Below are 57,164 nucleotides of genomic sequence, written 5' to 3'. Positions count from 1 at the left end.
GGCTTACCCGGGGTAACCCGTTTCCTCCTGAACGTGACTACCTCCCGGACCCCTGTCGCGTGAGGATGTCTCACGTGCGACCTGAATCCGGCCTACCCGTCCAGCGGAATTTGTAGCCTCGCCGGGCCTACTTCCTGGGCCTGGCTACTTCTTGTTGGAAATCACGTTCGGGTTGGCCGCGACGAACTCTGCGAGCCGGTCCTCCTTGACCGCCTTGAACATCTCCAGGCTGATCGGCTTGAGCTGCTCCCGCTCCTCTTCACCCTGGGTCGTCGAGTTGAAGGAGCCGTCGTTCGTCCGGAGCATGACCATGTCGTTGGCGGCGACGCCGCGCAACGTGAAAACGAAGTCCGGGACGCTCGCCGAACCGGTGTCCAGCACGAACGCCTTGCCGGCGGCCTTCATCAGAGCGTTGAGCTTGAGGGGGTTGGTCGCAGCCCCGTCCTCCATCGCCTTCTTCGCCATGGCCTTGATGAGCTGCTGCTGGTGCTGCTGCCGGTCGTAGTCGCCGTTCTTCAGGCCGTAGCGCTGGCGGGAGTAGTCCAGGGCCTCCCAGCCCTCCATGTCCCGGCAGCCCTTCTTGTGCACCACCGGCTTCATCGGCTTGCCGGTCTTCTTGGCGTCCGCGTTCCACATGGGCTTACCGTCGACCAGCTTCATGTGGTACGACTCGACCTCCTGGTCGACGCAGAGGTGCACCGAACCGAGTGCGTCGATGACGCTGCGGAAACCGCCGAAGTCGATGATCGCCGCGCCGTCGAAGCCGATCCCGGTCAGGCTCTTGATGGTGGCGGCCATCTGTTGTGCGCCGCCGGCCCAGCCGCCGCCGTTGCGGGCACCGATCTCGAACGCGCTGTTGATCTTTGCCGCGCCGCCGTTCCAGTTCGCCCTCTTGTTGGCGGGCACCTGTACCTCGGTGTCCCGGGGAATCGAGACCAGGTATGCCTGGTCGTGACTGGCCGGGATGTGCAGCACGATGATGGTGTCCGCGCGGACGTCCTCTGGATCCCACGACCCGCGGACGTCAACGCCGAGCAGGAGCATGTCGATCGGACCCTTGAGGTCCTTGCCGCCCTCGGCCTCCGACTTGCCGGCTCCGCCGAGCAGGTTGTCCTGCTCGATGCTGCTGGTGACCTGGTTGAGCGCGGCCTTGCTGCCGGCGATCGCGACACCGCTGGTCACCATCAGTACGGCCCCCACGATCAGGGTGAGCCGGGCCCAGAGCGGGTCCTTTCGGCGGGGGGCACGCCTGCCGGTCTTGATGGTCCTACCGCTGCCGCCGTTGGGACCGAGGATGCTCTCGACGCGGATCGGCTTCTCGGTCGGGTCCGACGACGTCGGACGTCGGCGGGTCTGAGCCGGCATGCTCGCTCCAGGGCGCGGATCGAAGGGGGCCAGCCCACTGTACGGAAACAAATGCGATCTGGCGAGTTTCCTTACGTTTCAGCCACGTGTCGTGTCTCCGTCGATCACCCACACTGGACGATCGACGGAGAGGATGAAGCCATGGACGGTAACCGATTCAGTTACCGTCCGGATTGGTCAAATCACTCTCGGATCAGCGGTTCGCGTAGCTCGAAATACGGGTGCCGTCCGCGTACCTCGGTGGTTCGTCATTCTCGAACGAGCGACTGGAGATGTTCCCTCCGTGCCGTACGCTCCGTCGAGCCACTGCCAACCGCTGGTGACGGACGAGAGGCGCCCGATGATCGGGTTGTTCGACGCGTTCGGTTCGGCCCGTTGGTAGAAGCACGCGTACGGGTATGGGCAATTCCTGGGGGCCGATGCCGGCTGAGCCACGGCGAGGGATCCGGCGATTCCGAAAAGAGTCGCCCCGAATGCGTGTGATCCACAAAGCATTGAGATAAATAGATATGGATTTGTGCTGTCAAAATCGACGAGCTCTGCTTCGCGGGCGTCGGCCGCAGGTTAGTTGGCTGGTGGGCTGGCCGGCTTACCGGAGGTCGAAGTCGCCCACTCGGCCATCTTGTCGGCCGCCATCGCCTGATACATCGCCAACGCCTTCTCCCGGTCGGAGACCACGACCGACTCTCCGTCGATCATGTCGCTACCCACGTTCGGGCTGGTGAAGAAGTGCAGGTTCTCGCCACGCAGTTTGCGGAACTCCACCGCCATGTCCACGATGGAAAAACCCTGGTCGACGGTGACGGCGGCGGTGACCGACTTCAGGAACGAGTTCAGTTTCGCCGGGTTGCTCAAGGTGTCGGAGCTCGCCGCCTTGTCCAACAATGCCCGCAGGAATTCCTGTTGGTGACGCATCCGCGCGAAGTCCCCGTCAGGGAACTGCTTGCGCTGGCGGATCCAGTCGAGCGCCTCCGTGCCGTTCATGTGGTTGACGCCCTTGTCGAACTTGCGGAAGGGCTTGTGGATGGAGGTGATGCTGCGTTCGACGTTCAGATCCACACCCCCCAACGCGTCGGTGACCTCTTTGAAGCCACCGAAGTCGATTGCCATCACGTGGTTGATGCGCACGTCGGTGATGCACTCGACGGTCCGTACGGCCAGCGGCAGGCCACCGAACGCGAAGGCTCCGTTGATCTTCCCGCGTCCACCGCTCCCGCACTCCGCCCCGGCCCCGTCCGGAATCGGTACGTAGAGGTCACGCGGAATCGAGACCAGGTACGCCTCCTGGTGATTCGCCGGAATGTGCATCACGATGATCGTGTCGGCGCGCCACTGGCTCGACTGGTCCACGGGTGCGTCCGGATCGCGCGAGTCGCTTCCCACCAGCAGGATGTTGAGCGCTCCGTTGAGTGACTTCGGTCGGTCGCCGGCCAACTCCGAGAACGGGTCGGTCCGGGCCAGGTCGTTGTCCAGTCCGCGTGCGTACAGCCAGGTCCCGCCTGCGGCGAGCAGTGCGAGGACGAGCAGTCCGACACAGGCCACCAGCGCGATTCGTCCCCACCGGGGTTGCGGTCCCCTGCGGAGCGGGCCTCCCGGACCCACCGGTCCACCCGGGCCTCCCGGCCCACCCGGGCCCCTGCCGTAGGTGCGAGCCGACGGACCGCCACTGCGCGGGCGGGGACGCGCCGCGCCGCGCACCGGTCGGGAGTCGTCGGAGCCGGAGACGGCGGCACGTCCGGAGGCGCCGCCGGACGACCTGGGGTGGATGTTGGCGGACGAGGGACCGGTCGACGCGCTGGCTGACATGTGCATCAGGGTACGGAGCGATGCCAAGGGACGCCCGGTAGCAACGGCCGAAACGGTGTGTTTCGCCCCGAATGGGGCGGTCAGCCCAGGCGCTGGCTGAAGTGCGCGATCGTCCGGCGGAGCCCTTCCTCGGGTCCCACGCTCGGGGTGTATCCCAGGCGCTCGCGGGCCAGGGTGAGGTCCGGCCGGCGCATCTCCGGGTCGTCGGCGGTCCGGTCGACGTAGGTGACCGACGAGCCGCTGCCGGTCAGTGTCACGATCAACTCGGCCAGTTCGCGCATGGAGACCTCGTGCTCCGTGCCGCAGTTGATCGGCCCGGTCTCGGTCGAGTCCAGCAGCAGCAGGATGCCCCGCACCAGGTCGTCGACGTAGCAGATCGAGCGGGTCTGCGACCCGGTGCCGTGCACGGTGATCGGTTCTCCGCGCAGCGCCTGCGTGATGAAGGTGGGGATGGCCCGACCGTCGTCCGGCCGCATCCGTGGCCCGTACGTGTTGAAGATCCGGACAATGGCCGTGTCGAGCCCGTGGAACCGGTGGTACGCCATGGTCGCCGCCTCGGCGAAGCGCTTGGCCTCGTCGTAGACGCTGCGGATGCCGACCGGGTTCACGTTGCCCCAGTAGGTCTCCGTCTGCGGGTGTTCCTTCGGGTCGCCGTACGCCTCCGAGGTGGAGGCCATGAGGAACCGGGCCCCGTCCGCCACCGCCCGGTCGAGCAGGTGCAGGGTCGCGATGGAACCGACCCGGAGGATCTCGATCGGCAACGTGGCGAAGTCGGTGGGGCTCGCCGGAGAGGCGAGATGCATGATCGCGTCGAACCGGGCGGCGATCGCCGGCTGGTGCTCGGGCAGCCCCTCGGAGACGTCCGCCTCGACGAGGGTGAAGCGCGGGTGGTCGATCAGATGGGCGACGTTCTCCTTCGACCCGGTGACGAAGTTGTCCACCACGACCACCGTGCAGCCGCGCGCGATGAGGGCGTCGACCAGGTGGGACGGAACGAAGCCGGCGCCTCCGGTGACGAGGATGCGGTGACCTGATCCGAATCGCTGGGCTACCACCATGTCGTCAGCCTACCCAGAACGCGTATGCCCTAAGGGGGATGGGTAGGCGAGGGTGCTCGTACCGGGGCGGTGACGGCGCGTGGTTGCCGAATGATCGCGTACGGTCACCGCTCGACGGCGTCGACAGCGATCGGGGCCGGGCGACCAGTGCGGTCGCCCGGCCCCGACAGGTGGGTTCCGTGCCCGTGTGCGCCGAACTCAGGTCAGTGGGCGCCGTGTCCGGTCAGCGCACGTACCTCAAGCTCCGCGTACTTCTCCTCGTCGGTCTCCTTGGAGACGATCGTGCCGATCCAGCCGGCGAGGAAGCCGAGCGGGATCGAGATGATGCCCGGGTTGGAGAGCGGGAACCAGTGCCAGTCCTGGTCCGGGAACATCGAGGTCGGCGCTCCCGACACCACCGGCGAGAAGAACACCAGCAGTACGGCGCTGAGCAGGCCGCCGTAGATCGCCCAGACCGCGCCCGAGGTGTTGAACCTCTTCCAGAACAGGCTGTAGAGGATCGCCGGGAGGTTGCCGGACGCGGCGACCGCGAACGCCAACGCCACCAGGAAGGCGACATTGAGGTTCTGCGCGAAGATCGACAGGGCGATGGAGATCGCGCCGATCACGAAGGCCGAGATCCGGGCGACCCGCACCTCCTGCCGCTCCGACGCCTCGCCACGCTTGATCACGTTCGCGTAGAAGTCGTGCGCCAGGCTCGACGACGACGCCAGGGTCAGGCCGGCGACCACCGCGAGGATGGTGGCGAAGGCGACCGCGGCGATGATCGCGAGCAGGGTGGCCCCGCCGAGGTCACCGCCGAAGAAGTCGGCGCCGAGCGCCTGGGCCAGTTGCGGCGCGGCGGTGTTGCCGGCCTTGTCCTGCGCGGTGATCGCCGCCCCGCCCACCAGTGCCGCCGCGCCGAAGCCGAGGGCGAGGGTGAACAGGTAGAACGTGCCGATGATGCCGATCGCCCAGAGCACGCTCTTGCGGGCTGCCTTGGCTGTCGGCACGGTGTAGAACCGGATCAGGATGTGCGGCAGACCGGCGGTGCCGAGCACCAGGGCGATGCCGAGCGAGAGCAGGTCCACCTTGTTGTAGAAGGTCTGGGTGGCGTTGCCGGCGACCTCGACGCCGTACCGCAGTCCGGGTTCGAGGAACGCGTCGCCCTTGCCGGAGGTTGCCGCCGCGTCACCGAGCAGCGCGGAGAGGTTGAACTTGTAGTGCGCCAGCACCAGCAGGGTCATCACCAGCGCGCCGGTCATCAGGAGGAACGCCTTGACGATCTGCACGTAGGTGGTGCCCTTCATGCCACCTACCGTCACGTAGATGATCATGAGGGCGCCGACCAGGATGATGGTCGCGATCTTGGCGGCGTCGGCGTCCATGCCCAGGAAGGTCGTACCCGGGCGGATTCCGAGCAGGAGCGCCACCAGCGCACCCGCGCCGACCATCTGGGCCAGCAGATAGAAGATCGACACGGTGATGGTGGAGACCGCCGCGGCGGTACGGACCGGCCGCTGCCGCATCCGGAACGCCAGCACGTCCGCCATCGTGTACCGGCCGGAGTTCCGCAGCAGCTCCGCCACCAGCAGCAACGCGACGAGCCACGCCACCAGGAAGCCGATGGAGTAGAGGAAGCCGTCGTAACCGTAGAGCGCGATGATGCCGGCGATGCCGAGGAACGAGGCGGCCGACATGTAGTCACCGCCGATCGCCATGCCGTTCTGGAAACCGGAGAACGAGCGGCCACCGGCGTAGAAGTCGGTCGCGGTCTTGGTCTGCCGGCTGGCCCAGATGGTGATTCCCAGGGTGGCCGCGACAAAGACGAGGAAGAGCGTGATGGTCAGCGTACGGGCGGTGTCGTCCCCGGCCGCTGCGGCGAACACGGTCGGCATCAGGACTCATCTCCCTTGTCGGTCCCGTTGTCCAACTCCGCCCGGATGCGGTCGGCGACCGGGTCCAGCTTGCGGTCGGCGTACCGGGAGTAGAGCCAGGCGATCACGAACGTGGAGACGAACTGGAGCAGCCCGAAGACGAGGGCCACGTTGATGTTGCTGCCGAAGAGCTTGGTGCTCATGAAGCCGCGCGCGTACGCGGAGAGGATCACGTAGAGGGCGTACCAGAGGAAGAACGCCACCGTCATCGGGAAGACGAAGCTGCGGAGCGCCTTGCGGAGCCCGTTGAACTCGTCCGACTGTTGTACTGCGACGTACCGATCCGGCGCGCTCGCCGGTGCGGGAGCATCCGTGGACATGGGAGTCACCACCTTCGCAGGTGTGGGGGATTTCGCGCACCGTATGGACCCCGATGACCTGCCGGGAAGCGACCGCCGAGGCGGCGGCGGCCGGCTGCGCCGAACGGGCTACTGGCTGCGCCCAGTGACCCCCGTCACGCCGCTCAACGGCGGTCGACCCGAGCGGGTCGGCGTGGCCCGGTCGAGGGCGACGAGTCAGCCGGCCAGGCCCCGGTAGCGACCCCGGTGGTACACCATCGGCACGCTCTCGCCCACCAGCTCGACCAGCTCGACCGTCGCCTCCACCAGGAGCGACCACCCGTACTCCCGGGACGCGTCGAGCCGGCAGCCCATCCAGGCCCCCGCATCCGCGGGAACCGGACCGTACCCGGTGCTGGTCCACTCCCCGGTCGCGAAGAGACCACCGGGGGCCGGGAACAGGCCGGCGAACTGGTCGGCGAGCTGTCGGTGTGTCGGGCTGAGGGTGGCGACGGCGAAGCGGCCGGTCACCGACGCGGCCTCCCAGAAGTCCGACTCCTCGTCCACCAGGCCGAGCACCCGGCCTGGTTCCCCGTCGGCGACCAGCATCGACGAGACGGTCAGCCCGGCCGGGGCGACCCGGACGCCCGCGTTCCCACTGCTCATGCCCGTGCTGCCGTCGCTCATGGCCGTGCTGCCGTCGCCGCCGGCGGTCCAGAGCGTCACCGCGTTCGCCAGGCGTCCCCGCATCCGTCGGATCGGGGAGCGGTCGGAGTCCGGGGTGGCGAACGGGTCCGTGTCGTGGATCCGGGCGCCCGGTTCTGGATTCACGTGAAACATCCCGTCCGTAGGGGGCCGATTCCGCTCACGGGGTCATTCTGGCCGGTCACCGGCGCGGTGTGATCGCGACCAGTAGTTCGGGCATCCGTCGGTCGAGTTCGTCGCCGGCGAGACGGATGCCGACCGCCAGTGCGCCGAGACCGTACGCCAGCCCGACCGGGAGCGCCAACCAGAGCCAGACGTCGCCGAAGAGCGCCGTGGCGACCACCATCGGCAGGGCGAGCACCGAGCCGATCACCATCGCCAGCAGCACCTGGGCGCTCTTCGCCACCCCGGCGCCGCTGTTCATCGCGAACGGGTTGGTGCTCTCGGGCAGGGCGTACGGGCTGAGGATGGAGACGTACAGGGTGACCGCGAGGCCGCTGCCGTACGCGGCGAAGAGCGATCCGGCGAGCACGCCGATCCAGCCGGGTTCACGGCGGAAGAACGCCAGGATCACCGCGATCACCACCAGCAGCGGAGCCACGTAGAGCGAGAACGCGACCACCCGCGCCCGCAGCTCCAGTCTCCCGGGCACACCGGCGATCACGTTCGCCGCGTACGCGCTGCCGTCCCAGCCGAACTGGTTCGCCGGGGTGACCGCCGCGACCACCCCGACGAAGACCATCGACAGGCTCACCAGCACCGGGGACGCGCCCAAGCCGACCGAGCCGCTGGTCAGGCCCTCGCTGCCCAGGTTCACCGTGACCGGGACGAAGATGCCGACCACCGCGAAGGTGATCAGATTGGCCCGGCGCCGGGTGTCCCGCCACCAGTACCGGGCTTCGCGGGCGACCAGCGCGCCATACCTGTCGCGGGGCAACCAGCCGAGCACCCGGGGAAAGAGCTGGGCGCTGGCCGACCCGCCGGTGACCGGCTGGGCCTGTGCCGCGGCGTCGACGTTGACCGTGCCGAGCATCGCCGACTCCAGCGAGGCCGACCACCAGCGCAGCAGCGCGCCGATGGCCACGGCGGTGATCAGCAGTTTGAGAGGCACGGCCCAGGCCCGACCGTCCGCGACGTCCAGGCCGATCGTGTACGGCGCCGCGACCGGGGTCCAGCTCAGCACCCGTGCGATCACGGCGAGCTGGTCCCAGTCCGCCCGCTCGGCCGCGCTCAGCACCGCCACCTGGAGCGGGCCGAGCAGGGCGGCGCAGACCGCGAGCAGGATCGCGGCCAGGTCGCGCACCTTCCGGGACCGGAGCATGTTGGCGAAAGCACTGGTCACCGCGCGGCTGGCGGTGACGCAGAGCAGGAGGCCGGCGACGATGCCCAGCGCGGCGAACAGGCCCGCCACCCAACCGCCCAGCGCCCAACTGCTCAACACCAGGCCGGCGGTGGCGAGCAGGGTGGCAGCCGCGGGCACCCCGATCAGCGCCGCGGCGAGCAACCCGGTGAGCAGGGTGCGTCGGGAGAGCGGGAGCAGGGCGAAGCGCGCCGGGTCGAGCGTCTCGTCCACGCCGAAGAAGATCAGCGGAAGCAGCAGCCAGCCGATCACCAGCAGCGCGCCACCGAGGCCGCCGGCGATGCCAGCCATCTGCGGGCTGTCCAGCAGCCCCGGTAGGGCCAGCAGGATGAAGCCGGACGCGGCGAACCATCCGCCGATCACGATGCCGCTGAGGAAGATCGCGATCCGCCAGCCCTGGCCACGGAAGCTGTTGGCCATCATCCGCAGCTTGAGCCGGACGAAGTGCCGGGCCGAGACGGGGTGTACGCCGGTCACCGCACCCTGAGGGCTCAGAGCCACGCGAGTTCCTCCCCGGTGGCCGTACGACCGCCGACCACCTCGACGAAGACCTCCTCCAGTGAGCGGTCACCGCGTACCTGGTCGAGGGTGCCGACCCGTTTGAGCGTGCCTTCGGCCAGGATCGCGACGTGGCTACAGAGCCGCTCCACCACCTCCATCACGTGACTGGAGAAGACGACCGTGCCGCCACCGGCGACGTACCGCTGGAGGATGTCCCGGATCAGGGCGGCCGAGACCGGGTCGACCGCCTCGAACGGCTCGTCGAGCACGAGCAGGCGTGGCCCGTGCAGCAACGCGCAGGCCAGCCCGATCTTCTTCTTCATGCCGGCCGAGTAGTCCACCACCAGGGTCCGGCCCGCATCCGCCAACGCGAGTACGTCCAACAGCTCCCCGGCCCGCTGGTCGACCACGGTCTGTTCCATCCCCCGCAGCAGACCGTGGTACGCCAGCAACTCGGCCCCGCTGAGCCGGTCGAAGAGGCGTACCCCGTCGGGCAGCACGCCGAGCAGTTGCTTGGCCCGTACCGGATCGGCCCAGACGTCGTGACCGAGCACCCAGGCCGCCCCCGCGTCGGGCCGGAGCAGCCCCACCGCCATGGAGAGAGTGGTGGTCTTGCCGGCGCCATTCGGGCCGAGTAGCCCGTAGAACGAGCCGGCCGGCACCTCAAGGTCGACCCTGGCCACGGCGACTTTGGCATCGAACCGCTTGCCCAGCCCGCGCAGCGCGAGAGCGGCGTGCTCAGCCCCGATCATTCCTTGACGGTAGTCGCTCTGAGCGCCGAATCGTGTCCGTGCCGTGCCGATGCGTCACACGTACCCCTCGCCCGGTCCAGACCACGACGTCCGGTTCGTCGATCTACGGCTCGCGGTGGGGATTCCTACAGGTTGATGCCGGCTCGCTCGGCCAACTCGACCGCGTCCGCGCGAATCGAAGCCGGTGCCTCGGTAGCCAGCCGGGTCAACATGTCCCGGGCAGGCGGGGAGTACCGCACCGTTTCCGGTGAAGTCGAGTCGGCCTTCGTCAGCAGATGCAGGGTCGCCTCCCGGGCGCCTTCGAGGTCGGCGCTGCGGGCCAACTCGACGTAGTGCCGGCCCCGGCGCTCCGTTGACGGGATGGTGGCCGGGTCGAGCGCATGCGCCCGGCGCTGCGCTTCGTCGGGGTCGCCGAGATCGACGGCGCACATCACCGCGTACACCTCGACCAGCGGTCGGGACACCCGGGTCCGTAGACCAACGTAGTCCGCCGGTAGCGCCCGGTGGACGACGCCTCGTGCGGACTCCCAGTCGGTCCACGCGCCCTGGTCGCCGGTCCGCGCGCGGGTCAGCGCCGAGCACAGGTACAGGTCGGCCAACATCTCGGCGTATTCGGCCGGTCCGTCCGCCACCTGCGGCTCGATCAGGCCGCGCGCTTCGAGTAGACGCTCAATCGCCTCATCGCCCCGGCCGATGGATCGGAGCAGGTGCGCCGCGTACCAGATGGCCTGTGCCAGGGCGAGCGGGTCGTCCGCCTCGATGGCGGCGGCCATGCCCCGGTCGACGGTCAGCCAGCACAGTTCCCGATCGCCGTGCCACGCCAGGTACGCCTGGGCGAGATGGTATGACTGCGCGAGCAAAGCCAGGGAGGCCCGCCGGTCTGGCCCCTCGTGTAGTCGAGCCGCCCGCTGACTGGCGTCGAGGAGGTCGGGCAGCAGCATCCCGACCTCGGTGCGCTGCTGCCGCGAGGTGTGCCAGGTCTGCCAGGCAAAGTCGGTCGCCCCACGCAGGTAGTCGGTGCTGGTGGGCTCGCCGATCATGGTGACGTGCCACGCGGTCAAAGCGCGGCGCACGTTCTCGACTCCGGGGTGACTGGGGCGGCCGTCGAGAGACAAGGTGACCGTCGGTCCGAACAGATCACCGAGGTCACGGACGCCGAGAGGCGGAGCGAGCTGCTGAGCTGCTCTCAACGTCAGCGACCGCTTGCCGTTCTCGATGAACTTGACGGTGGCGGGCGAGAGGCCGGCCAGTCCGGCAAGACGTTCACGGGACAGGCCGGCGGCCCGGCGTAGGCGCTCGACTCGCTGTCCTGGTGAGGGCTGTGACTGCTCGGCCATCTGACACCTCACTGGATGGGGTACATCATGTACCCGACCGTACACCGCATTGTCGAACGTCTCTCTCCACGCCTCCTCGGCAGGGCCCGGGTAGGTCACTCCACAGGAGAGGCACTACAGGCGTAGTGCCTCCGGGGCGTGCAGGCGCAGCATGGTGGCGCCGACGTCGGCCGGCGCCCGGCGCCGGGTCGCCATCGACACCGCCACCATGACGGTGAACGCCAGCGGCACGGTCCACGCGGCCGGCTGGGCGATCAGCGTCGCCGGCCAGCCCGAGAGCGGCGAACCGACCACGGTGACCAGGACCGCCAGGATCGACGCCCCGCCACCGGCCAGGATGCCCGCCGCCGCGCCCAGGTCGGTCAGCCCCCGCCACCAGATGCCGAGCACCAGCAGCGGGCAGAAACTCGACGCGGCGACCGCGAACGCCAACCCGACCACCTGGGAAACGTCCAACCCGGAGACGTTGAGCGCGAGCACCAGCGGAACCACCCCGGCGACCAGGGTGGCCAGCCGGAAGTCGCGTACCGAACCACGACCGAGCACATCCGTCGAGATGACCCCGGCGACGCTGGTGAGCAGGCCGGACGAGGTGGAGAGGAACGCCGCGAAGGCACCGGCGGCGACCAGGGCGGCGAGCAGTTGCCCGGTCAGGCCGCCGCCGAGTGCCGCACCCGGAAGCAGCACCACCACCGCATCCGTCTGCCCGGTCAGCAACAACTGCGGGGTGTAGACCCGGCCGAGGACGCCGTACAGGGTGGGCAGCAGGTAGAACATCCCGACCAGGGCCAGGACCACCAGCGTCGTCCGGCGGGCGGCGGCACCGTCCGGATTCGTGTAGAAGCGGACCAGCACATGTGGCAGCCCCATCGTGCCCAGGAACGTCGCCAGGATCAGCGAGTACGTGGCGAAGAGGTCCTGGTCCTCGCTGCCGGCGGCGCTCGGCAGCAACCAGTCCGGCCCATCCGTGATCGCGCCGGACACCTCCGGCACCGGGTCACCGGCGGCGAAGGTCAGCTCGTCGCCGGGGCGTACCGCCCGGGTTTCGCCGTCGGGCAGGGTGAGGGTCGCCGGCTCCTCGACCACGACGGTGATCGCGGTCCGGAACGTCGGCCCGTCCGACGGCGTCACCGCCGGACGGCCGTCCGACTGCCACTGCAACGCCAGGAAGATCACCGGTACGGCGAGCGCGGTCAGCTTCAACCAGTACTGGAACGCCTGCACGAAGGTGACCGCCCGCATCCCGCCCAACGCCACGTTCGTCGTCACCACCGCCCCCACCAGCAGCGCACCCAGCTCGTACGGGCCGCCAGCGACCGTGGTCAGGGTCAGCCCGGCGCCCTGTAACTGCGGCACCAGGTAGAGCCAGCCGATGAAGATGACAAAGAGCGTGGCGAGCTTGCGCAGCCACCGCGAACCGAGCCGCACCTCGCAGAAGTCCGGCAGGGTGAACGCCCCGGACCGGCGCAGCGGCGCCGCCACGAAGAGCAGCAACGCCAGGTAGCCGGCGGCGAAACCGACCGGATACCAGAGCACGTCTACGCCGTACTTCAGGATCAGCCCTGCGATGCCGAGGAACGACGCCGCCGACAGGTACTCCCCACCGATCGCCGCCGCGTTCCAGTTCGGGCTGACCGAACGGGAGGCGACCAGGAAGTCCGAGGTGGTCCGGGCAAGCTTGAGCCCGTAGAAACCGATCGCGACAGTGATCAGGGTGACCGCGACGATCGACGGCACCAGGTACGGGTTCGCCACCTCAGCGCTCCGGTCGCTGAACCAGGTCGGTGAAGTCCTGCTCGTTGCGTTCGGCCAGCCGCACGTACGCCCAACCGATCCCGACCAGGAACGGGAACGCGCAGACACCAAGCAGCAACCAGGGCAGGTTCACCCCGAACAGCTTCACCGCACCGGCAGCCGGGGCGATCGCGAACATCAGCGGCAGGCCACCGAGTCCGATCGCGACCACCAGGGACAGGCGCAGGGCGAGCGCCAACTGTGCGCGTACCAGGCCCCGGACCAGTGCCTCGCCGACCACGGTCTGCTGGGTCAACTCGGTCCGGGTGCGCTCCGGTCCGCGACGCTGCCGCGCCACCTCGGCCAGCACGACCCGGGACCGGGGCAGCAGGGTCGGAGCCGCCGGATCGGGGGACGGATCGATGGGAGCGGCCATTCCGGCAGTCTCGCCCCCCGCCGCCGATTGTCAAGTGCGGGGTAAGGAAGGGCCCCTTGTTATCGCTTTCCGTTGTACTAGGGGCCCTTCCTAACCTGTCAGCGTGCGCCGGGACAGGTTCCGTACCGCTGGCTGGGTCCGGTTACCGGGTCGGCGCGGAGCAGTTCCCACGCGGCGGAGCGGCCGAGGTTCGCACTCCGCCAGTCGTCGGGGTGGTCGGTCAGGTCCTGAGCGATTTCCCGCAACGCGCAGTCGCGCCACGGGTCCGGGAGCCGGTCGAGGGCCGGCACCGCGTCGGCGGAGAGCCGGGACAGATACTCCAGGTCCAGCCGATCGGTGGCGAGGAACCGGTCCACATTCCGCTCGGCGATCAGCCGGTCCGGGTTCGCCACGGCCAGGCCGAGCAGCGCCAGCACCGCCGCGCCCACCACCAGTCGGGGAAGCCAGCTTGCCCGCAGGCGTACCCCGGCGACCAGGACGAGCAGGAAGACCGCGCCCAGCCACAGTTCGCAGGCGGCGACCAGCAGACGTAGCCGGGTGGCGCCGTACACCTGGGTGTAGACGTTCATCCGGTAGAGCGCGGAGGCGACCACGACCAGGCTGAACAGGGTGAGGGCGCCGAGGAGGACCCGGATCAGCAGGCGCTCGGCGACCGTCTCGCGGGGCGCCCAGCGTACGGCACCGCCGATCACCATCAGGGTCAGTACGGTGACCGAGAGCAGTTGCCAGAACCCGCCCCGGGCGTGTTCGGCGTACGTGAGTCCGGCGGTCTCCCGTACGTGTGCGGAACCACCGAACAGGTTCGCGAGCTGCACCAGGACAAACGCCGCGAAGAGCAGGTCGAGCAGGGCCACCGGCACTGCCCACTCCAACCGTCGCAGCCGGTGCCGCGCCGGCCGCTCCAAACCGCTCAGGTCCGGTGGTGCGGCGAGCACGTACGCCGCACCGAGCAGCAGACCACCGGTGGCCAGCCCGACGAAGATCCAACGGAACACCGTCCCGACGGACAGCTCGGGCAGGAGTGCGTCGAGAAGGTCGGCGAAGGCCGCGTCGGCCGAGGCGAACAGCGCGCCGAAGACAACCAGCAGGCAGACGGAGACGGCTGCGGTGGCGAGGGTCCGGCCGATGCCCGCTCGTCCCGCCCGGGTGCTGCCGCGCAGACCGGAGCGCGCCCAGGACCGGGCTCGGAAGACCGATTCGGGGGTGAGCAGGACGGAGAAGAAGAGGCCGGGCAGGGTCTTGCCGTTCATCACCGTCAGGCACGCGGTCACCGCAGCGGTGAGCAGGCAGAAGACGAAGAGCCAGCCGGCAGCCCGAAGACTGCCGACGCCCATCAGCGCCACCGTCGTCGCCGCCCAGAACAGCCGGGCTACGCCCCACCTGGCCGGCCCCGTCCGTACCGGTTCGACCGTTCCGGTACGGTCCGGCTCCCCCGTGGAGCCGGACCGTACCGTGCTCGGACCGGCCGCCGTGGCGTCGGCGCCGACCGTCACCGGTGGGCTGCCGGCAGTCGGCCGGACGGGTACGTCCTTCGTGCTCGCCGGCTCGGTGTCGCCCGAGGCCGTGCGGGTTGCCGCCACGAGCGTGGGGCTGGAGGTCGTGCCAGCCGGGCTGGTCGTCGCCGGGCCGCCTGTTGCCGGGCTGGTCGGCGGTTCAGTCGGCCGGCTGGGCGTCGGGCTCGGTGGTGGGCCGGCCGGCAGGCTCGACGGGCGGCGGATTGCGACGCCGAGTGCCACCGTCCCGGCGACCGCGCCTACCAGCCAACCGACCCCGGGTCGGTCGAGCGGGAGGCTGGCCGCGGTGATCAGCGCCGCACCGGTGATCGCGACGAGGGCCGGCTGGGACGCGCCGCCGGTCGGTCCCGGCCAGCGTCGACGCCAGATCGACGGCGGCGCGGGCGGGCGTGGTGGCGGCACGGTCTCCCAGCGCGTCCCCATCGGCGGCGGCGAGGGCTGTGTCCGCTGCCCTGGCACGGGCGGCGGTGGCATCGCCATCGGCGGGTGCCCGACCGGCGGTCCGGCTGGTGGCGCGACTGGCGGTCCGGCTGGTGGCGCGACTGGCGGTCCGGCTGGTGGTCCGGCTGGTGGCGTGACTGGTGGTCCGGCTGGTGGTCCGGCTGGTGGCGCGACGGGCGGCGTGACCGGTGCCGGCGGTGCAGTCCCGGTCGGCGTCGGCGTCGGCGCGGCCGTCGCCGGTGGCGCGGACGCTACCGGCGGCAACGGGCCGGGGGCCGGGTTCCCCTCGGACGTCGGATCCGATGACGGGCTGGTGGTCATGCATCCTCCGATGAACGCGCGGGCGCAAGAGTCCCGCGCCGGACGGCCGATGTCTGCCCGCCGGACGGCCGGCGTGTGCCGGCGGGCCGGTGGTCGGTGGTACGGATCGAGATCAGGAACCGGTGGCGATCACGGCCTGGGGCAGCCCGAGTGGCAGGGTCACCCGGATTCGGCAACCGATGTTCCGGCGGTCGCCGCTGCTCGCGACGGGGTCGGCCACCGCGATGGTGCCTCCGTGCAGTTCCACCACCCAGCGGGCGATCGCCAGACCGAGTCCGGTGCCGCCGTCGACCGCGCGTGCGCCACGGCTGAACCGTTCGAAGACCCGCGACCGTTCCGCCACCGGTATGCCCTCGCCCTCGTCGGAGACCTCGACGCTCAGCCGATCAGCGTGCTGTTCCGCGGTGACCAGCACATTGCCACCGGCCGGACTGTGCCGGGCCGCGTTGTCGAGCAGATTCGCGAAGACCTGGTGCAACCGCCACGGGTCGGCCTTGATGCTCAGTGGTGTGGCAGGTTGGCGTACCTGGAACTCGACCGTCCGACCGGCGCCGCTCGCGTTCACCGCAGCCTGACGTACGGCGTCGTCGAGGAAGTCGGCGACGTCGATGTCGACCCGGCGCAACGGCACCACCCCGGCGTCGAGCCGGGACAGGTCGAGCAGGTCGGCGACCAGGTGCCCGAGTCGTTCGGTCTGCGCCAGAGCGGTCCGCAGGGTTGCCGGCTCCGGTTCCGCGACCCCGTCCACGATGTTCTCCAGCACACCCTGGAGTGCGGTGATCGGCGTACGCAGCTCGTGCGACACGTTGGCGATCAGCTCTCGCCGCTGCCGGTCCGCCTCCGCCAACTCCGCCGCCATCTGGTTGAACGCGACCGCGAGTTCGCCGACCTCGTCCCGGGAGGTGGCCCGGACCCGACGGCTGTAATCACCCCTGGCCATCGCCCGCGCCGCCGCCGTCATCTCGCGTAGCGGCGAGGTCATGCCATGCGCCAGGACCTGCGAGGTGAGCAGCGCGACGAAGATGGCGGTGGCCGAGGTCCAGGGCGGGATCCAGCCGATGCCGATCCAGAAGAAGCCCAGTCCGGCCGCGCCCGAGGCCACCAGCAGGATGCCGAGTTTCACCTTGATCGACCGGACTGGGTCAAGTGGACGGGGCAGCAGATCGAGCCCCCGGTTGATCCACGTCCAGGTTGCCTCGGTCATGTCCGTACCTCCAGTGCGTAACCGACCCCGTGCACGGTCCGGATCAGATCGGCGCCGAGCTTACGGCGCAGTGCCTTGATGTGGCTGTCCACCGTGCGGGTCCCGGAACTGTCGGCCCAGCCCCACACATCGGTCAGCAGCCGCTCCCGGGGCAGTACGGTCCGGGGCCGGCCGGCGAGGTGGACCAGCAGGTCGAACTCGGTGGGGGTGAGATGGGCCTCGACGCCGGCCCGCCGGACCCGCCGTTCGGCCTGGTTGATCTCCAGGTCACCGAGGCGGAGAACCTGCTGCGCCGTGCTCGCCGCCCGTTCCACCCGCCGCAGCAGCGCGTGCACTCGGGCTGCCAGCTCACGCAGCGAGAAGGGCTTGGTCAGGTAGTCGTCCGCGCCGACCGCCAACCCGACCAGCAGATCGGTCTCGTCGTCACGGGCGGTCAACATCAGTACGGGCACCGGTCGGTCGGCCTGAATCCGCCGGCACACCTCCAACCCGTCGAAGCCCGGCAGCATCACGTCCAGCACCACCAGGTCCGGCGGGTTCAGGCGTACCGACTCGACCGCGGTCGGGCCGTCTCCGGCGATGTCGACGGCGAACCCCTCGGCGCGCAGTCGCGCCGCGACCGACTCCGCGATGGTTCGTTCGTCCTCGACGACCAGGACCCGACGTACGTTCATGACCTGGACTGTAGGCACCGGGGATGGAGAGCGGTGGGGCAGGTTGTGAATAACCTGTGGAGAACGGGACCGGCCTGTGGATAACCGGCTGCCTACCGGTTCCAGTCCTGCTTTGCCGCGCGTACGAGCTTGTCCTTCAGCTCCCGGGTGTGCCGGCGGCTGACCGGCAGCTCGGTGCCGTCAACCACCACCACGTACCCGGAGTTGGCCAGCCGGAGTTCGGCGATGAGTCGCAACTGCACCAGGTAGGACCGGTGGATCCGAACGAAACCCGCGTCCGCCCACCGTTCCGCCAGCGTCGCCAACGGCACCCGGACCAGGTGCGACGCGTCGGCGGTGTAGAGGCGCGCGTAGTCGCCCTGCGCCTCCACCCAACGCACCGCCGACCGGGGCAGCATCCTGGTCGTCCCGGCCAACTCCACCGGAATCGTCGGATCCTCCTCCGCGCGGGCCAGCGCGGCGGGATGGGTGGGCACCACCCGGGCGCCGATCACCCGCCGTAACGACTCGGCGAGCCGTTCGGCGCGTACCGGCTTGCGGACGTAGTCGGTCACGCCGAGGTCGAACGCGTCGACCGCGCCGTCGTCGTACGCGGTGACGAAGACGATCGCCGGTGGCCGGGCGAACCGCCGAAGCACCCGGGCCAGCTCCATCCCGTCCAGGCCCGGCATCCGGATGTCGAGGAAGACCACGTCGACGTCGACATCCCGCAGTACGCGCAGCGCCTCGGTGGCGTCCGAGGCGGTGTGCAACCGGGCCACCCTGGGGTCGGCCCGCAGGTGGTACGCGAGTTCGTCCAGCGCGGGCGGCTCGTCGTCCACCGCCAGCACCCGCAGGAATCCGTTCACACGCGCACCTCCTTCCACCCGGTCAGCCACACACCCGTCAGCCATCCACCCGTCACCCGTTCGCCCGGACGTGCCGGTGGAACTTCGGCACCCGCATGCTCACCTTCGTACCCGATCCCAGCCCTGTCTCGACGACCAGGCCGAACCCGTCCCCGAACGCCGACCGAAGCCGCTCGTCCACATTGGAAAGTCCCACGTGCTGCCCGGAGTCGTCGGCGCTGTCCCGGGCCGCCTCGGCGATCCCGGCCGCGAGCACCGCCGGGTCCATCCCCACCCCGTCGTCCTCCACCGTGATGTGGCACTCGGCCCCGGCGTCACGCGCCTCGATGCTTACCATGCCGAGTCCCGGCTTGCGAGACAAGCCGTGCCGGACCGCGTTCTCGACCAGTGGCTGCAAGCAGAGGAACGGCAGAGTCACCGGCAACACCTCGGGGGCGATCTGCAACCGCACCTGGAGCCGATCACCGAACCGGGCCCGCTCGATCGTCAGGTAACGGTCGATCGACCGCAACTCCTCCGCGAGCGTGGTGAACTCGCCATGCGCCCGGAACGAGTACCGGGTGAACTCGGCGAACTCCAGGATCAGCTCACGTGCCCGCTCCGGATCCGTACGCACGAAAGACCCGATCGCGGTCAACGCGTTGTAGATGAAGTGCGGGCTGATCTGCGCCCGAAGCGCCCGTACCTCGGCCCGCGCCAGTCGCTCCCGCGACGAATCGAGTTCGGCGAGCGCGAGCTGCGCACTCGCCCAGTGCGCCGTCTCCAGCGTGGCCTGCACCAGACCCGGTGCCGGCTGGTCGTCGGCGACCGCCACCAGCACCCCGACCGCCTTCCCGTCCGAGCCGGTCAACGGCGCGACCACCGCACCCCGTACGGGGCAGTCGACCCGGTCGCAGCGCAACTCCGACTCACCGAGCACCGTCGACCGGTTCACGGCGACCGCCCGTTCCGCGGCGGCTACGAACTGGGCGCCATGGTGGCCGCCCCGACCGTCGATCGCCAGCACCTCGACCTCGTCGACCAGCGCCAGGCCGGCCGCACCGACCAGGGCACGCAGATGCCGTACGGCCTTCGCCGCACTTGCCGCCGACAGGCCGGCCCGCAACGGCTCGGCAGCGAGCCCGGCGGTGTGCAGCACGTCGTACGTCGCCAACTGGCTTGCCGTGGCGATACCGCGGCGGGCACGTAACCGCACCACAGCGAAGAGCGCCGCGCCGAGCGCGCTCACCAACGCCAGCACAGCGAGCGCAGCAGAATAGTTCGGCCCCACGAGAAGAGAACCTAGCCCCGACAGACGGCCGACAGACAGGGGGAAGTAGAGCCCACCGGTGGTTCACCCGAGCCGCAAGCCCGCCTCAACCATCACCAAGGTCGCGAGTCGACCGAGCGCCGCCGCGCCGTCTGGAGCCGAGGACGACGAGGCGAAGCCTTCGTCGCCCGCAGGCGAAGACGGCGCATCCGGCGGCGCGAAGCGGAGCGAGCCGCGTCGGCGGAGCCGACGCAGCAGGCACGGAGCGAGCCGCGTCGGCGGAGCCGACGCCAACCTAGTAGGCACCCTTGCGGGCCAGCACCACGCCGACGGTGCGCCAGAGGATGCTGAGGTCGTACGCGAGCGACCAGTTGTCGACGTAGTAGAGGTCGAGTCGGACGGCTTCGTCCCAGGAGAGGTCGGAGCGGCCGGAGACCTGCCAGAGGCCGGTCATGCCGGGGCGGACGAGCAGCCGCCGTCGTACGTCGCCGAGGAAGTCGCCGTCGTCGGCGGGGAGGGGGCGCGGGCCGACCAGGGACATCTCGCCCTTGAGCACGTTGATCAACTGGGGGAGTTCGTCGAGTGAGCTGGCGCGGAGGAAGCGACCGACGGGGAAGACCCGGGGATCTTCCTTGATCTTGAAGAGCATGCCGTCGGTTTCGTTCTGGTCCACCAGGCCGGCGAGGCGGTCCTCGGCGTCGACGTACATCGTCCGGAACTTCCAGACCCGGAAGGTGCGACCCTCGTGGCCGACCCGGGGCTGGCGGAAGAAGACCGGTCCGGGGTCGGAGATCCGGATCGCGAGGGCGATCGCGATGAAGAGCGGGGCGAGCACCAGCAGACCGAGCCCGGCCGCGATCCGGTCGAGCAGGTTCTTCGCCAGCAGCGCCGGGCCGGAGAGGGTGGGCTCTTCGACGTGTAGCAGCGGCAGGCCCTCGATCGGCCGGATGTGCACCCGGGGACCGGCGATGTCGGTCAGTTGCGGGGCGACGACCAGGTCGATGCCGGAGCCTTCGAGTTGCCAGGCGAGTCGGCGCAGTTCCCCGGGCTCGGAGCTGGCCGAGCCGCAGACCGCGATGGTGTCGCCGCCGACCTCGCGGACCAGGGCCAGTACGTCCCGTCCTGCGTAGACCGGCACCGGAGTCTGGATGCCTCGGGCGGCGGCGTAACCGTCGGTGAGGTGGATGGCGACCGGGATCAGTCCGGCGGCCGGGCTGCGGGTGACCGCGGTGTAGACCTCAAGTGCCTCGGGCAGGGTGCCGACAAGCACCATTCGATGGGCGGCGTGCCCAGCTCGTTTACGTACCGTGTGCAGCACGAAACGTGCCAACAGCCGGAAGATCAGGATGAATACGAGGGCGCCGAGCACCGCCGTGGCGACGGAGAGCCGGGACAGTTTTGTCACGGTCGCGAAGGCGAGGAACGAAACGCTCGCCGCGACCACCACACCTGCTCGTACGACGCGTTTGAACTCTTCGGTTCCGATGCCCAGATAGCGCCGGTCGTAGGCCCGGTTACCCCAGAGCACCAGCAACCAGCCGAGCGGGAGCAACAGGTAGGTGACCGTGTGGAACCAGGTGGCGTCCACGTCGGCGCCGTTGAAACCGGAGGTGGCCTTCTCGAACCGCTGGATCGAGACCCAACTCGCTAGGGCGGCGGCGGCGAAGTCCAGCAGGAGCAGGACAAGGATGTACGGACGGTGCCACCGGGAAACCCGCCTGCTGACCTTGGCCCAGGCGGACCGGGGTACGCCATTCGGCGGCGGAGCGGTCGGCAGCTGGATTTCGAAGCTGTCGACGTGTCGAACCGGGCCATTGCGGCCAGTGCCAGTTACCGGGCGCTGGAGGCTTGTCGTCACCTCACCTACGTCCTCCCGTGTGACACGTGCCGCCCATTCGCCGAAAGGGCTCGGGTCGCCCACCGTCTCAGTCTCCCACGCAGGCCCCGGTAGGGGCGTCGACCGGAGGGACATTACGCCTCACCGGTGTGCGATGAGGGCGACCCGGCTCTGCGCGATAAGAGCCTCGGACCGGGTCACTATACCGATGGATGACGCCCTCGCCAGATCTGCCGGATGGAGATTTCATCTCCACCTGGGCGGTTTGTACCCACAGCCAATTGTCGGTCACCTAACGCACAAGTCGGGATAGTCGGCGGTCTGCGAGGGGTTTGCCTCCGGTCTGGCAGCCCGGGCAGTACTGCAGGCTCGAATCGGCGAAGGAGACCTCACGCACCGTGTCGCCGCAGACCGGGCAGGGCAGTCCGGCGCGGCCGTGCACCCGCAGCCCGGACCGTTTCTCCCCCTTCAGCTCGGCGGCCCGTTGTCCCACCGAGCGCGCCACCGCGTCCCCGAGCACCTGGCGGGTCGCGGTGTGCAGGGTGGCGAGTTGGCCGTCGGTGAGCCGGTCGGTGATCGCGAACGGCGAGAGCCTTGCCATGTGCAGGATCTCGTCCGAGTAGGCGTTGCCCACCCCGGAAATGATCTCCTGATCCGTGATCACGCCCTTGACCTGCCCGCGTCGGGAACGTAGCCGTTCGCTGAAGAGTGGAAGGTCGGCGGCGAGCGCGTCCGGGCCGAGTCGGGCCACCCCGGGCACCTGCGCCGGGTCGGTGACCAGGTACGCGGCGAGCTTCTTCTGCGTACCTGCCTCGGTCAGGTCGAAGCCGGAGCTGTCGTCGAGTCGCACCCGTACCGCGATCGGGCCCTTGCCGGGCTTGAGGGGGGCGGTCGACGGGAACGCCTCCCGGTAGTGCAGCCAGCCGGCCCGGGCGAGGTGGACCACCAGGTGCAGACCGCCGTCGAAGCGGACGTCGAGGAACTTGCCGTACCGGCCGGCACCGATCACCGGACGACCGGTCGCCGTCGTGGGCGCCGGTTCGTACGTCTTCAGGGCGCTGATGGCGGCGATCTCCAGCCGTTCCACCCGGCGTCCCACCGCACGCTCGCGCAGGTAGGCGCCGAGCGCCTCTACCTCAGGCAGTTCGGGCACGTCACTAACGGTAGCCTCTAGTCGCGTGAAGGTGGTCGTTGCGCACAACCGGTATCGCGAAGCCCAGCCGTCCGGCGAGAACACCATGGTCGATCTGGAGATCGCGCAGCTCACCGCGGCCGGGGTCGAGGTCGTCCCCTTCCTGCGAAGCTCGGACGAGATCCCGGCGATGTCGAAGGGCGCGAAGGCGCTGCTGCCGATCTCGCCGATCTACGCGCCGCAGGCGCAGCGGGACCTGAGCCGGCTGATCGAGACCCATCGGCCGGACGTATTGCACCTGCACAATCCGTACCCGCTGCTCTCGCCCTGGGTGGTGCGGACCGCGCACCAGCACGGCGTGCCGGTGGTGCAGACGGTGCACAACTACCGACAGGTCTGTTCGTCCGGGCTGTACTTCCGCGATAAGGGCATTTGTCACGATTGCCGTGGTCGGGCGCTCGGCGTGCCGGCGATCGTGCACCGCTGCTACCGGGGATCGCGGGTACAGAGCGCGCTGATGGCGACCACGCTCGCCGTACACCGGCCGACCTGGCGCTCGGTCGACCGCTTCATCGCGCTCACCTCCGCCGTCGCCGACCACCTACGTGAGTACGGCATCTCCGACGACCGGATCGTGATCAAGCCCAACGCGATCCCCGACCCGGGCGAGCCGGCCCCTCTGGGCGAGGGCTTCCTCTTCTACGGCCGGCTCTCCCCCGAGAAGGGGCTCGGCCTCCTGCTCGACGCGTGGCGGCAACACCCCGAGGGCACACTCGGGCCGCTGCGGATCGCCGGCGACGGCGAACTGCGGCCACTCGCCGAGGCAGCCGCCCGGGAACGTTTCGACGTCGAATACCTCGGGCCACTGGACCGGCCCGGGGTCTGGGTGGCGGTCCGCTCCACCGCCGTCGTCGTAGCGGTCCCCACCTGGCATGACGTACTGCCGACGGTGGTGATCGAGGCGCTTGCCGCCGGCCGTCCGGTGCTCGGTACGGCGCTGGGCGGTGTGCCGTACCTGATCGGCATGGACCACCCGGCCGGCGCGGCGGGATGGGTGGTGCCGCCGGACCCGGCCGCGCTCGCCGCCGCGCTACCCACCGCCCGCGCCGGTGCGGCGGCACTCGCCCCGCTCGCCCGCGCCCGCTACGAGCACACCTTCCGTCCCGAGGTCGTCACCACCCAACTCCTCGCCACCTACACCTCCATGATCAACCTCTGACCCCCGCCCCTTTCCTCGACGATCCAGGGCAGATCCCTGCACGTTGATGCCAGGGACATCTCCAGGGACGTCTCCAGGGACATCTCCGGGGACGACGGATCGCCCTGGCCGGCGGAGAGAGACGGGGGAAGGCGGCGCGGCGGTGGGTCAGCGGAGGGAGGCGCGGGCGGAGAAGGCGATGCTGGCCAGCAGGAAGCCGCCGTTGACCACGGTGAAGGCGGCAATGAGCCAGATGGTCGCGGCCGGGGCGAGGAGCAGCACCAGGGCGGCCACGAAGATCACCGCGCCGTAGTCGCGGATCAGCTTCACCACCCGAACCGGCAGGCTGGTGGAGTTGACCATGCTGGCGTGGTTCGGGCCGGCCTGCATCACCGAGGTGACCAGGTTGACCATCCAGGTGCCGGCGAACGCCGCGATCAGCCAGACCGGGGTGCTCGGTCGCTGCGCCACCGCGGTCGCGCCGAGCGCCGACACCAGCGCGATCTGCGACGCCACGTCGGCGAGGATGTCGACCCGGGCACCGGCCGGGCTGCCCCGCCCGGTCACCCTGGCGAGCTGCCCGTCGGCGCAGTCCAGGGAGTACGCCACCTGCCAGCAGACCAGCGCGATCAGCCCGACCACCCAGGCCGGTACGTCGCCGTCGGCCACCGGTCCGGCGAGGGCCACCACGGCGATCGAGGCGGACAGACCGAGGACCAGGTTGCCCAGGGTCAACGCGGTCGGACTCAGCCCGGACCGGTGCCCCAGCAGCGCGAAGGCAGCGCCGAGGCGCTGGCTGAGCGCCTCGCTGAACAGGCCGCCGCCCCGGTTCACCCGGTAGAAGTCGGCGGCGGTCGGACGGGACAGCTCAGCTGAGGTGGTCGCGGAGTGCATCGGCGTAGTCTGCCAGCCGCTCACGGATCGCGGTCGGAGTCAGGTTGAGGTGTTCCAGGATCGTGTAGCGGTCCGGCCGGGTGCGCGGCGCGTACGCCACCGCCTCGACGAACTGCTCGACCGTGAGCCCCAGCTCCGCCGGGGTGGTGGCGAGCCCGTGTCGATGCAGGCAGGTGGCGAGCTGGCCGAACCGTTCCGGGTCGCCGCGTAGGAAGGTGGAGAACAGGGCACCGAGCCCGACCTGCTCGCCGTGTGACCCGGTGCCGGGGAAGAGCACGTCGATGGCGTGCGAGATCTCGTGGCAACTGCCGCTGGCCGGCCGGCTCGAACCGCAGACCGACATCGAGATGCCGCCGAGGATCAACGCCTCGGCCAGGGTGGTGAGGAAGCCATCGTCGGTGATCTTGCCGGGGTGGTTGACCAGTGCCTCGGCACCGGTACGGGCCAACGTCACGGCGAGCCCGTCGATCGGCTCGGCGCGCGCGACATGAGCGAGCTCCCAGTCGGCGACCGCGTTGATGTTGCTGACCGCGTCACCGATCCCCGCCTGGGTCTGCCGGTCCGGCCCGTTCTCGACGAAGTCGAGGTCGACCACGATCGCGATCGGGATGTGCACCCCGTACGAGCCGCGTCGCCCCTCATGGTCGAGTGAGGCGACCGGGGAGGCGATCCCGTCGTTGGCCAGGCTGGTGGCGACCGTCACCATCGGTATGGCGTAGCGGGTGGCGGCGTACTTGGCGGTGTCGATCGTCTTGCCGCCGCCGATGCCGACGACGGCGTCGTACGACCGGGCGTGCAGTTTGTTGCCGAGTTCGAGGGCGGCGTCGAGGGTGCCGCCGGCGACGGTGAAGACGTCGGCGGAGCCGAGGGTGGGGCGGATCAGTTCGACGATCCGTTCACCCTGTCCCGGGCCGACCACGACCGCCACGTCGCCACCGGCGGAGATCCGCCGGTCGGCGAGGAGCGGGCCGAGGTCGGCGACGGCGCCGCGGCGCACCTCGATGACCAGCGGTGTGTTGACCGTACGGGCGAGCAGCGGCATGTGGTCGTCCTACCTGTCCGCGGTACGGTCCTGGGTGCCGTCCTGCGGCGCCCACTGCCAACTGGTGATTTCCCGTGCCCGGGTCAGGTCCGCGTGGTTGTCGACCTCGACCCACTCCACGTCACCGATCGGCGTGCCGCGTACCTCTCCGCCCCGGATCGCGTACTCCTGGTAGCCGTCCTCGTAGTAGAGGTTCGGGTCCCGGCGCCAGGTGGCCTCCAGGGCGTCGGCCAGGGCGGGGGCGGCGGAGGCTTCGATCAGGGTGGCGCCGATGTACTCCCCGTACGCGTCCGCCGGGTCCATCAGCTTGGTGATCTTCGTGAGCCGCCCGTCCGTGTCGAAGATGGTCTTCATCTCCTCGTCGGCCAGCTTCTTGACGTCGTCGATGGCGAGCAGGATGCCCGGACCACGGTTGGCGAGCAGGGTGTGTTCCACGCTCACCGGGTGCACGGTGTCACCGTTGACCAGCAGCGCGCCTCGGGCGAAGTGGTCCCGGGCCAGCCAGAGCGAGTACGCGTTGTTCCACTCCTCGGCCTTGTCGTTGTGCACCAGGGTGAGCGTGACCCCGTGCCGCTCCTCCAGTGCCGTCTGCCGCTTCTCCACCTCGGCCGCGGCGTAGCCGACCACCACGACGACCTCGGTCAGCCCGACCTCGGCGAGGTTGTGCAGTGCGATGTCGAGGATGGTTGTCCCGCCGTCGACCGGAATGAGCGCCTTCGGCAGGGTGTCGGTGTACGGGCGCAACCGGCGCCCCGCCCCTGCGGCGAGCACCAAACCGATCATTGCGTGACTCTCCTTGACTGTGTTGACAATCGAACACCTGGGTTAATGACTACCGAACGGAGGATAGCGCCGGGGGACAGAACGGCGGTTTCCAGCCGGTCCGGGCCCCCGTCGGAGGGTGGGGTTCAGAGGCCGATCGCGTGCAGCGCGGCGAAGCCGTCCTCGGCGATCCGGCGGATCAGCCCGTCGCAGGTGTGGGGGAAGAGCTTGCGCTGCGGTGACCGGCGCTGGAAGAAGATCCGACCGTCGTCGTCGACGATCAGGGCTCCGGCGCACCGGAGGGGCTCGGTGGGCACGCGTCGAGACTAGCCCCGAACTGCGTAGGTGGAGGTGTCCGCGGGGCGTCGCCGGACATGGGACGGGACGCCGGGCGGCCCGTTTTCCAGGATTCGGACATCGTCGTGCCGCCGCCGTGGCGGCCGGGGGCACCCGTACGCTGGGTAGTCATGACTGCCGAGCAGCTGATCTCTTTTGCCCGTGGCGCGCCGTCGCTGGACATCATCGATATCGAGGGGCTGAAGGCCGCGGCCGTACGCGCGCTGGACGCGGACCCGGCGGGCGTGACCGCCTACGGTACGTCGTTGGGCTACCCGCCCTTGCGCGAGTGGATCGCGAAGAAGCACGGCGTCGCGGTGGACCAGGTGCTGGTGACCAACGGTTCGTTGCAGGCCGACGCGTTCCTCTTCGAGCACCTGGTCCAGCCCGGCGACGCGGTGGTGGTGGAACGGCCGACGTACGACCGGACCCTGCTGAACCTCCAGGCGCAGGGTGGCGATCTGCACTCGGTGACGATCCACCCGGACGGTCTTGACACCGACGAACTCGGCAAGCTGCTTGAGTCGGGGGTACGCCCGAAGCTGGCGCACATCATCCCGAACTACCAGAACCCGGCCGGGGTGACCCTCTCGTTGGAGAAGCGGCGGGCGCTGCTCGCCCTCGCCGTCGAGTACGGCTTCACGATCTTCGAGGACGACCCGTACGCGGACATCCGGTTCCGGGGCGAGAAGCTGCCGTCGATGCTCTCCCTCGACGAGCACGGTGTGGTGGTGCACGCCTCCAGCTTCACCAAGACGGTCTGCCCGGGGGTCCGGGTCGGCTACCTGGTCGGTCCGGCGGCGCTGATCGCCGAGATCGCCAAGAAGGCCACCAACCTGTACATCTCGCCGGGGATGTTCGCCCAGGCGACGGTCTACCAGTTCTGTGTCTCGGGTGACATCGACCGGTCGATCGAGAAGGTCAGCTCGGCTCTGGGCGAGCGTTCCCGGCTGCTGGCGGAGGCGCTGCGCGCCCAGATCCCGGGTGTCCGGTTCTACGAGCCGGACGGGGGCTACTTCCTCTGGATCGAGTTGCCGCCGGACGTGCTCGTCGACCGGCTGGCGCCGGCTGCCGCCGAGCGCGGCGTGGCCGTGGTGAAGGGGAGCGACTTCCTGGTGGAGGGCGGGCACCACGCGCTCCGGCTGGCTTACTCGGCGGTCACCGCCGACCAGGTCGAAGAGGGTGTACGCCGGCTCGCCGCAGCGGTCGACGAGGTGCGTGGGCAGCGCTGACGGTTCGCGTACGCGATAACCGTAGGAACGGAAATCATCGAGGGAAAAACTGTCGGATATCCGACAAAAGGTCGTCGTTATCGGTCCGGGGGTCCCGCCGGACCGGTAAACGGCTCACAATGCTGCGAGCGCCTGTCACGTTTCGACCCGGCCCGAACGATCACTCTGCCTGCGCGGAGTCGGCCTGGTCATCCTGACGGGACTCCACATGCATAGCCCCCCGCCCCCAAAGGTGCCGGGTGGGCCGACCGCACTCTACCCCCCCGACGCGGTCGGTCCACCCGGCGCCGACCCCGGCCAGGTCGGCGGCACGTGGCGTGCGGCGTAACCTCCGAAGCCGCGAATCGACAACGACGGAGGGGGGCGGGCCACCCATGGCAGAGCGACTCGATCAGGACCGAGCGGGTGTCGACGGGCGGCTACGGGTCCGCCCGCGCTCCTGGATCGCGCCGGTACGAGCGATGGGAAGAAGGCTCAACGCCGACCCCGCCCACCCCCGCTCGACGCCCTCCGGAGTGACCCGGACCGGGGTGGTGGACTGCGGGCTCTACGTCGACGGGGTGCGCCAGCCCGGCGACTGGGACTACGCCTCCGCCCTTGCCGCCGCCGAGGAACAGGCCGCCGACGGCAAGTCGTCCTTCGTCTGGCTCGGCCTGCACGAGCCGGCGGAGACCGAGATGGCCGGCGTAGCCGAGACGTACGGGCTGCACGAACTGGCGGTGGAGGATGCGGTCAAGGCCGAGCAGCGGCCGAAGTTGGAGCGGTTCGGCGAGGTGAGTTTCCTGGTGCTCCGTACCGCCCGCTACGTCGAGCACGGTGAACTGACCGAGACCTCCGAGGTGGTCGAGACCGGCCAGGTGATGCTCTTCATCGGCCCCCGCTTCGTGATCAGCGTGCGGCACGGTGACGCCTGCCGGCTCGCTGCTGTCCGGGCCGACCTGGAGGGCAAGAAGGAGCTGCTGGCGCAGGGGCCGTGGGCGGTCGCGTACGCCGTCACCGACCGGGTGGTCGACCTCTACATGGAGGTGGCCGACCAGGTCGAAGTCGACCTGGACACGCTGGAAGCGCAGGTCTTCTCGCTCAAGGCACACGGCCGGATCCAGCGGATCTACCAGATGAAGCGCGAACTGGTCGAGTTCAAGCGGGCCGTGGTGCCACTGCAACGCCCGCTGATGATGCTTACCGGAACGGTCAACCGGGACGTGCCCAAGGAGGTACGTCGATACTTCCGGGACGTCCAGGACCACCTGACCCGCACCGTGGAACAGGTCAACTCCTACGACGACCTGCTCAACTCGATCCTGCAGGCGCGGCTGGCCCAGGTGACCGTCGACCAGAACAACGACATGCGCAAGATCGCGGCCTGGGCCGGTATCGCCGCCGTCTGGACCGCGCTCGCTGGCATCTACGGCATGAACTTCGCGTACATGCCGGAGACGCAGTGGAAGTACGGCTACCCGGTGGTGCTCGCCGTGATGCTCGCCATTTCGCTGGTGTTGTACCGCTGGTTCCGGCGCAACCGCTGGCTCTGACGAGCGGCGCGGTTTCTCAGCTCCGGCTTCCGCTCGACGAGTTGCTCGCGGTGCCGAGCAACCCGTCGGGCTTCGCCCCGGCCTTCGCCGGCGACTTGGCGCCGTCGGTCCCCGCCCCGGTGCCGGTGCCGGTGGAGATCTTCTCGCCGATCGGAGCGGCCCGGTCCCGTACCTTCTCGATCGTGACCGGCTTCGGCTTCGACACGCTCGCCGCCGGCTCGCCGCCCGGGCGGCTGGCGCCGTCACCGGACATACCCGAACCACCGACGAATTTGCCGTCCTCGCGGGCCGTCAGCGTCGACTCGGCCGGTTCGTACGCCTCCCACGGCTCCTGACGACGGCGGCGCATCGCGACCGCGCCGACGGCTCCCGCCACCGCCCCGGCCGCGAGTACGCCGGTCAGGATCGACCAACGGCGGCGGGCACGCATCGATGTGCGCTTGTTCTTGTTCTTCGGCATTGCTTTCATCATCTTCTTCGATTCCATGACGTTTCTGGACCCTTTTCGACCAGCGGCCGTGCCCGTCTGACGGGCTCCCGCGAGTGCGGCCATGGCGAGCGGTGCGACTGCGGTCATGGTCACCCCCCAGCCGTGACTGGCAGTCTGGGCAACCCTGGTGGCGGTCGGTGCGAGGTAGTCGCGGGCGGCCTGTACCTGCGGCCCGACCCGGACCCCGACGCCCGCCCGGGCATGGCCGGCGGCTTGCCTGATGTGGCCGAAGCCCTCACCCAGCTCGGCACGTACGAGCTGGCTGTGTGACTTACGGCGCCCGAATCCAAACACCGGTCTCCACCTCCTCGGGTTGTTCCCCCGTCATCCTGCACCTTTGGGTGCCTCCGCACGCCCGGAACGGGCACATGGGAGGATCCGCAAGGAAACTGACCCGTGCCTGCCGGCCTGCGTCCCCCGGCCGGCAAGTCCACGACGATCGAGGAGTACCCCGTGGCCGAGGCCATTTACGCCACCCTGCAGACCAACGCCGGCCCGATCCGGCTCGAACTTTTCCCGAACCACGCGCCGAAGACGGTGCGCAACTTCGTCGAGCTCGCCGAGGGCACGAAGGAGTACACCGACCCGCGCACCGGGCAGCCGGGCAGCGGGCCGTACTACGACGGCACCATCTCGCACCGGGTGATCAGCGGCTTCATGATCCAGATGGGCGACCCGACCGGCACCGGCCGTGGCGGCCCGGGCTACAACTTCGGTGACGAGTTCCACCCGGAGCTGCGGTTCGACCGTCCGTACCTGCTGGCGATGGCGAACGCCGGACCGGGCACCAACGGATCCCAGTTCTTCATCACGGTCGGCCCGACCCCGCACCTGAACAACCGCCACACCATCTTCGGCCAGGTGGCCGACGAGGACTCGGCCAAGGTCGTCGACTCGATCGCGAACACCGCGACCGGCCCCGGCGACCGCCCGGTGCAGGACGTCGTGATCGAGCGGGTCGAGATCGAGCGTATCGGCGCCTGACCGACCGCCGAGGTAACCTTTGCCTGCATGAGCGGAAGCACCATGAGTGCAGCGAGGTGGCGGGCGTTGACGGAGTGCAGTGAGGTGGCCGCGTGAGCGAGTCGCCCCCGACGACCCCGGTCTGCTACCGCCACCCGGGTCGTGAGACCTGGGTCCGCTGTACCCGGTGTGACCGGCCCATCTGCCCCGACTGCATGCGCGAGGCATCGGTGGGGCACCAGTGCCCCGAGTGTGTGTCGGAGGGCCGACGCAGCGTGCGGCCGGCGCGTACCGCCTTCGGTGGCGGTGCCGCCGGCCGAGCTGGGTACGTCACCAGGACCCTGATCGGCATCAACGTGCTGGTGATGCTGATCTCGGTCGCCCTGGCCGGCGGCGGCAACTCGCTGGCCGGCGGTTCCGGTCTCGGTGGCCTCCTCGGCGGCGGCACTCCGCTCACCCGGTGGGGCTCGGTGCTGGGCTACGCGCCGTACGTCAACTTCGGCCCCGTGCACGGGGTGGCGGCGGGCGAGTACTACCGCCTCTTCACGGCCATGTTCCTGCACTACGGCATCGTTCACCTGCTGCTGAACATGTGGGCGCTCTGGATGCTCGGCCGGACCCTGGAGGCGACCCTCGGACCACTGCGCTTCCTGGCGCTTTACCTGGTCGCGGGGCTCGGCGGAAACGTGGCCGCCTACCTCTTCTCGGCGCCGAACGCGCAGACGGTGGGGGCCTCGACCGCCATCTTCGGTCTCTTCGCGGCGCTCTTCATCATCATGCGACGGCTGGGTCGGGACACCTCGGCGGTGGTGCCCGTCCTCGTGGTCAACCTGGTCTTCACCTTCGCCGTGCCGGGCATCTCGATCGCCGGTCACCTCGGCGGGCTGGTCCTCGGTGCCCTGATGGCACTGGTGCTCGCCTACGCCCCCCGGATGCGGCGTTCGGTCTTCCAGTCCGCCGGCACCGCGGTGCTGCTGGTCGCGCTGATCGGATTGACCGTGCTCCGGACGGCACTGCTGATCGGCTGAGCCCGGCCGGTCAGCCCTGCTCGGGTCGGGGGTCGGCACGGAACCGGGCCGCGCGCAGCGCCTCGGCCACCTCGCCCGGATCGGCGTCGAGGTCGTACCGGCTGAAGAAGTGCAGCGAGTCGCCCGCGTCGAGTTCCAGGATCGCCGTACGCAGACCGAAACGCGGCCGGTCGTCCACGGCGATCCGCTCGATCTCCGCCCAGTCGAGGTGCCGCCGACCGGCGAAACCCCGGACCACGGTCACGCCGGTCGGGTCGAGCGCGAGCCGGACCGGGGCGACGAGGTCGCGCACCGCCCAGCCGAGCAGTCCGGCGGCGGCGAGCACGGTCGCACCGATCGGAACCGGGTCGCCACCGCCGAGCAGCAGACCCAGCCCGACCAGGACCACCGCGCCGACGACCTTGACCGCCGGCAGGGCCGGCCGGACCCGCCAGCGGGCCGGGCTGACGTCCGGGTCGGGCTGCGCGCTCTGCTCGGGGTGCACCGGTCCAGGATGCCAGCCCGGACCATCGGGGCGCCCAGGACGCCCGCGTACGATCGAGGCAGGCTAAGTTACCGGGGAGTTCAGATGAGAGACGCGGTCATCGTCGGAGCGGTACGCACCCCGGTCGGGCGCCGCCGCGGTGGTCTCGCCTCGGTGCACCCGGTCGACCTCTCCGCGCACGTGCTGCGCGCCCTGGCCGAACGGACCGGACTCGATCCGGCCGACGTGGACGACGTGATCTGGGGTTGCGTCTCGCAGGTCGGCGAGCAGTCGTGGAACGTCGGGCGCAACGCCGTACTCGGGGCCGGCTGGCCGGAGTCGGTGCCCGGCACCACGCTCGACCGGCAGTGCGGCTCCAGCCAGCAGGCGTTGCACTTCGCCGCCGCGGCGGTCGTCTCCGGTCAGGCCGACCTGGTGGTGGCCGGCGGGGTGGAGTCGATGACCCGGGTGCCGATGGGCAGCAGCATCCAGGTGCGGGCCCTCGGTGACGGCACCGAGGGGCTGCCCTACGGCGACCAGGTCCGGGCCCGCTATCGGGGGGTGGAGGGCTTCGCCACAGACGAGCCGGTGCCGTTCAACCAGGGGGTCGGCGCAGAGCTGATGGCCGCCCGCTGGTCGCTGTCCCGCGCCCAGCTCGACGAGTTCGCGCTCGCCAGCCACGAGAAGGCCGCCGCCGCGCAGGACTCCGGCCTCTTCGATCCGGAGATCGCGCCGGTGCCGGTCGCCGAAGGGGTCAAGTTCGGGGCCGACGAAGGCATCCGCCGCGACACCACGCTTGCCCGGCTCGCCGAGCTGGCCACCCCGTTCCGGGCTGACGGTGTGGTGACCGCCGGCTCGGCGTCACAGATCTCCGACGGCGCCGCCGCGCTCGCGGTGACCAGTTCGGACTGGGCCCGCCGGCACGGGTTGCTCCCGCTGGCCCGGATCCACACTGCGGTGGTCGCCGCCGACGACCCGGTGATCATGTTGACCGGCCCCATCCCGGCCACCGCCAAGGCGCTGCGCCGGGCCGGTCTGGGCATCGAGGAGATCGGGGTTTACGAGGTCAACGAGGCGTTCGCTCCGGTGCCGCTGGCCTGGCTGGCCGAGACCGAGGCGGACCCGGACCGGCTCAACCCGCGCGGCGGCGCGATCGCCCTCGGGCACCCGCTCGGCGGCTCCGGTGCCCGGATCATGACCACGATGCTCCAGCACATGCGGGACAACGGCATCCGGTACGGCCTCCAGGCGATGTGCGAGGGCGGCGGCATGGCCAACGCCACCATCGTCGAACTGCTCTAGGGAGGACCGGTTACCCGGCGTGACGGTCGAGCGTGGACTTGCCGCCGTGGAACTTCTGTAATTTCATATTCATCCATACGTACGCCGCGTCAGATTGCGTTGACGCTTCGTTGAGTACCGCATGGACCTCTTCTTCCGAACGTTCCTGCCAGCCGCGGCGGAGGCGGGGCTGGCCGCACCGATCATGAGTCGGCACCTGCCGATTCTGCGGCAGTGCGTAGCCGCCGACGACGCCACCGTCCTGGTCGCCCGCTGCACCCGACCGGACGCGCCGGTGCCCGGCAACTACCTGCTCCTGCTCACCAGTCGCCGGCTGGTGGTGACCCAGCAGAGCCGCCTCCTGCAGCGGCTCAGCCTGCACCTCAACACCGAACTCCGGCATCTCAACAACATCACCTGGGCGCCGGACCCCCGACTTCCCGCGCTGGAACTGGCCGCGACCGCGGTCGACGGCGTCCGTGAGCGTTACCTGCTCCGGGTCGGCCGCCGCCAGCCGGTGGCGCAGCTCGACGCCCTGCTCAACCATGCCTTCCACGGCGGCGGCGACGCCGGGCAATCGGTGGCGACGAACACCAGGCAAGCCCGACTGACCACGTTCAGCCCCGCCGTGGCGATCTGAAACCGAGGTAAGGAAGGGCCCCTTGTTATCGCTATTCGTTGTACAGGGGCCCCCTGATAACCGCGCGGAAGGCTCGGCGCTCACCTGGTCCGGGTACGCCTGCGGAATCTGCCCTGGGTGAGTGGGCGGTCGGGCTCATCCGGCTGGTGACTCCTCCGGTGGTTCTTCGAACCGGAAACGGAGGAGGAACCGGAGAGATCGCGGGCCGCCGTGTTGGCGGTGCTCCCTGGTGCACCGCTGTTAGGAAGGGACCCTTCCTATACAGAAAGCGATAACAAGGGGCCCTTCCTTACCCCGGAGGGGGGAGGGCGACCCCGACGTAGCCGTGGAACTCGATCCGCCAGCCGTGCGGGACCAGGCGGGCGCAGACGGCCTGGTCACCGGTGCAGACGATTGCGTCCATTGTGGTCGGATCGGCGGGCGGGTGTTTGGGCAGCACGGATTGCAGCGACAGGATCTCCCGGCCGCTGGGGCCGCCGTACGGGCCGTCCCGCAGTAGCAGCCACCACGGGTACTCCCAGTTGTCGTTCTGCTGGACCAGGCCGATCCGTCGGGCGCCGCTGGCCCGTACCTGCTCGGCGGCCCAGCGGAACTCCGGCGCCCACTGGGGACGGCGTAGGAAGCGGGTGTCCCAGTCCGAGGTGGTGAAGACGGAGCCGGCGCCGACGAGTCGGCGGGGGAAGCCGTACGAGACGGCGAGCAGACCGGCCAGCGCGGAGCCGGCGAGCAGGGCGACCGTCACCGTCATCGCGAGTGAACGGCGTCCGGTCCCGTTGCCCCTGCCGGTACGTCGACGCAACAGCGCGTCGAGCCAGATGCCGGCCAGCGGTACGGCCAGCACGAGCGCGTAGAGCAGCAGCCGGTTCCCCCAGGGCTGCCATTTGATCATGGCGGTGTGGGCCAGCAGGGTCACCGCGACCGTTGCCGCGTACGCGCGCACCGGGCCAGGGTGCGCCGGTGCGAGCCGACCGGGGCGCAGCAGCGCGAAGAGTACGCCGAGCAGCGCCAACGTTCCGGCGATCGGGAACGCGACCCGGTCCTCGTCGGGGTACCAGGACTGGACCGGGAACCGGGTCTGGCCGAACGTGGTGGCCCGGTCCTGTGGGTCGACCCCGATCAGCCCTGCTGTTGCCACGACCGCCTCGGCGGGCGCGGTGCCGACCACGCCGACCGGGGTGCCGTCCAGCGCGCTCAGCGGGGTGTCGAGGGCGGTCTGGCCGATCCGGAGTGCGTTGATCAGGATCGAGCCCGGGTCGTGTCGCTGCATCGGGATCGATTCGCGCAACCGGGGTGGTCCGAGTGGGTTGCCGAACTCGGCGGTCACCCTGGCCAGGAAGGGTCCGGTGACGACCGCGGCGACCAGCAGGATGACGACCGAGGCGAGGCCGGTGCGCGAGACGGCACGCAGCCGATGGCCGGTGGCGGGGCTGGTGGGGGAGCCGGTCCAGCCGAGTCGGAGTTGGGCGAGGCCCCAGAGGAGGAGCAGTGGGCCGGCGCCGAGCAGCCCGCTGGTCTTGGTGACCGCGATCAGGCCGGTGGCCGTACCGAGCGCGAGTGCCGAGCCGGCGGTCGCCCGCCGGTGCAGTCCGTCCAGGACCAGGGTCGCCAGGCAGGCCACCCAGGCCGCGGTGACCAGGTCGGTCTGCGTGCTGGTGGCCTGGAGTACGACCATCGGAGTGGTTCCGACCAGGAAAGCGGTGATCAGTTGGGCCCGCCGGCCGCCGCCGAGTTGGGCGGTGATCCGGGCGGCCAGCAGCAGGCAGCCCACTCCGGCGGCCCACTGGACCAGGTTGTGGAGCCCGTCCCCGCCGGTGAAGAGGCGCAGGTGCAGCAGCAGGTACTCGGCGCCGGGCGGGATGGTGACCTGGCGGTGGATGGCGGTGGGCCAGAACTCCAGCGAGCCCTGGGCCACCCAGTGTTCGATCTTCGGCAGGTGGTACGTCTGCGAGTCGAAGTTGTTCGGCTCGGCCAGGATCGCCACCAGCAGCTCGACCAGGACCAGCCCGGTCACCGAGCCGGCCAGCAGGCGTTCGCCCCGAGTCGCCGTACGCCAGCGGGCGCGGGTCCGACCGACGGCCGCTGCCCAGCCGCGCGCCGGTCGGGGATCGTGCCGGCGGCGCCAGGCTGCCAGGGCGAGTGACAGCAGTAGGAAAATCAGCCAGGCCACCGCGATGGCGGGCAACTTCAGGGCGCCGAACGCACCGAGTAGTTCGACGGTCAGCACCGCGTACGCGCCGGTTGCCAGGGCGGCCCGGACGGCGGCCAACCGGTGTGGGTTGACGATGCTGGCGTCGCCTGGGCGACCCGCGTAGAGCAGGAGGAGGTACCCGAGGGTCGGGAGCACCAGGAGCGCGGATGCGGGAGCCGGCATGGCGGGAAGTAAACACCACCCTGGCCGTTGGTCCGAGCTTGCCGCACCTGCGCCGGGCTCTGTCGGAAACCCAGACCAGCTAGGCTAAGGCCGATTCGTCGTCCGCACCGTGGAGATTCCCGTGAAGCTTTCGATCCTCATGCCGGTCTACAACGAGGAAGAACGCATCGCGGATGCCCTCAAACAGGCACTTGCGGTCGACTACCCGTGTGAAATCGAGCTGCTCGTGGTGGACGACGGCAGCCGTGACGGCACCGCCGAGATCCTTGGCCGGGCCGACGACAGCCGGCTGCGGGTGATCACCCACCCGCGCAACGCGGGCAAGGGTGCCGCCATCAGGACCGCTGTCGGGCATGCCGAGGGCGAGTACATGGTGATGCTCGACGCCGATCTTGAATACGACCCGCAGGACATCCCGAAGCTGCTCGATCCCGTGCTGGACGGTCGGGCCACGGTGGTGTACGGAAATCGGACATTTGGCAGCCACAGTGCCTACAGCTTTTGGTACGTAATGGGCAACAAGGCCGTTACTACCGCCGCCAATGTCCTTTTCAACTCGTACATCGGCGATCTTGAAACCTGCTTCAAGCTGCTTCCGGTCGCGCTGTACCGCTCCCTCGATGTGCGCTCGCGTGGCTTCGGCATGGAGGCCGAGGTCACCGGCAAGCTGCTCCGCCGCAAGATCCGGCCGTACGAGGTGCCGATCAGCTACCGCGCCCGTGGCCGCGAGGAGGGCAAGAAGATCACCTGGAAGGACGGCGTCGAGGCGATCTGGATCCTCGGTCGTGAACGCGCCCGGCGGCGCGACGTCACCCCGGGCGCCCGCTGACCGATGCCCCCGGCGGCAGGTGGGGCGGGTCGGCTTCACTCCCTGCGGGGATCGACGTCGTTGTCGCTGGATACTGCTGCGGCTAGCCTCGACATGAAGTTGACTTCAAGTCGAGGAGGGCGGCGTGCAGGAAGGGCTCACCATCGGCGAACTCGCCGCCCGATCCGGGGTGGCGCCGTCGGCACTGCGCTACTACGAGCGGCTCGGTCTGGTCCGCGCCGCTCGTACCGGCGGCAACCAGCGCCGGTACGAGCGCGGCGAACTGCGGCGGGTCGCCTTCATCCGCATCTCCCAGCAGGTCGGCATCTCCCTCGACGAGATTCGCTCCGCGCTGGACTCGCTGCCGGATTCGCGTACGCCGACCACCTCGGACTGGACCCGTCTCTCCGCGAGCTGGCAGGGGCGCCTCGACGAGCGCATCCGGATGCTCACCAAGCTCCGTGACGACCTCACCGGCTGCATCGGTTGCGGCTGCCTGTCGTTGCAGCGCTGCGCCCTCTACAACCCGGGCGACCAGTTGGCCGCCCAGGGCCCCGGCGCCCGGCTGATGCTCACCAACGCGAGCGCCGACACCAACGGGGCGTAGGGCGGCGGTTACTCCATGGTCAGCAGCACCTTGCCGAGGTGGTTGCTCTCCTCCAGGATCCGGTGCGCCTGCGCCGCCTCGCTCACCGGGAGCCGGCGGTCCACCACCGGGCGGATCGCACCCGACTCCACCAGCGGCCAGACCTCCTCACGAACCCCCCGTACGATGGCGGCCTTGTCCTCCTTCGAGCGGGCCCGGAGGGTGGTGCCGATGACGCTGCCCCGCTTCGCCATCAGCGAGTTCAGGTTGAGTTCTCCCTTCCGCCCGCCCTGCAACCCGATCACGACGATCCGGCCGTCGGTGGCGAGCGCCTGTACGTTCCGGCTGAGGTAGGAGCCGCCCATGATGTCCAGGATCACGTCGGCGCCGTGCCCGTCGGTCAGGGTCCTGACCTCCTCGACGAAGTCCTGGGTGCGGTAGCAGACCACGTGCGTAGCGCCCAGTCCGCGCAACTGCTCGTGCTTGCTGGCCCGGGCGGTGGCGATCACGTTGGCGCCGAGCGCGACGCCGAACTGGATCGCGAAGGTGCCGATGCCGCTGCCGCCGCCGTGCACCAGCAGCGTCTCACCCGCGCCCAGTCGGGCCACCCGCACCAGGTTCGACCAGACCGTGCACGCGACCTCGGGCAGGCAGGCCGCCTCGACCAGATCGACGGAGGCCGGCACCGGCAGCAACTGCCCGGCTGGGACCGCGACCCGCTGCGCGTACCCACCACCGGTGAGCAGGGCACAGACCTCCTGACCGACCTGCCACCCGGTGACGTCGGGGGCGATCGCGCTGATCACGCCGGAGCATTCCAACCCGGGGTACGGGGACGCGCCCTTCGGCGGCGCGTAGTTCCCCTGTCGTTGCAACACGTCGGCGCGGTTCACAGCGGTGGCGCGTACGTCAACCAACACCTCACCCGGGCCCAGCTCGGGATCGGGCACATCGGCCCAGACGAGTGCCTCAGGCCCACCCGGTTCCGGAACAGTGATCGCCATCATGGGGTCCAGTCTGGCGGAATCGGTCGGCGTGCGCAGGCCCGGACAAAGCTGGCCGGCAGTGGTCTCCACGAGGTCTGGACCGATCTGGCAGACTGCACGCAAGCGCATGCTTCCCTCGGGTGGCTGCGTGTCGCGGGGCGCCACGGCGGTTCCGCGGCAAGGAGGGCTCGCCTAGTGGCCGATGGCGGCGGCCTTGAAAGCCGCTGAGGCGGTTCCCGTCTCCGTGGGTTCGAATCCCACGCCCTCCGCCAGTGCTCCCCCAGCGTCTGGCACCACCGCTGTGGCGGCCGGGCCGCAGGTGAGGCAGAGGCCGTGCCGGTGACAGGGGATGGCAGGACAAGGGTTCGTGGGCTAACCCACCCGGGTCGAGCCAATTACCACCGGTGACCGCGGGTACCGGCTGACCGGGCGTCGAGTGGTGCCCGACGCTAAGATCAATGACGTGCTGGTGCGAACCCAGAAGACCGGAATCTGGGAACCGGTACGCAACGCCCCGAAGGGTGGCGAAGCACCGTCGGCGCCGGCCGAGTTCCGCGCTGAGCTGCCCTTTCGGGCAGGACCCGAGGGCAACGGGTTGCGGCCGGTCGAGGTGAAGGGCGACCCGACAGAGGTCGTCAGAAGCAGCGGGTCGGTGATGGACCGGGCACGACCGTCCGGAAGCCGAGCGGCAGGAGTGGTCCGAGCGAGGCCCAGACACCTGGGCCGGCCGGTACCCGTAGCAGCGCAGGGATGCCCCGGACCGGTGACGAACCGGATGGAGTGGAAACGGACCCGAGGGTGCCCGACGTGAAGGACCACGACTCGCCGGTTGAGGGACCAGCGAACGCCGACCGCCGCCTTGTGGACGCCGGTGGACCGGCGGTGCCACCGCAGTACCAGCCGCCGATCCAGCCGGACGGGCGAGCCCCCGCAACCTCCGGCGACACGCGACCCCCGTACAACGGGCCGCAGAGCGGTGGGTTTTCCTGGCAGGGCGCTGCTCCGAGTTCGTGGCAGCTCAACGTCAACGCATGGGCGGGACGGGGAGCCGCGGGTGCGTTCTCGCCGTCGCCGTATTCCGGCTACGCCGTGCCGGCCTCGGGGCCGGGCCCGGTCTGGGTGTCGTGGGCGATGCGGGCGGCCCTGGAGAGTTTGTCCCGGCGCGATTCCGACTCGGGCCAGCCGGACTGCAGTCTGCGGGTACGAACCGTGCTGGACCGGTTGGGTGCCGGGGTGGGGGTCAGGCACGACCGGTCCGCCCAGCGTGACACCGAGACGATCGGCGGCCAACTCGGCGGGCGTTTCCGCGATTCCGAGTTGGGCCGGTTGGCCGACCTGCGGCCGGGCGCGGTGACCGCGGCGTGGATCAACCTGCCGAACGAGCCCACACACCTGGTGCTGGTCGAGCGACGCCGGGACGGCCGGTACGTGCTGGTCGAAACCCAGCTCCGCAACCAGGGCGTGCTCAGCGAGTTCGAGCTGGGCGGTTGGTCGGGGGACGGGCCGCCTCTGACGGTGTTCACCGGGCCGGTGCGGTTGGTGTTCGACGACAACGGTCAGCTGGGCCAGTTCCATCTGCCGGACGCGCTTGAGGGCCGGGAGCGGGCGGCTGCCCGGCCAGCCGATGCCTGGTTCGACGGCGTGTTGAAACAACCCCAGGTCAGGGACTTCATCCAGTTCTTCGGCCTCACCGAGCCGGCCGGATCGGTGCTTTCCAAACCGCTGCCGAGTTCGGAGGAGTCGGTCGGTTGGCGTTTCTTCGAGTTCCTCCGGCACGCGCTGGCGGCACGCCCGGACGAGCTGCTCGATCCACGTTTCATCGAGCTCCTTCGGTACGCGCTGGCGGAGCGGATGGACGGGGTCGACCGAACTCCGCAGGACCGCTTCGTCGGACTCCTCGGCCTGCTGTGGAACATCCGAGCCGAGCTCGGTGCCGACCGCCGGTGGCTGTCGGACGGCTTGCGCGGGGTAATCGAGACCCTCGTCGCCGGTAATCCGGACCTCGCCCAGGCAGGTCGCATCGACGAGCTGGTCAGCCACCCGGCCGTGCACGCCCTCGGCGGGCTCCTCGGTGACGCGCTGGACGACGTTGGGCTCGTTACCCATAACCCGCCGCCGACTCGCACCGGTGGGTCGACAAGTGGACCGCGCGTACCGACAGCCGAAGAGGTATCGCAGGGTCTCCAGGTGGCGCAGACCAGCCTGATGCGTCTCTCCGTTCCGTTCTACGAGACGGAGACCAGTTACGCCGTGCGGCAGCGGTTCGAGCTAGCCCTCAACGAGGCATACAACCTGATGGAGCAGGCGGGTGGCAGGTTCGCCACCGGCAGGTTCGCCGCCTTGCATGATCCGATCCGCGAGGCGTGGCGCACCCTCCAGTTGCTGCGCGGCGAGGCGTACGCGCAGACCGGGGCTGGCCATTGGCAAGACTCGCCTCCTGCCGCCGGTGCCACTCCCGCGCTGGCGCCGCCGTCGGCTTCGGCTCCCTGGCCTCCTTCGGCTCCCTGGCCTCCTTCGGGTACGGCGACCGAGGCTGCGCGGTGGGAGCCGGGGCCGGCGGCCGAGACGAACACGGCCCCGGTTGCCCCGGCGGTGGAAACCGGCCGTACGAGTGGGCGGTGGCTGGGTCGGTTCCGGTCTCCGGTGGCTCGGCTGTTCCACCTGATGGTGCCGAGGCGGGCGACCGACGCGGCGGTCGAGGGGGATCGGGAGCCGTTGTTCCCGGAGAACCCGGAGCGGTTCGAGGCTCCGGTCGCCCAGACCGTGACCGTCCACGACGACGACGACGACGAGGTTCTGCTGTCGTCCGACAACCCGAACCCGGATGTGGAGAGCCCGGCGACGCCCCTGGACGCGACAGGTTGGCGACTGCCCGCCCCCCTGTCGCCATCCAACGACTGGTCCGGCGACGTGTTCCAGGGCCACTACCGGGTCCAGGCCCTGGACGCCGATGAGGACGCCGACCCGGTGCCCGTGGTGCACCACCCGCAGGTCAACGGCGCGCACGACCAGCAGCCGCGTACCGCTGCTCCTGTTGCCGCCTCCGAGCCGGTCATCCCGACCAGCCCGGCAGGGCGACCGCTGCCGTCGGCTCCTGTGTCGTCGGCCGCCTCCGTGTCCCAGGAGGAAGGCCCCCGACAGGACCCGCCGACAACGGACGCCGGCCCGCGACCGGATTCCGGAGAGGGACGCACCGCGCGGGGTGAGGCCGACGGTCCGCGACGGCAGCAGCCAGCACAGCCGACGCAGACAGCACCGCCGGCTGTGGAGTCGCGGGGGCCGTCCGCTGCCGTTCACCATCCGCAGCTACCGGTCGCGGGGGCTGTCACCCGGGCGTCGAGCGGCCGGTGGTTCGCCGACGGTGAGGCGATCGTGCTGCGTCGGCTTCGTGGCAGTCGCGGCGGCTGGACGCTCCTCACCGACCAGGACCGGGATGCGGTACAGCAGCGCCAGCTGGCCGACCCGGGTGGAGGGACCCTGGTGCTGGTACACCCGGACGGCCCGAACGTACGGGTCCCGATCCGCTCCAGGGGTGGTAGGAGCGGTGAGGTCGGCCTGACCCCGCAGCAACTTGCGGAGATTCTGCGGGACACGCTCCGCGCGACACCGGTCGCGCTGCTCTCCTGCACGGCCGGTGCGCTGGCGACCGGGTTCGCGCGGGACCTCGCAGTCGCGCTTGGCCGGGACGTGTTGGCCCCACAGGCCGACCTCTTTGCCGGGACCGAAGGGCCGGAGTCGGCCACGTCGCCGACCAATAGGGGTGCCGCCTGGCTGCGGCACGTCCCGGATGGCTCGACGTGGGAGGTGGTCGACAACGAGGCCACCGGTAGGGCTTGGGCCTTCGACGGATTCCGTGCCGACAACCTCGCTACCGCCGTCGTGCGGAACAAGGTTCAGCCGCCGGCTGCTTCCCGTCCGGACCCCGCAGAAGCCAAGGGGCCGGTGGCTCCCCCTGTTCCGGTGGGCGACGACCTCGATCTGACCCGCGCTGCGGCCAGGGACCACCACCAACACCGTGTGCAGGTGCCTGCGGTAGCCCAACCGCGTGCCAAGGGCGTGATGACGGAGGAGGAGATCCACCGTGCTCGTGCCCGTTGGCCGGACGGGTCCGACTGGGACCACCTGCTGGTCGCCGCCGCACCCGCCGGATACCGCGTCTATTCGCCCTATCCGTCGGACGGGCGGCAACATCGCGGCCTGATCTACGTGGAGCAGCTCGGATGGCGGGTGCCGGTGGAGGCCGGTCGGATCCAGCCGCTGCCCACCATCGCCACCCTTGTCGTGGCGGTGTCACCGAATCTCGCGCCCGATGCCGTCGCGGACGTGCTCGCGGACGTGGTCAATCGGGTTTACGCCATTGCGCCAGCGCCACTGCTGCGGGTCCTCGTTTCCGGCGCCGCAGGCGAGAACAGGGTGCTTTCCCGACTCGCCGATCAGCTGCCCGGCCCGGTCGAGATACTCGGACCGCTTGGCGAATGGGCCGTCCGTACCGACGGGACCCTGATCGATCCGACCGAATCGGCACCGGGCTGGGGTCTCTACCAGACCGGGAACGCCCCCGAGGTCGTGCGCGGACTAGCGGCCGAGGTACGTGGGGCAGACGGGGCGGCGCGCCCGGTGCCGCAGGGCACCGCACAGGAGCGACTCGCCCAGTGGGTGGCCCGGATCATGCAGACCGCCGGCGGGCGAGCGGGCGAACCGTTCGTCCGGCTGCATCGCGCGTTCTACGGTGGCGTCGTCGAGGCCCGGACCATGGCCGAGTTCGCGGACGCGACCGGCGCCCGGTGGACGGACGCCGAGCTCGACACTGTCGTCCGGAACGTGATTCGGCTCGGGCCGGGAAGCAGCGCGTCGGTGGAGCTGAGCGACCGGTTCGGCAATCCCGCACCCGTCGGCGTCGTCCGGAACGAGGAAGGGAGCCTTTTCTGGATCGATCTGCCCGCCGGCAGGGTCACACCGTTGCCCACCGACTCGGCCCTGGCCGGCACGGGGCGGGTCATCCTGCGTGACCCGTTCGGACGGCAGGTCGAGGGCGAGGTACGGCCGTTCGACGGGGCGAGTTGAGCCCTGGCAGGCTGTCGCGGCGGTCGCCCCGTGGCCCGGTCAGCCCGCCGTGACGTACCCCAGTTCGATTGCCCGGCGGGTGAGCTCGGCCTTGTTGCCGGCGTTTAGTTTGGTGCGGATCCGCTTGACGTAGGTGCTGACCGTCGACTCGGTGAGCCCCATCCGCCGACTTATCTGCCCATGGGTCAGGCCCTTGGCGACCCACTGCAGGGTCTCGATCTCGCGGCTGGCGAGTTGGGGCAGCCGGCCGGTCGGTTCGGGCGCGGTCTGTTTGACCAGATGTCCGAGGAGGACGGCGCAGACGTGCAGGCCGCCCTGACGGGTCGTCTCGACCGCGAGCAGCAACTCCTTGGTGTCGGATTCCCTGGTCAGGAAGGCGTGTGTGCCGCCCTGTATGGCGACTGGCAGGTTCGGCGGGTCCTCCGGCCGGCACAGGGCGATGGCGCGACTGCCCCGAGGCAGCAGCGCCCAGAAGCTCGCGCCGAGTCGTGCACTGCGGTGTCCGTACAGGTCGAGGACGACCAGCGCGGGCGGGTCGTCGTGGAGCGGCAACGCGGTGACGGAGTCGACGTCGTACCGGACCGTCACCCCCGGCGCGTCGGCGAGCACGTGCGCGAGGCCACTGCGGATGATCGGGTTGCCCGAAACGACGGCGAGCCGGAGTGGAGCGGCATCCTCCGAGGTGCCGGCGTACGGCGAATCGTCAGCGATATTCATGGATATGCCCCCCCGGGCAGACTTCTTCGGCTTGCGCCGCCCCCGTTACCACCCACCGGCGCCCACCGGTGGGGGCGACGACGAGCGATCGGGGCCCCGAAACGACGTCCCTGTCCATGCAACGTCCTTTGGTGGGAGCCGCCCAGGCGAGATCCCCCTCGGAACTGGCGAATCCGCCGAATCTGCCGCCAATTCCGCCAGTTTCCGCCGCGTCGGGGTCATCACTCAACGGGTCGCGGGCGAAACAGTGACCAGTAAAAGTTCCGGACCCTCACCAGCTGACCGAGCATCTCTCGCCGCTGAATGACGGGTAGCGAACCCCGGCCGAACCGCTTATGCGCCGAACTGGTCCGACGACGCAGGCAAGGGAAAAAGTAACAGGTGAAAGAGTGTCGCCGCCGAGCTGAGTCCCGGCCCGGCCAACTGCGCGGCCAGTCGGGCGATGATGTGCACCGGCTCCTGTGCGTAGAGCATCTCCTGGGCAAGCAGGCGCAGCGGATCGTGCAGCTGGTAGCGGGACGCCGACCAGGCCGAGGTGATCATGCTGGCGTCGACGAGTTCCTCAAGCACCAGTTCCGCGTTGTTCTGGTCCGACTCCATGAGCATCGCCGCCACCGCCACCGACGCGATTCCGCCGGGGGCCAGGGCCAACCGTCGGAACAGGCGCTGGGCGGTGAGACTCAGCTGTCGGTAGGACATCTCCAGGACGGGACGTACCGCGAGGTCACCGGCGACCAGCCGGGACAGTCGGCAGCGGTCGTCGGCGAGGCGCCTGGCGAGGTCGCCTACCGACCACTGCGGGCGGACGGCCAACCGGTTGCCGGCGATCCGCAGCGTGAGCGGCAGGTAACCGCAGAGCCGGGCGACCTCGGCCGCCTCGCTTCGCTGGGCTGCCACGCGGTTGGGGCCGGCGATGAGGCCCAGCAGCATGATTGATTCCGACAGGTCGAGACTTCCGACCGAGATCCGGCAACCGGCGTCCAGGCCAGCCAGCGTACGTCGGCTGGTGACGACGACCATCGACCGTTCGCTGTCGGTCAGCAGCGGCCGTACCTGCGCCTCGTCCGCGGCGTTGTCGAGTACAAAGAGCATCGCCTGGTCCCGGGTCAACGCCCGGAACAGTGCGGTGCGCTGCTCAGCCGAGGGGGGCAGTTGCGCCTCCGGCACGTCGAGATTGCGCAGCAGCAGGCCCAGCACCTCGTTGCAGTCCCGCCGCTGCGGAGCGAGCCCGTGCAGGTCCACGAAGATCTGGCCGTCCGGGAACCGCTCGGCGAGACGGTGACCGGCGTGGACCGCGAAACAGGTCTTGCCCGCACCCGGCGGACCGTAGACGACAACTGGACGAGTGCTCCGGCGCGTACCGTCTTCGGAGCCGCCGACATAGTCGGACAACCGGTCCCACTCGGTGTGGCGCCCCGTGAAGTCGCCGAGGTCAGGCGGGAGGCTCCAGGCGATGACGCGGCCGGGTGAAGCGGGGCGGGGCGGCGGTCCCTGAGTGCGACGGGCCGCGGCGCGGAACGCCTCGCGCTCCGTGCCCTGCAGGTTCAGGGCGTTCACCAGGGCGTCGACGGTCCGCCGGTGGGGCCGGGTGATGCGGTCGCGTTCGAGGTCACCGACCGTACGCACACCGAGGCCGGAGCGGAGGCAGAGCTCTTCCTGGGTGAGACCGGTGCGCCGCCGTGTCTCACGGAGCAGTTCACCGAGACTGACCGGGTGTCGTGGCGTACCCGGCTCCCGCATGAATTGCCATCGACTGGAGGGGCCGCCCTCGGCGCGTCGGGGCGCGGACTCCGTCACCGTCGTGTGCCGTCTCTGTCGGTAGTTTCTCGGACAAACAATCCTAGTCCCGACCTTGATCAGTCGCTCAAGGTGTCTGCTGGCAGCACGTCGAGCCGGCCGTGGCCTTCAACGTTGCGAACACCGCCATGATTCCGCCCGGGTACGACGAGACCGAACGCCTCCCCGTCGGTTACTCGGCGGGGTCGGGCTGGTTCGTCACGGTGAGCTCCATCGACACGGTCGACAGATGTGTCAGACGTGCTGACTGTCGGTGTGGGGGGCAAGAATGAGCCACAGTGCATGTCGATCTGTCGAACCACGGTTCGACCCATCGCCGGGACCGTACGTATCGGAGGTTGCGAGGATGACACGCGAACTGACGCAGGCCGGGGTCGACCGGCTGCACGACGCGATGGCCGCCCGGGTCGACCGGGGTGAGCTGCCTGGTCTGGTCACGGTCCTGGCCAAGGAAGATGACGTCCGGGTCGACACGATCGGCTTCACCGCCTTCGACGACGGCGGGCCGATGTGTCGCGACACCATCTTCCGGATCGCGTCGCTGACCAAACCGGTCCTCGCCGCCGCGACGATGATGCTGATCGAGGATGGTCGGCTGAGCCTGGACGAGCCGGTGGACCGGCTCCTGCCGGAGCTGGCCGGACGTCGGGTGCTCAAGCGGATCGACGGCCCGCTCGACGAGACCGTGCCGGCCGAGCGTCCGATCACGGTCGAGGATCTGCTGACCTTCCGCATGGGGTTCGGTGCCATCCTCGAACCGAGCTTCGACCCGCCGTTTCCGATCATCAAGGCGGCCCACGAGCTGAACCTGGTGTTGGGACATCCCGATCCGCGTACGCCGCACGAGCCGGATGAGTGGATCAAGCGGTTCGGCACCCTGCCGCTGATGTGTCAGCCGGGTGCGCGCTGGCAGTACAACGTCGGCTCGTTGGTGCTGGGTGTGCTGGTCGGGCGGGCCGCCGGCCAGTCACTGGGGGATTTCTTTCGGGCCCGGATCTTCGATCCGCTCGGCATGACCGAGACCGGATTCTGGCTGCCGGCCGCCTACACCCGTCGGCTGCCCAGCCACTACGCGACCGACTTCCAGACCGGCAAGCTGGAACGGCGTACGCTCTCCGCCCCGAGCGAGTGGGCCAGCCCGCCGGCTTTCCCCTCCGGCTCCGGTGGGCTGCTGTCGACCGCCGACGACTTCCTGACCTTTGCCCGGTTGCTGCTGCACAAGGGTGTGCACCAGGGTGAGCGACTGCTGTCGGCGGAGTCGGTGGAGCTGATGACCTCCAACCACCTGACCCGGGAGCAGATTGCCGGCGGCGGGGTCCTGCTCGCCGGTCGCGGTTGGGGCCTGGGCATGGCGGTCGCGGTCGAGCCCGACGACGTCTCCCCCGTGCCGGGCCGGTACGGCTGGGACGGTGGCTACGGCACCTCCTGGTTCAACGACCCCCACCAGGGGCTGGTCGCCATCGCCCTGACCCAGACCACGGATTTCCTGTTCAACGGCGCCGCGGACGAGTTCGCGAAGCTCGCGGTCGAGGCATAGGCGGTTTGGTCCGCGCCGTGCGTACTTCTCATCCCAGCGACTTCAGATCCGGCGGCACGGGCGCGGCGAGCGGATAGTCCGGCTCACGACCGGCCCGTACCTCGATCGCCCAGGCCAGTTGGGCGCAGCCGTCCGGGGTGCAGCAGGCGCAGGTGCCGGGGGCGTAGGAGGTGCCCCGGTCCTCGTGCTGGGCGATGGTCATCGCGGCGGCCTCCCAGATCCCGGCCCGGGTCAGCGGCTCGTCGACGCGGCTCATGGAGCTGACACCTGACGTGGCATAGCCAACACCTGAACCCTCCGTTCGGCGCACCGGCGCACGGTGACCGACTCGTCTGTCTTCGCCTGGTCGGCGTGGGCCGTGGTCACGACAGTGTCAACGCACGCATCCGTGGATGGTTGTGGCAACGCGCTCACCGGCCTGCTGGTACGGATGGCCCAGGGCGCCGACCGGAACCGGTCGACGCCCTGGGCCGAGGGGAGGGCGGGTCAGGCTGAGTAGCCCCGGGTGGCCATCCAGTTGGCCAGGTCAATGGTGGTCATCCAGTAGGAGCTGACCCCGTTGACGAACGCCGGGTCGGCGATCTGGACGGTCCGACCGTTGTCGCGGTAGCCGACCACGGTCAGGTAGTGACCCCCGTCGTACGCGTGCCAGCCGCCGTCGGTGTCCGTTGCCGAGCCGACGATGTTCGCCACGACCGCGTACCCGTTGCTGATCGCGTGTACGACGTCAGCCTGGAGCTGGTCCATCTGGGCCGGGGACGGCGCGCCGGGGATGAAGGTGCTCCGGTAGAAGTCGGTCTTGGCGAGCTGGTTCAGGCCACGGGTGGTGTCGTCGGCCGAGTTGGTGCCGTTTCCGGTGGTTCCCAGAGCGGCAGCCACCTCGTCCTGGCTCGGTGACCGGTCGCGGGCGGTCAGGGCGATCCGGGTGGCCGCCGGCCCGCAGTACCAACCGTTGATCTGCGCCTCGTACTCGTAGTCGAGCACCTTCGACGCGGGCGGCGCCTTCTTGGCCGGCTTGGCCGGGGCCTTGGTGGTGGCCGGCGGGGTCGACGGCGCGGCGCTGGGCGTCGCCGAGGTCGCGGTTGGTGCCGGGGTTTCCGGGGCGGGGGCGATCTCGCCGGCGGCCTGGCCGCCGATCTTCTCGGCGACGGCGACCGTCGACGGGTTCTCCGCCTGGACCGGTCCGTGGCTCTGGGCGAGCAGGATGCCGGTGGTGAGGCCCACCGCGAGGACCGCGGCGGAGACGACGCTGGCCCGGTATGGGCTGGCGGTCACGATGCGACGCAGTCGCAGTTGCTGACGATGCTTCATTTGAATTTCCTCCGCAGATGTGCCGATCTGCGATCGGGGGCACATGTTTCGGGATGGCGTTGTGTCTCTGCCGGGGCCAATCGCGTGACGAGTGCGCGCAAAGGGTCCGGCGGCAGTAGCCGCCAGCCCGGTGGGCCGGATCAGGATGTGTTGATCCGCCACCACAGATGCGGTGGAATGCGTTACCGGATAACAGAGCACGACAAATGAATGCCGTACGTTTCCGTATCACCTACCGGTCACGCGCGTACTCGCGTCACCGACCGTGCGCGTTGCTCGCGTCGACGGTCGTACGCCTGCGCCCTAGTGATCCAGCGTGGTGGGCCGCGTGTCGGTGCGGGCGGACCAGGGCAGGTGTCGGGGGACGTGGCCGAGGGAGGGGCCACGGCAGATACTGCGCTGCACGGAGCATGTTCTCCTTCCGATACCGCCTACCGGGTTAGCTGACGGGTTCGGGCGGGAAGCTCGCCCTACCACGAACCAATGGTTCGCGGATTCACCCCATGACTACTGTGGGTCCCCGGCTCGTAACAATTACGACTCAGCGGGTCCGTTCCGGTGTCACCCGCGGTGACTAATGGCCGGACCAGACGGGCTGACGTTACTGGGCCGCATCTGCTCCTGCCAACCCCACTTGGCCTGCAAAAACCGTGACCCATGCCGCTGTCGCGACCAATCCATGACTCTCGTTTCATGATCACGGAAAGTATTTGTTGCCTCGGTGAGTGGTTTTGCTGCGGTGGCCGTGCCTCCTTGCCTACGCGAGGCAATGGATGTCGCATTTGCGAATCCACCGGCTCCGCCCGCGCACGCTCGACCTCGGCTGAACACTGGCTGGAAGCAATTCGGCCGGTTTTCCCCGTGCTCTCGGCCGACCGTGCCGCCCGGTGTCGTCCGATCGGCCCGGTCCGTGCGCCGCCAGGCCCCATCCAGACCCGGCGGCGAATCGTTCCTGACGCCGGCGGCTGCCGGACTCCGGGTCGCCGGGTGCAGGCTGCCGGTCGAGAACAGGGCCGGGTGGAGGAGCCGCGACCTTCCCCGCGCGACGCCGTGGACCGACAGGCTCACCGTGGCGTCGTCCAGGAAAGACCGGTACACGTCTGTGGTGGCTGTCGAGAATGACGTCGACAATTGGCTGCGGCTGTCACGGGTTCGGGGCACCGTGAATGGCCTCCCTAATTCCTCGGCCGACCGTTCTTCGAAGCCGTCGGATCCGGTTCTCGGGCGGCCGGGTTCTGCTCCTGTCAGGCTGGCACGTGGCCGGTACGCCCGGCGGGCCATCTTTCACCCACCGGCAGCGGTAGGTCGGCCGGGACAGGGTAGAAAGACTCCGAGTCACCCGATCTCTGGAAGGACTTCCTGATGAGCCTCGACCGACCGATTCCGCCGGATCCGTACGACCTGCTGCCGCAGGTACCGGCGTTCACCGTGACGAGCGACGACGTGCGTGACGGCGAGCCGTTGGACGCGGAGTTCGCGCACACCAGCGTCGGCGGCAACGACCAGTCGCCCCAATTGACCTGGTCCGGATTCCCGGCGGAGACCCGCAGCTTCGTGGTCACCTGCTACGACCCCGACGCGCCCACCACCAGCGGGTTCTGGCACTGGGTCCTGGTCAACATCCCGGCGTCGGTCACCCAGTTGCCCCGGGGCGCGGGCAAGGCCGGGACCGCCGAGGGTGGGGCGTTCGCGGTACGCAACGACTACGGCACCCAGGCGTACGGTGGGGCCGCGCCGCCGGCCGGCGACCATCCGCACCGGTATCTCTTCGCGGTGCACGCCCTGGATGTGGAGAAGCTCGACCTCACGCCGGACGTCAGCCCGGCCTACGTCGGCTTCAACCTCACCTTCCACACTCTGGCCCGGGCCGTGATCCGGCCGACGTTCCAGGTCAAGGGCTGAGCGGGAAACAGTGACGAGTGAGCGGCCGACACCGGGGACGGGTACCTGCTGGCGTCGGTGTCGGCCGCTGCGCTCCGGTCAGCCCTACGGCGTGCCGGGCACCCGGGCGACAGCGAAGACCGACTGCCCGAACGGCGGCCGGACCAACTGCTCGGCGGCCTTGGTCACCGGCAGCACCAGGCTGTCGTAGACCTTGACCATCGGTCCTTCCTTCGGCATCAGCCGGAACACGTTGGTGGCCATGTAGTAGCCGATCAGACCGAGCGCGTTCGCGTAGTGCAACCGTTCCACGGTCAGGCCCGCCTCGGTCAGCGCGGCCCGCATCGTCTTCTTCGTGTAGCGCCGGACGTGGCCGGTGGCGATGTCCGCCGGACCGAGTGCGAACTGGAACGCCGGCACGATCAGGACGACCGCCCCGCCCGGACGGACCAGGTCACGCATGGCGCGCAGGGCGCCGACGTGGTCCACGATGTGCTCCAGCACGTTGTACGAGACGGCCGCGCTGTAGTCACCGCGTTCCGGCTCCGGCTGGGGGAGAAGCATCTGCCGTACCTCGACGTTGGACTCGCCGGAAAGCCGGTCCTTCAGGGCGACCAGCCGGTCCGGGTCGGCCTCGGTGGCGGTGAACCGCGGCACGTGCGGCGCCCACTCGAGTACATAGTCACCGAGCCCGCTGCCGATCTCGATCGGGTTCTCACCCAGATACGGGATCGCCAGCTCAACGAACCATCGGCGGTGGTTCACGGCGGTCGCGAGACCCTCGAGTACCTCGGATTGAACCCGTTGATCCCCAGTGATTTCTGCCATGCGTCGATTCCTCACGATCTGAAACTCGACCTGCACCCTGGACCGACAGAGTGAACCATCTACGACGACCGTAGGGAAATTGAGGCATCGGCGTGGCACGAACGGATTGTTCTGTAGATCCGTCCCGTCCAGCTTCCGGACGTTCAGGCATGGAAGACACGGATGCCAGCGATCACGCCCTGGTTTCCGCTAGTCTTCGCTACCCTCCGAACAGACATGACTACCTCTCAGTCGGACACCTCTGATCTACCGAAGGAGCCCGTCCCGGAAGCGACACCCGCACCCCAGGCACCGCGCCGTCTTCGGCGCGGTCTCCTGCCGGATGTCGCCGCCGTGCTGAGCTACTTCGGACTGAGCGGTTGGATCACCTCCGGGCTCTGGCTCCGGCCCGGCGCAGGGGTTCGCGAGAACGAGGCCGACCAGGCGTTCTTCGAGTGGATGCTGGCGCACGGCGCAAGGGTGATCAGCACGGGGGCGTACCCGTTCGTCTCCTACCGGATGAACGTGCCAGAGGGCCTGAACATCATGGCGAACACCTCCGTGCTGGGGGTCTCGATCCCACTGGCCCCAATCACCCTCCTGTGCGGACCCTCGGTCGCGTTCAACGTCTTCCTCACCGGGGCGCTGGTCGCGACCGGCATCACCTGGTACCTGTTCCTCTCCCGACACCTGATCCGCCACCGAGGCGCGGCCTGGGTCGGTGCCCTGTTCTGCGCGTACGCCCCGGCCATGGTGGCGCACGCGAACGGGCACCCGAACATCGTCGGGCAGTTCCTCGTACCGTTGATCATCTGGCGGGTGCTCCGGTTGGCGGAGCCCGGCCGTTGGCGCCGCAACGGCCTGCTGCTGGGGATGCTGATCGTGTGGCAGGGCTTCATCAACCTGGAGATCCTGCTGATGACCGCAGTGGGGATCGGGATCGTCCTGGCGGTCGTCGTCGCCCGGCACCCCGAAGCGCGGCGGGTGGCCGGTACGTTCCTGGCCGGGCTCGGACTCGCCGGCGGGGTGGCGCTGCTGCTGCTCGGCTACCCGCTCTACGTGCAGCTCTTCGGGCCACAGGCATACTCCGGGCTGTCCCGGTCGATCCGCGCGTACGGGGCCGACCTCGCCTCGTTCGTCACGTTTCCCGGACAGTCGCTGGCCGGCGACCGGGCAACCACCGCGCCGCTCGCGCAGAACCCCAGCGAGCAGAACGCCTTCTTCGGCTGGCCGCTGGTTGTCCTGGCGGTGGCCCTGGTCTGGTGGCTGCGCCGCCGCGCGATCGTGCTCGGGCTGGCCGCCGCCGGGCTGCTCTTCGCCGTCATGTCGCTCGGTCCTCGGATCCACTGGCGCGGGCGGGACACCGGCATCCCGTCGGTGTGGGCGGTGCTTGAGGACGTTCCGCTGCTCGACTCGGCCGTACCGACCCGGTGGGCGCTGGCGATCGGCCCGGTCATCGGCCTGCTGCTCGCACTCGGCTGTGCCCGGGCAGCCGAGTTGTCCCGTACGCACCCGGCGGCGACCGGTCCGGTCCGGTTCGTCACCGTGACCGTCCTGGTGATGGCGTTGTTGCCGATCGCGCCGTTGCCGATCCCGGTCGAACGACTTCCGGCGACCCCGTCGTTCATCACCGACGGCGGCTGGCGGCCGTACGTCACCGGTGGCCGGAGTGTCGTCGCGTTGCCGTTGCCGGCGTCGACCTACCCGGACCCGCTCCGCTGGGCCGCGCAGACCCGCCTGGACCTACCACTGGCCCGGGGTTACTTCCTCGGCCCGGACACCCGGCCAGGGCGGCCCGAGGGTCGGGTCGCGCTCTTCTCCGCACCCCCGACGCCCACCAGCCGTTTCTTCGACGCGATCCACCGGACCGGGACGCTGCCCCCGGTGGACCAGCGGCGGCGTACGGACGCGGTGCGTGACCTGCGCTCGTGGCGGGCCGGGGTGGTGGTTCTCGCCCCGCAGGAGCGGGCCGACGCACTCCGGGCGGGCATGATCGCGCTGACCGGGATCCAGCCGACCCTGATCGGCGGGGTCTGGGTCTGGGACGTCCGGGCACTCCTGCGTGGCTGACCGCGCGCCAGGTCAGTTGGAGCGGATGCAGCAGCCCTTGCAGACACGCGGCTGCGGCAGTGTGAAAGCCAGGCAGCAGGTCTTGCGCTGCACGGTCGGCTCACCGTCCGGGCCGGGGACCAGTTCGATCAGGTCGGCGAGGTCGAGCGCGGTGAGCAGCGTCCCGACGTTCTCGGTGGCGGTGCCGGGTAGTCCGTCGGCAGCCCGCAGGATGCCGTACGCGACGCCGGAGGCGACCGAACCGAGCAGCGTACGGGCGCCGACCCGGACCTGGGTGTGGATCGCGTCGAGCAGCGGGGCCAGGTGTTCGTCGAGCATCGATCCGCGCAGCGCGGCGAGGAGTTCGGCCTCGTTCGAGAGGACCCGTACCTCCGGGCGCCCGGCGACCGCCAGCGGATCGCTGGGGAGCACCGCGATCGTGGTGGAGGGGCGCAGTCCCAGGGTCAGCGTGGCCCGGTCGGTGTCCACCCGGACCAGTACGTCGGACGCCCGCACCAGGGGCACCCGGCGGGCCGAGGCCCAGCCGACCACCGTGGGCAGGGCCAACCAGTAGGTGTACGCCTTCCAGAACAGTGCGGCGGCGGCGTGCGGGGTGGACTGCCAGGAGCGCTGTGCGGCGGTGAGGATCTCCGGCAGGCGATTTCCGTTGATCAGTTCGGTGGCGGGTAGCCAGCCCTGTTCGTCCTCGACGAGTACGCCGGGTGCCAGCCCCGGCAGGTCGTCGGTGCCGAACATCTTGCGCAGAGTCGCGTTCACGGGTGCGAGCGGGGCGGCTGCCTGCGCCCGTCCGGTGATGACGGCGGTCACCGAGTGTGACCGATCTTGCGCGCCCCGATGGAGTTCGGGGTTCCGTCCGTGACTGTCCGGATCGAGATGGTGACCAGGTCAACGAGGGCGAGCGGCCGGCTTGGCCGTCGTTTCATCGCTGTCACCGCACCCGCCCTTCGGTCACCGTACCGGTCGCCACGTTAGCACTAAGGGAAGCCTAACCACAGCCGGCGCGAGCTGGAGTCGTTTGTCGCGATCGGTTGTCGAGATCACGCAACGTCGTACGCGGGCGGGTACCCGACCGGCCGCGGCGTTAACCGTCAGTCATCGTCGCGAGGGCTCAACCGGCGGTCTGAGCAGGGATTACGAGGTCCGCAAGGATCGATGATGATGAAAGAATTGTCAAGCCAAATGTCGTTAACGCGGCACTCCTGCCCGCTTGGGTGAGTCGGCCAGCAGACTGGGATTCCCGGCCCCTGAGGAACCCGATGACCACCTCGCCCATCGAGCGGGCTGCCGACTCGTTCGCGGCCGAACTCTCCAAACGGCGGGTCGAGCGGGGCATGACCAAGAAGCAGCTCGCCGCCCGCATGGGGTTCGACCCCTCATATGTCAGCCACGTCGAAGGCCGGCGCCACCGGCCCACCGAAGACTTCGCCCGCCGCGCCGAGGCCGTCCTCAGCGCGTCCGGCGCCATCTGGCAACGGTTCCAGGAGTACGACGAACTCCGGCACGCCCGGTCGAACCTGGTCGCGCACCGGGACCCGCCCGTACCCGAGCAGTGGTTTCCCCCGGGAACCGGGCTCATCGTCGAGCAGGAATCCGCCACCCTCACCTACCAGGACAACGCCTACCGGTGCGTGATCCGCCGTGCGCTCTACAACGCCGGCACCGAACCGGTCACCCGTTACCTGGCCCGGATCGCCGTGGACCGCTACCCGAGCGACCCCGGCCGCTCCAACCGGCACCACCGGGACCACCCGCTCACCTTCGCCGAGCTGGACCTCCAGGCGTTCTGTGGTGAACAGGAGAACCCCGAGCCGATGGACTGGCGCAAGAAGCACGACCGGGATGCGTTCAAGGAGGTCTGGCTCCTCTTCGAGAACGCCAACGGCCGCTTCCCGCTCTACCCCGGCGAGCGGGTCACCATCGAGTACGCCTACACCGTCGGCGAGGAGAAATGGGGCCACTGGTTCCAGCGCGCCGTACGCCTGCCGACCCGGCACCTCGCCGTCCGGCTCAACCTGCCGCTCAGCCTGGACCCGCAGGTGTGGGGGGTGGAGACCACCCTCTCGGCCGAGGAAGGTCCGCTGCGTACGCCACTCCTCCGGCAGGACGCCGACGGTCGGGCGATCTTCGACTGGTCGACCGAGGAACCGCCGCTCAATGCCCGGTACCGGCTGGAGTGGCGCTACCGGAGCCAGCCCGCGACGGCCGGGGCCGAGCCTGAACTCCGCGCCAGCGACCGGATGCGCGCCGCCGGCATCGTCCAGCGTGGCGCCGCCATGCTGCGCCAACCGGCCCGCCTCTTCCAACTGCCGCAGGACGAGGCGACCGCCCGGGACGTGCTGTTCCAGTTGCGTGCGGCGCTGAACCGGCTGGACGAACTGCACCCGTTCAGCAAGGGGGTCGGTCTGGCCGCGCCGCAGCTCGGCATCCCCTGGGCGGCGGCGGTGGTCCGGCCACCGGATCGGGACGCCGAGCCGGTCGTACTGCTGAACCCACGGGTGGTCGACTCCGCCCGCGACACCGACGAGCAGTACGAGGGCTGCCTCTCCTTCTTCGACCAGCGCGGCCTGGTGGCCCGCCCACTCCGGATCGATGTCGAGCACGCTCGGTGGGACGGCGGCCGAGCGATCACCTCGTTCGAGTTCGCCATGGCCCGCCTGGTGGCACACGAGATCGATCACCTGGAGGGCCGGCTCTACATCGACCGGATGGACCCGAACATCCCCCTCGTCCCCGTCGAGGAATACCGGGAGACCGGCACCCCCTGGCGGTACTGACCCCTCGGAAGCTCACCCCGGAAATGGGGGGGCCGGGGGTGGGGGGGGGGGGGCGGGGGGCGGGGCCCCGGCGGGGGGGGGGGGGGGGGGGGGGGGGGGGGGGGGGGGGGGGGGGGGGGGCGCCGG

49 protein-coding genes, 1 tRNA gene and 1 riboswitch are annotated in these 57,164 nt (G+C 69.8%); of the genes, 18 read left to right on the top strand and 32 right to left on the bottom strand.

Annotated features, from left to right (window positions below; genetic code table 11):
* Positions 1-144: 144 nt before the first annotated feature.
* The 12 genes from ACIBF5_RS03130 to ACIBF5_RS03075 all read right to left on the bottom strand — a co-directional run bounded on the left by ACIBF5_RS03130 (position 145) and on the right by ACIBF5_RS03075 (position 15,185).
* Positions 145-1,365, bottom strand: a complete 1,221-nt coding sequence (locus tag ACIBF5_RS03130) for an LCP family protein (RefSeq protein ID WP_396807564.1) — start codon at positions 1,363-1,365, stop codon at positions 145-147.
* Between the two features lie 564 nt (positions 1,366-1,929).
* Entirely contained in the window at positions 1,930-3,171 is a 1,242-nt protein-coding gene (locus ACIBF5_RS03125; RefSeq protein ID WP_396807562.1) for an LCP family protein, read from the bottom strand.
* A gap of 80 nt (positions 3,172-3,251) precedes the next feature.
* On the bottom strand, positions 3,252-4,229 hold the full coding sequence (locus tag ACIBF5_RS03120) for a UDP-glucuronic acid decarboxylase family protein (protein WP_396807560.1): 978 nt from the start codon (positions 4,227-4,229) through the stop codon (positions 3,252-3,254).
* Positions 4,230-4,432: 203 nt separating this feature from the next.
* Positions 4,433-6,106 carry a cation acetate symporter gene (locus ACIBF5_RS03115; protein ID WP_396807558.1) on the bottom strand — a complete coding sequence of 558 codons (1,674 nt, stop codon included), beginning with the start codon at positions 6,104-6,106 and terminating at the stop codon, positions 4,433-4,435.
* Positions 6,106-6,465, bottom strand: a complete 360-nt coding sequence (locus ACIBF5_RS03110; RefSeq protein ID WP_396807556.1) for a DUF485 domain-containing protein — start codon at positions 6,463-6,465, stop codon at positions 6,106-6,108. Before ACIBF5_RS03110 ends, ACIBF5_RS03115 begins: the two co-directional genes overlap by 1 nt.
* Positions 6,466-6,660: 195 nt before the next feature.
* Positions 6,661-7,263, bottom strand: a complete 603-nt coding sequence (locus ACIBF5_RS03105) for a flavin reductase family protein (RefSeq protein WP_396807554.1) — start codon at positions 7,261-7,263, stop codon at positions 6,661-6,663.
* A 46-nt stretch (positions 7,264-7,309) separates the two neighbouring features.
* Positions 7,310-8,989, bottom strand: coding sequence for an ABC transporter permease (locus ACIBF5_RS03100; protein WP_396807553.1), 1,680 nt, complete (start codon positions 8,987-8,989; stop codon positions 7,310-7,312).
* Positions 8,980-9,738: an ABC transporter ATP-binding protein gene (locus ACIBF5_RS03095; RefSeq protein WP_396808257.1), complete on the bottom strand. Its 759-nt coding sequence runs from the start codon at positions 9,736-9,738 to the stop codon at positions 8,980-8,982. Before ACIBF5_RS03095 ends, ACIBF5_RS03100 begins: the two co-directional genes overlap by 10 nt.
* Positions 9,739-9,866: 128 nt before the next feature.
* Positions 9,867-11,078, bottom strand: coding sequence for a helix-turn-helix domain-containing protein (locus ACIBF5_RS03090; protein ID WP_396807551.1), 1,212 nt, complete (start codon positions 11,076-11,078; stop codon positions 9,867-9,869).
* Between the two features lie 114 nt (positions 11,079-11,192).
* A complete protein-coding gene (locus ACIBF5_RS03085) occupies positions 11,193-12,833 on the bottom strand; it encodes a cation acetate symporter (RefSeq protein WP_396807549.1) in 1,641 nt (546 codons plus the stop codon).
* A 1-nt stretch (position 12,834) separates the two neighbouring features.
* Positions 12,835-13,248: a hypothetical protein gene (locus ACIBF5_RS03080; RefSeq protein ID WP_396807547.1), complete on the bottom strand. Its 414-nt coding sequence runs from the start codon at positions 13,246-13,248 to the stop codon at positions 12,835-12,837.
* 98 nt (positions 13,249-13,346) lie between these two features.
* Positions 13,347-15,185 (bottom strand): DUF4153 domain-containing protein, encoded by a 1,839-nt coding sequence (locus ACIBF5_RS03075; RefSeq protein ID WP_396807546.1) that lies wholly within the window; start codon positions 15,183-15,185, stop codon positions 13,347-13,349.
* 17 nt (positions 15,186-15,202) lie between these two features.
* Between ACIBF5_RS03075 and ACIBF5_RS03070 the strand changes: the two genes are divergently transcribed.
* A complete protein-coding gene (locus ACIBF5_RS03070; protein ID WP_396807544.1) occupies positions 15,203-15,340 on the top strand; it encodes a hypothetical protein in 138 nt (45 codons plus the stop codon).
* A 296-nt stretch (positions 15,341-15,636) separates the two neighbouring features.
* Here ACIBF5_RS03070 and ACIBF5_RS03065 read toward each other — a convergent pair whose 3' ends face one another.
* The 6 genes from ACIBF5_RS03065 to ACIBF5_RS03040 all read right to left on the bottom strand — a co-directional run bounded on the left by ACIBF5_RS03065 (position 15,637) and on the right by ACIBF5_RS03040 (position 22,489).
* Positions 15,637-16,728, bottom strand: coding sequence for an ATP-binding protein (locus tag ACIBF5_RS03065; RefSeq protein ID WP_396807542.1), 1,092 nt, complete (start codon positions 16,726-16,728; stop codon positions 15,637-15,639).
* Positions 16,725-17,402, bottom strand: a complete 678-nt coding sequence (locus tag ACIBF5_RS03060) for a response regulator transcription factor (RefSeq protein WP_396807540.1) — start codon at positions 17,400-17,402, stop codon at positions 16,725-16,727. Before ACIBF5_RS03060 ends, ACIBF5_RS03065 begins: the two co-directional genes overlap by 4 nt.
* Before the next feature lie 92 nt (positions 17,403-17,494).
* Entirely contained in the window at positions 17,495-18,250 is a 756-nt protein-coding gene (locus tag ACIBF5_RS03055; protein ID WP_396807538.1) for a LytR/AlgR family response regulator transcription factor, read from the bottom strand.
* 52 nt (positions 18,251-18,302) lie between these two features.
* Positions 18,303-19,520, bottom strand: coding sequence for a sensor histidine kinase (locus tag ACIBF5_RS03050; protein WP_396807536.1), 1,218 nt, complete (start codon positions 19,518-19,520; stop codon positions 18,303-18,305).
* A gap of 274 nt (positions 19,521-19,794) precedes the next feature.
* Positions 19,795-21,357, bottom strand: a complete 1,563-nt coding sequence (locus tag ACIBF5_RS03045; protein WP_396807534.1) for a sugar transferase — start codon at positions 21,355-21,357, stop codon at positions 19,795-19,797.
* 271 nt (positions 21,358-21,628) lie between these two features.
* Positions 21,629-22,489 (bottom strand): Fpg/Nei family DNA glycosylase, encoded by an 861-nt coding sequence (locus ACIBF5_RS03040; RefSeq protein ID WP_396807532.1) that lies wholly within the window; start codon positions 22,487-22,489, stop codon positions 21,629-21,631.
* Between the two features lie 25 nt (positions 22,490-22,514).
* Between ACIBF5_RS03040 and ACIBF5_RS03035 the strand changes: the two genes are divergently transcribed.
* Positions 22,515-23,687: a glycosyltransferase family 4 protein gene (locus tag ACIBF5_RS03035; protein ID WP_396807530.1), complete on the top strand. Its 1,173-nt coding sequence runs from the start codon at positions 22,515-22,517 to the stop codon at positions 23,685-23,687.
* Positions 23,688-23,834: 147 nt separating this feature from the next.
* Here the strand turns inward: ACIBF5_RS03035 and ACIBF5_RS03030 are convergent, their stop codons facing one another.
* From ACIBF5_RS03030 to ACIBF5_RS03015, 4 genes are all read right to left on the bottom strand, one after another.
* Positions 23,835-24,560, bottom strand: coding sequence for a CDP-alcohol phosphatidyltransferase family protein (locus ACIBF5_RS03030; RefSeq protein WP_396807528.1), 726 nt, complete (start codon positions 24,558-24,560; stop codon positions 23,835-23,837).
* On the bottom strand, positions 24,535-25,602 hold the full coding sequence (locus ACIBF5_RS03025; protein ID WP_396807526.1) for an iron-containing alcohol dehydrogenase family protein: 1,068 nt from the start codon (positions 25,600-25,602) through the stop codon (positions 24,535-24,537). The genes ACIBF5_RS03030 and ACIBF5_RS03025 overlap by 26 nt, the downstream gene beginning before the upstream one ends.
* A gap of 9 nt (positions 25,603-25,611) precedes the next feature.
* Positions 25,612-26,385 (bottom strand): sugar phosphate nucleotidyltransferase, encoded by a 774-nt coding sequence (locus ACIBF5_RS03020; RefSeq protein ID WP_396807524.1) that lies wholly within the window; start codon positions 26,383-26,385, stop codon positions 25,612-25,614.
* Between the two features lie 125 nt (positions 26,386-26,510).
* Entirely contained in the window at positions 26,511-26,681 is a 171-nt protein-coding gene (locus ACIBF5_RS03015; protein WP_396807522.1) for a hypothetical protein, read from the bottom strand.
* 150 nt (positions 26,682-26,831) lie between these two features.
* Between ACIBF5_RS03015 and ACIBF5_RS03010 the strand changes: the two genes are divergently transcribed.
* Together ACIBF5_RS03010 and corA are read left to right on the top strand one after the other, a co-directional pair.
* The gene (locus ACIBF5_RS03010) at positions 26,832-27,932 is read left to right on the top strand and encodes a PLP-dependent aminotransferase family protein (RefSeq protein ID WP_396807520.1); all 1,101 of its coding nucleotides are present in this window, start codon (positions 26,832-26,834) and stop codon (positions 27,930-27,932) included.
* A gap of 461 nt (positions 27,933-28,393) precedes the next feature.
* A complete protein-coding gene (gene corA / locus ACIBF5_RS03005; protein WP_396808255.1) occupies positions 28,394-29,464 on the top strand; it encodes a magnesium/cobalt transporter CorA in 1,071 nt (356 codons plus the stop codon).
* A 16-nt stretch (positions 29,465-29,480) separates the two neighbouring features.
* On the opposite strand, the gene ACIBF5_RS03000 is transcribed toward corA, so the two are convergent.
* On the bottom strand, positions 29,481-29,951 hold the full coding sequence (locus ACIBF5_RS03000) for a hypothetical protein (RefSeq protein WP_396807518.1): 471 nt from the start codon (positions 29,949-29,951) through the stop codon (positions 29,481-29,483).
* Between the two features lie 105 nt (positions 29,952-30,056).
* Between ACIBF5_RS03000 and ACIBF5_RS02995 the strand changes: the two genes are divergently transcribed.
* The 3 genes from ACIBF5_RS02995 to ACIBF5_RS02985 all read left to right on the top strand — a co-directional run bounded on the left by ACIBF5_RS02995 (position 30,057) and on the right by ACIBF5_RS02985 (position 31,945).
* A complete protein-coding gene (locus ACIBF5_RS02995; protein WP_396807516.1) occupies positions 30,057-30,224 on the top strand; it encodes a hypothetical protein in 168 nt (55 codons plus the stop codon).
* Between the two features lie 183 nt (positions 30,225-30,407).
* The gene (locus ACIBF5_RS02990; RefSeq protein ID WP_396807514.1) at positions 30,408-30,938 is read left to right on the top strand and encodes a peptidylprolyl isomerase; all 531 of its coding nucleotides are present in this window, start codon (positions 30,408-30,410) and stop codon (positions 30,936-30,938) included.
* Between the two features lie 92 nt (positions 30,939-31,030).
* Positions 31,031-31,945 (top strand): rhomboid family intramembrane serine protease, encoded by a 915-nt coding sequence (locus ACIBF5_RS02985; RefSeq protein ID WP_396807512.1) that lies wholly within the window; start codon positions 31,031-31,033, stop codon positions 31,943-31,945.
* 10 nt (positions 31,946-31,955) lie between these two features.
* Here the strand turns inward: ACIBF5_RS02985 and ACIBF5_RS02980 are convergent, their stop codons facing one another.
* Positions 31,956-32,429, bottom strand: coding sequence for a PH domain-containing protein (locus ACIBF5_RS02980; RefSeq protein WP_396807510.1), 474 nt, complete (start codon positions 32,427-32,429; stop codon positions 31,956-31,958).
* 84 nt (positions 32,430-32,513) lie between these two features.
* Between ACIBF5_RS02980 and ACIBF5_RS02975 the strand changes: the two genes are divergently transcribed.
* Both ACIBF5_RS02975 and ACIBF5_RS02970 read left to right on the top strand, forming a co-directional pair.
* A complete protein-coding gene (locus ACIBF5_RS02975) occupies positions 32,514-33,710 on the top strand; it encodes a thiolase family protein (RefSeq protein ID WP_396807508.1) in 1,197 nt (398 codons plus the stop codon).
* A gap of 121 nt (positions 33,711-33,831) precedes the next feature.
* A complete protein-coding gene (locus ACIBF5_RS02970) occupies positions 33,832-34,329 on the top strand; it encodes a hypothetical protein (RefSeq protein ID WP_396807506.1) in 498 nt (165 codons plus the stop codon).
* 289 nt (positions 34,330-34,618) lie between these two features.
* Here the strand turns inward: ACIBF5_RS02970 and ACIBF5_RS02965 are convergent, their stop codons facing one another.
* Positions 34,619-36,700, bottom strand: a complete 2,082-nt coding sequence (locus tag ACIBF5_RS02965; RefSeq protein WP_396807504.1) for a hypothetical protein — start codon at positions 36,698-36,700, stop codon at positions 34,619-34,621.
* A gap of 121 nt (positions 36,701-36,821) precedes the next feature.
* On the opposite strand from ACIBF5_RS02965, the gene ACIBF5_RS02960 reads away from it, so the two are divergent.
* Together ACIBF5_RS02960 and soxR are read left to right on the top strand one after the other, a co-directional pair.
* Positions 36,822-37,529, top strand: a complete 708-nt coding sequence (locus ACIBF5_RS02960) for a glycosyltransferase family 2 protein (RefSeq protein ID WP_396807502.1) — start codon at positions 36,822-36,824, stop codon at positions 37,527-37,529.
* A gap of 124 nt (positions 37,530-37,653) precedes the next feature.
* Positions 37,654-38,115, top strand: a complete 462-nt coding sequence (soxR, locus tag ACIBF5_RS02955; protein WP_396807501.1) for a redox-sensitive transcriptional activator SoxR — start codon at positions 37,654-37,656, stop codon at positions 38,113-38,115.
* A gap of 8 nt (positions 38,116-38,123) precedes the next feature.
* On the opposite strand, the gene ACIBF5_RS02950 is transcribed toward soxR, so the two are convergent.
* Positions 38,124-39,101 (bottom strand): NAD(P)H-quinone oxidoreductase, encoded by a 978-nt coding sequence (locus tag ACIBF5_RS02950; protein WP_396807499.1) that lies wholly within the window; start codon positions 39,099-39,101, stop codon positions 38,124-38,126.
* Between the two features lie 160 nt (positions 39,102-39,261).
* On the opposite strand from ACIBF5_RS02950, the gene ACIBF5_RS02945 reads away from it, so the two are divergent.
* Both ACIBF5_RS02945 and ACIBF5_RS02940 read left to right on the top strand, forming a co-directional pair.
* Positions 39,262-39,352 (top strand) — tRNA-Ser (locus ACIBF5_RS02945).
* 535 nt (positions 39,353-39,887) lie between these two features.
* A complete protein-coding gene (locus ACIBF5_RS02940; protein ID WP_396807497.1) occupies positions 39,888-44,144 on the top strand; it encodes a hypothetical protein in 4,257 nt (1,418 codons plus the stop codon).
* A gap of 39 nt (positions 44,145-44,183) precedes the next feature.
* Here the strand turns inward: ACIBF5_RS02940 and ACIBF5_RS02935 are convergent, their stop codons facing one another.
* Complete coding sequence (locus ACIBF5_RS02935; protein ID WP_396807495.1) at positions 44,184-44,861, bottom strand: response regulator transcription factor; 678 nt, start codon at positions 44,859-44,861, stop codon at positions 44,184-44,186.
* Positions 44,862-45,194: 333 nt separating this feature from the next.
* Entirely contained in the window at positions 45,195-46,658 is a 1,464-nt protein-coding gene (locus tag ACIBF5_RS02930) for a helix-turn-helix domain-containing protein (RefSeq protein WP_396807493.1), read from the bottom strand.
* Between the two features lie 346 nt (positions 46,659-47,004).
* Between ACIBF5_RS02930 and ACIBF5_RS02925 the strand changes: the two genes are divergently transcribed.
* On the top strand, positions 47,005-48,195 hold the full coding sequence (locus ACIBF5_RS02925; RefSeq protein ID WP_396807492.1) for a serine hydrolase domain-containing protein: 1,191 nt from the start codon (positions 47,005-47,007) through the stop codon (positions 48,193-48,195).
* Between the two features lie 28 nt (positions 48,196-48,223).
* Here ACIBF5_RS02925 and ACIBF5_RS02920 read toward each other — a convergent pair whose 3' ends face one another.
* Positions 48,224-48,451 carry a hypothetical protein gene (locus tag ACIBF5_RS02920; RefSeq protein WP_396807490.1) on the bottom strand — a complete coding sequence of 76 codons (228 nt, stop codon included), beginning with the start codon at positions 48,449-48,451 and terminating at the stop codon, positions 48,224-48,226.
* 63 nt (positions 48,452-48,514) lie between these two features.
* Between ACIBF5_RS02920 and ACIBF5_RS02915 the strand changes: the two genes are divergently transcribed.
* Positions 48,515-48,694: a hypothetical protein gene (locus ACIBF5_RS02915; RefSeq protein WP_396807488.1), complete on the top strand. Its 180-nt coding sequence runs from the start codon at positions 48,515-48,517 to the stop codon at positions 48,692-48,694.
* Here ACIBF5_RS02915 and ACIBF5_RS02910 read toward each other — a convergent pair.
* Positions 48,682-49,506: a C39 family peptidase gene (locus ACIBF5_RS02910; RefSeq protein ID WP_396807486.1), complete on the bottom strand. Its 825-nt coding sequence runs from the start codon at positions 49,504-49,506 to the stop codon at positions 48,682-48,684. The two genes, ACIBF5_RS02915 and ACIBF5_RS02910, sit on opposite strands and share 13 nt — an antisense overlap.
* A 413-nt stretch (positions 49,507-49,919) precedes the next feature.
* Positions 49,920-50,063: riboswitch (cyclic di-AMP (ydaO/yuaA leader) on the bottom strand.
* An 805-nt stretch (positions 50,064-50,868) separates the two neighbouring features.
* Here ACIBF5_RS02910 and ACIBF5_RS02905 point away from each other — a divergent pair.
* The gene (locus tag ACIBF5_RS02905) at positions 50,869-51,408 is read left to right on the top strand and encodes a YbhB/YbcL family Raf kinase inhibitor-like protein (protein WP_396807485.1); all 540 of its coding nucleotides are present in this window, start codon (positions 50,869-50,871) and stop codon (positions 51,406-51,408) included.
* An 84-nt stretch (positions 51,409-51,492) separates the two neighbouring features.
* Here ACIBF5_RS02905 and ACIBF5_RS02900 read toward each other — a convergent pair whose 3' ends face one another.
* Positions 51,493-52,215: a class I SAM-dependent methyltransferase gene (locus ACIBF5_RS02900; protein ID WP_396807483.1), complete on the bottom strand. Its 723-nt coding sequence runs from the start codon at positions 52,213-52,215 to the stop codon at positions 51,493-51,495.
* 216 nt (positions 52,216-52,431) lie between these two features.
* Here ACIBF5_RS02900 and ACIBF5_RS02895 point away from each other — a divergent pair, with 216 nt between their 5' ends.
* Entirely contained in the window at positions 52,432-54,264 is a 1,833-nt protein-coding gene (locus tag ACIBF5_RS02895) for a hypothetical protein (protein ID WP_396807482.1), read from the top strand.
* A gap of 12 nt (positions 54,265-54,276) precedes the next feature.
* Here the strand turns inward: ACIBF5_RS02895 and ACIBF5_RS02890 are convergent, their stop codons facing one another.
* A complete protein-coding gene (locus ACIBF5_RS02890; protein WP_396808253.1) occupies positions 54,277-55,059 on the bottom strand; it encodes a hypothetical protein in 783 nt (260 codons plus the stop codon).
* A 461-nt stretch (positions 55,060-55,520) separates the two neighbouring features.
* Between ACIBF5_RS02890 and ACIBF5_RS02885 the strand changes: the two genes are divergently transcribed.
* On the top strand, positions 55,521-57,038 hold the full coding sequence (locus ACIBF5_RS02885; RefSeq protein WP_396807480.1) for a peptide deformylase: 1,518 nt from the start codon (positions 55,521-55,523) through the stop codon (positions 57,036-57,038).
* The last annotated feature ends 126 nt before the right edge of the window (positions 57,039-57,164 follow it).

This window comes from Micromonospora sp. NPDC050417 (assembly GCF_044458865.1).
In the GTDB taxonomy this organism is placed as follows: Bacteria; Actinomycetota; Actinomycetes; order Mycobacteriales; family Micromonosporaceae; genus Micromonospora_G.
Note: the sequence above shows the minus strand (reverse complement) of the source record. Positions and strands in the feature narration are given on the sequence as shown.

Coding starts and splice junctions, on each gene's coding strand:
- ACIBF5_RS02920 (WP_396807490.1), bottom strand. CDS start 48,451: ATGAGCCGCGTCGACGAGCCGCTGACCCGGGCCGGGATCTGGGAGGCC.
- ACIBF5_RS03090 (WP_396807551.1), bottom strand. CDS start 11,078: ATGGCCGAGCAGTCACAGCCCTCACCAGGACAGCGAGTCGAGCGCCTA.
- ACIBF5_RS03020 (WP_396807524.1), bottom strand. CDS start 26,385: ATGATCGGTTTGGTGCTCGCCGCAGGGGCGGGGCGCCGGTTGCGCCCG.
- ACIBF5_RS03010 (WP_396807520.1), top strand. CDS start 26,832: ATGACTGCCGAGCAGCTGATCTCTTTTGCCCGTGGCGCGCCGTCGCTG.
- ACIBF5_RS02935 (WP_396807495.1), bottom strand. CDS start 44,861: ATGAATATCGCTGACGATTCGCCGTACGCCGGCACCTCGGAGGATGCC.
- ACIBF5_RS03060 (WP_396807540.1), bottom strand. CDS start 17,402: ATGAACGTACGTCGGGTCCTGGTCGTCGAGGACGAACGAACCATCGCG.
- ACIBF5_RS02950 (WP_396807499.1), bottom strand. CDS start 39,101: ATGATGGCGATCACTGTTCCGGAACCGGGTGGGCCTGAGGCACTCGTC.
- ACIBF5_RS03125 (WP_396807562.1), bottom strand. CDS start 3,171: ATGTCAGCCAGCGCGTCGACCGGTCCCTCGTCCGCCAACATCCACCCC.
- ACIBF5_RS03065 (WP_396807542.1), bottom strand. CDS start 16,728: ATGACCGAGGCAACCTGGACGTGGATCAACCGGGGGCTCGATCTGCTG.
- ACIBF5_RS02975 (WP_396807508.1), top strand. CDS start 32,514: ATGAGAGACGCGGTCATCGTCGGAGCGGTACGCACCCCGGTCGGGCGC.
- ACIBF5_RS02905 (WP_396807485.1), top strand. CDS start 50,869: ATGAGCCTCGACCGACCGATTCCGCCGGATCCGTACGACCTGCTGCCG.
- ACIBF5_RS03130 (WP_396807564.1), bottom strand. CDS start 1,365: ATGCCGGCTCAGACCCGCCGACGTCCGACGTCGTCGGACCCGACCGAG.
- ACIBF5_RS03025 (WP_396807526.1), bottom strand. CDS start 25,602: ATGCCGCTGCTCGCCCGTACGGTCAACACACCGCTGGTCATCGAGGTG.
- ACIBF5_RS03120 (WP_396807560.1), bottom strand. CDS start 4,229: ATGGTGGTAGCCCAGCGATTCGGATCAGGTCACCGCATCCTCGTCACC.
- ACIBF5_RS03000 (WP_396807518.1), bottom strand. CDS start 29,951: ATGGAATCGAAGAAGATGATGAAAGCAATGCCGAAGAACAAGAACAAG.
- ACIBF5_RS02965 (WP_396807504.1), bottom strand. CDS start 36,700: ATGCCGGCTCCCGCATCCGCGCTCCTGGTGCTCCCGACCCTCGGGTAC.
- ACIBF5_RS03030 (WP_396807528.1), bottom strand. CDS start 24,560: ATGCACTCCGCGACCACCTCAGCTGAGCTGTCCCGTCCGACCGCCGCC.
- ACIBF5_RS02885 (WP_396807480.1), top strand. CDS start 55,521: ATGACCACCTCGCCCATCGAGCGGGCTGCCGACTCGTTCGCGGCCGAA.
- ACIBF5_RS02970 (WP_396807506.1), top strand. CDS start 33,832: ATGGACCTCTTCTTCCGAACGTTCCTGCCAGCCGCGGCGGAGGCGGGG.
- ACIBF5_RS02895 (WP_396807482.1), top strand. CDS start 52,432: ATGACTACCTCTCAGTCGGACACCTCTGATCTACCGAAGGAGCCCGTC.
- ACIBF5_RS03080 (WP_396807547.1), bottom strand. CDS start 13,248: ATGGCCGCTCCCATCGATCCGTCCCCCGATCCGGCGGCTCCGACCCTG.
- corA (WP_396808255.1), top strand. CDS start 28,394: ATGGGAAGAAGGCTCAACGCCGACCCCGCCCACCCCCGCTCGACGCCC.
- ACIBF5_RS02900 (WP_396807483.1), bottom strand. CDS start 52,215: ATGGCAGAAATCACTGGGGATCAACGGGTTCAATCCGAGGTACTCGAG.
- ACIBF5_RS02925 (WP_396807492.1), top strand. CDS start 47,005: ATGACACGCGAACTGACGCAGGCCGGGGTCGACCGGCTGCACGACGCG.
- ACIBF5_RS03115 (WP_396807558.1), bottom strand. CDS start 6,106: ATGCCGACCGTGTTCGCCGCAGCGGCCGGGGACGACACCGCCCGTACG.
- ACIBF5_RS03110 (WP_396807556.1), bottom strand. CDS start 6,465: ATGTCCACGGATGCTCCCGCACCGGCGAGCGCGCCGGATCGGTACGTC.
- ACIBF5_RS03105 (WP_396807554.1), bottom strand. CDS start 7,263: ATGTTTCACGTGAATCCAGAACCGGGCGCCCGGATCCACGACACGGAC.
- ACIBF5_RS02910 (WP_396807486.1), bottom strand. CDS start 49,506: ATGAAGCATCGTCAGCAACTGCGACTGCGTCGCATCGTGACCGCCAGC.
- ACIBF5_RS03075 (WP_396807546.1), bottom strand. CDS start 15,185: ATGGGGACGCGCTGGGAGACCGTGCCGCCACCACGCCCGCCCGCGCCG.